The organism is Streptomyces sp. NPDC107546 (genome assembly GCF_055639175.1).
The window spans coordinates 1-56,963 of the sequence record NZ_JBVKBA010000038.1; the positions used below are offsets into that span (position 1 = coordinate 1).

A 56,963-nucleotide genomic window follows, 5' to 3' on the forward strand; every position below is an offset into this window, starting at 1 on the left:
GCACCCCCGCACCCGCACCCCCAGGTCCCACAAGCAGATCCGCCAGCGCTGCGCGGACGGCTCCAAGCTGACCTTCACCACCGGATCCACCGACTGCCTGGGCGCTGTGGCGGAATCAGTTTCCGGCATCCTTCGGTCCCTTCGCTGTCATCACGCTCGCGATCGCTGTACTTCACCGCCGATCGACTCGTTCAGATGACACCGATTCTGACGGCCATCCATAACTAGCCTCGATCTTGCATGAGGGTCCGTCAGCTCGCTGACGGGCCCTTTCTGCTCGTTGGGAGCGGAGATTTCTGCTGGTGGGCAGGTTGATGGCCCGGCTGTCGCGTCGGGTGGGCGCCGGGTTCCACGGCTCCGGTATGAGCACGAGTCGGCGAAGGCCCCGCCGGACTTGTAGAGGGTGGCGGTGTCCTTGTCGTTGTTCCACGCGTACCAGGAGCGGCCCCGTACAGGTTGCCGGCGCTCGTGGTGCACTTGCCGGTGTGGACCTTCACAGTCTTTGCCGCGCCTTTGTAGGCCGGGAAGGTGTACCAGTGGTTGGACGCGTCCTTGACCTTGCAGCCCCGCAGGTCGATCGCGGATCGGCCGGTGTTCTTCACCTCGACGTACTCGGCGTTGAGGCTTGTGTCGCTGCCGCGGTCGGTGCCCGGGCTGTCGCAGTAGATCTCAGTCAGAGCGTCACATCAGGTGACGCCAAACTGCGCTCTCTGCTTGGTTCCTACTTGACCCCAGCGTCGTGCGCTCGCGCCTCGCGGCTGGCGTCATGATTCCGCGAAGGGGCCGGTGGCGACAAAGCGGTGGAGGTGGCGGGCGAAGGCCGGGCATTGGCTCCCGCGTGAGCCTTGACCTGTCACATGACGTGGAGGTCATGGTGCGCTCCGGGGTCATGCAGGTCGCCATCCACCCCGAAGCTGTCCGGTGGTCCTCAACCGAGTGGTAAGCAAGCGGAAGTGACGTCGAACCTCCTGTTGGAGGTTCAGAGACGTGTGACCAGCCCCCATGTACCCAGCGCAACCAGTCCCGATAGTGCCAGGACTGCGATGTAGCAGCCACAGGAATTCAGTTTCTGATCAGTTGGGTCTTTTCCGCGTGCCAGGCTGTACTTCTTCCGCAACGGCGGAACGAGTTCGATGACCGCAAACGGCAATGCCGCGAGGGCCAATGGTGCAGCAATGACAAGGATCATCACATAGGGGACCGGGCTTCTCTCAACGTACATGTGTGCGAGCACGCCTGGAGACTACTGCGCCTCACCAGGCGGCATCTGCCCTTTGATGATGTGAAGCGCTGCCGCGTGGCCGCCGGGTGGTCCGGGTCGTCAAGCTGTGCGGGTGGCAGAGCGAGTACGCGTCCGCGAGATCGATGATGACGAGGGCAGGCGGCTGCTGCAGATCGTGCGCAGGGGCACCGGTTCGGTGGTGACCTGGCGACGGGCCCAGATGGTGCTGTTGTCCGCGCAGGGCATGCCCGTGGCGAAGATCGCCGAGGTGACGTTCACCAGCGCGGACCGGGTCCGGGATGTGATCCACAACTTCAACGCCGACGGCTTCGAGTCTCTCTGCCCGAAGTACCGGGGCGGCCGTCCAAGAACCTTCACCCTCCCCGAACGCCGGGAGATCAAGAAAATCGCCAAGTCGAAGCCGGCCGAGCACGGCCTGCCGTTCTCGACCTGGAGCCTGGCCAAGCTGGCCGACTTCCTGGTCGCCGAGGGGGTGGTCGACGACATCAGCCACGAGGGCCTTCGGGTCCTGCTCCGCGAGGAGGGCGTCTCATTTCGACGCATAAAGACTTGGAAGACCTCTCGAGATCCCAACTACGCGGCCAAGAAGGCACGCGTGGAGCATCTCTGCGCGATCGCCGACGGCGAGGTCATACCCGAGGACGGCGAACCCGAAGTCGTCTTATGTCTCGACGAGTTCGGCCCGCTCAACCTGCAGCCCCACTCCGGGCGGCAATGGACCGAGCGCGGCGGGAAGCACAAGGACCCCGACCGCGAACCCCGCCCCCGCAGGCGGGCGACCTACACCCGCCCGCACGGGGTCAGGCACCTGTTCGCCGCCTACGACCTGGCCAAGGGCAAGCTCTACGGCCACATCAAGCCGAAGAAGAACCGGACGAGGTTCCTGGAGTTCTGCCGCTACCTGCGCAGCCTCTACCCGCCGCAGATCCGGATCGCGATCGTGCTCGACAACTTCTCTCAGCACTTGAGCACGAAGAAGGACACCCGGGTCGGCGAGTGGGCCGAGGCCAACAACGTCGAATTCGCCTACACCCCGACCAACAGCTCCTGGCTCAACCGCATCGAGGCCCAGTTCACCGCCCTGCGCTACTTCGCACTGGACGGTACGGACCACGCCAGCCACAAGGAGCAGGGCAGCATGATCCGCCGCTACATCATCTAATGGCGGAACAAGCACGCCGCTGACGAACGCCTCCGCAAGGTCGTGAACAGGGCGAACGTTGCCTGATGCGGCACTAGAAGCCGTCGTCTCAGAGTACTCATCAAGTGGGCCGGCGAAGGCACGCGGGAGAGAGTTCTGGCACGCCGCCACGGCATTCCCAAGAGGGCCGCAGGCCGCGCAGCGAGCCGACCGACCACGCACCGGGACGCTCCTGCGGCGGGATGCGCAGCAAGATTCCCCTGTCCGTAGACGGCCACGCATGGCGCCTGTCGCTCACCGTCAGCGATCTTTTCAGTTGTTCCACCTCTGCGTATTGGGGCGCTCCGTCATCCTTCGGTAAAGGCAATTTCTGAAGTTGCATGCATAAGTGGCATCATGAATTAGCTTACCGCATGGAACGGTGCGGTGGCGATGAAGCATGGCGGCGCACAACCCGCCAAGTGATGGCGCAATGAGGTAGATCCAAAGACTTGACCATGTACCAGTGATCAACCCAGGACCGATGCTGCGGGCAGGGTTCAAGCTAGCGCCGGAAATAGGAACCATGAAAAAGGCCAAAAAGGCTCCCATGGCTCCCGCTGCAGCGGCCGTAAACGGCATCAGTCGAGGTCTTTCGATAAGAGTTAGTATTGTCGAGATCAGAAGGAAGGTCGCCACCGTTTCAGCGGCCAGTGCAGTCCCGGAGCCGACGTGACCTGGCACCGTGGCCCCTACGTGTACCGCCATCGCTGGTCGCCCCCAGGTGAGCATCACAACTGCCGCGCCTGAGATGGCCCCGGCACACTGTGCGAGTACGTAGGCCACGGCATCTCCGGGGGAAAGCTTGCCCAGTAGAAAAAATGCCAGAGTTACAGCCGGATTGATGTGCCCACCACTGGTACGCCCAAGCGGCGAGTAGATGATGAGTGTGCCCGCCACTGCAAAAAGAGAAACGGTTAGAAGTCGACGGAGGTCCTCGCTAGGAATCACGGAAGCCGTGGGCAGAACCGGGGAGAAGTTGAGGACAATGCCACTGATGCCAAAAACGAGCAGCAGCGCGGTGCCCGTGAATTCCGCACCCAATTCCTTCCAGCCGATCACGCTATTTCCCCTTCAATGCATATACGGGGCTCATCGGCGCTAGGTCCCTCTGGTGGAGCTGAACGGCCGGCCGGATGCGCAGGATGTCGCGGCAGTTGGCGCTGGAAGACACCACGGGGGTGGCCAACCCAGCCGAACGCACCGCCTCGACGTAACGAACGGAACGAGCGTAAGCCTCGACCCCCTCGGTGCGGATCTTGCGCAACAAGAGATCGTTTTTCCGGTTACCGAGTCCGTGAACCGCATCGGCCTCCGGCGGGTCGCCGTCCGAGCCTTCAGGCAACCCGATCCCACGCGAGGCCAAAAACCGTCTCACGCCATCGGCGCGCGGACGGCCGTCCACATATTCGTCATAGTCGCCCACCGCGCCAAGGCACGTCTACCGGCATCCCCACATTCACTGCTCTCAATGTGGCCACCACGCCACCCTTCCTGGGGTGCGCGCCCCCTGTGCCGCTGGGTCGGCCGGCGCGCTCCCTCAAACGCCGTACTCGTCGGGATCAGCCGGAGCGCGCGTGTCCGGCTCGGCTTCAGGGGAGGACGCGGCCGAGGAATCCGTGGATGTATCCGCTGATGGTGTCCAGGTGGGTTTCGAGGGCGAAGTGGCCGGCGGGCAGCAAATGGACCTCGGCCTCTGGCAGGTCACGGGAGAATGCCCGCGCGCCGTCAGGCCCGAAGATCTCGTCCCGCTCGCCCCAGACCGCCAGCAGGGGCACCTGGCTGGTGCGGAAGTACTCCTGCAGCCTCGGGTAGCCGTCGATGTTCGTGGGGTAGTCACGGAACAGTGCAAGCTGAATCTCGTCGTTGCCGGGCCGCTCCAGCAGGAGCTGGTCGAGGGTCCAGGTGTCCGGGCTGACCAAGTTGGCGTCGGACGCACCGTTTTCGTACTGCCAACGCGTTGTGGCTGGGCTGAACTTGGCCCGCGCGCCGGGCTCCGTGTCACGGCTGGGCTCGGTGGCGTACGCGAACAGATCGTCCCAGAAGGGTCTGGCGAAGCCCTCCATGTAGGCGTTCCCGCTCTGCGAGATGATCGCGCTGACCTCGAAGGAGGGGTCGAGTGCGAGGCGCCAGCCGATCGGCGCTCCGTAGTCGTGCACGTAGATGGCGAAGCGGTTGATGCCGAGATGGTTCAGAAGGCCGGCGGTGACACTTGCGAGGTTGTCGAAAGTGTAGTCGAAGGCGTCCACCTTGGGCATGGCCGAATGACCGTAACCGATATGGTCCGTAGCGATGACGTGATAGTCGTCAGCCAGCGACGGGACGAGATGGCGGAACATGTGGGAACTGCTCGGGAATCCGTGGAGCAGCACCACCGCCGGTGCCTCGCTGGGCCCGGCCTCGCGGTAAAAGACCTTCTGTCCGTTGATCGTCGCCGTGTTGTGTCGCGTGGGAAGCACGTCGACCTCCTGCACCCTCTAGTGCGAACGTTAAGTCCGCCCGCACGCAAGTAGGTTGATTAATTAGATGAGTGAGTGGGCGGTCACTGCATAGGCTCGAGAACGTTCCGCGTTGTCAAGGCTAGACCCGACCTTGGGAGACGACAATGCGGCGGCATCAACATCGAGCCCGATGTCCTAACGGGCCGGTCTGGATCGCGGGCGTGCCAATACTGTGTGGAATGAGGAAACGGCAGAGCGTCACGTCCATGTTCACTGCGGCACGGACTGCTCTTTGACTAATCAAAACCGTCGCAGAGAAGAGGCACCCAACAGGCGCAGGTTACCGAATGGGATCACCGGCTTGCCGTGCGGGCCGACGGCAAGAACCTGATCGGCCACGCGGGCGTGGTGCTGCTGCGGAAGGTCGCCGACCGCGTCGGTCTGGCCACCGCGCTGAGTGCGGCGTTACCGAAGGGCACCGGGCCGGGCTGGCGGGACCGGGGCATGGCGCTGGTCCAGCTGGCCTGTGCGATCGTGCTCGGCGCGACGAACATCCTGGAGGCCGAGCAAATCCAGTGCCACTGGCGGCCGGTGCTCCCGCGGCCGGTCTCGGACAGCACCCTGCGCCGCGCCCTGGCGGCGATCGACGGCCCGGTCGCGGCCCGGGTGGAAGCCACCTCCTACATGTGCTCCGCGAGTTCGAGACCTTCTACAACCGGCATCGGCCGCACCGAGCCCTGAACCAAGCCGCACCGCTCCGACCGCTACCCAAACCGATCAGCGTGCCAGCAAAGATCAGGTACCTGGAAGTCCGCCGACGAGACCGACTCAGCGGAACCCTTCATGAGTACCGACGTACCGCTTGACCAGGCCAGATGATTTATCGGCACCCACCGTGTCCGACTGTGGTCGCAAGCTCTACCTCTGAGCCTTCTTCAGCAGCCTGCTTCATAAGCCGCCTCGCCCGTGCACCCCTACCTGACACCGGCCCGATTACCCCATGAATCCCGCCATAGACGCGGCCAATGTGTGATCTTGGGCGTTACCACCGTTGCGGCAGGAGCAGCCAACGATGGATCGGCTGCTGCGCATGGTACTGGCTGGTGAAAGGATCGACGCATGGGCACCGAGACGGACTGGGTGTACCGGGTGTTCGAGCCGCACGGCTCCGAGGGGTGGCGCCCCTACGGCAGCCCCGAGCGATGGCACGGTGCGATCACCGCACCCGACTCGGCCGAGGGAGCCAAATTCGCCATCGGCCGGATCGTCGGCGAGCTGATGACCGAGTGGGAGAGCATCGGCCTCCACCACGCGATGCACGTGCGGGTCTTCCTCTGGCACGACGAGGAGGACAGCACCGAGGCGCCGAACTTCATCGTGGAGGTACGACCCCGGTCAGACTTCGACGTGGCATGATCTCCCGGCGCCGGAGGCTCCTCAAGGTGACAGGATCGGTCCCATGGGCACCGAGAGAACGTGGGCGTACCGGGTGGAGGAACCGCACGGCTCCGCTGGCTGGCTCCCCCTCGGCGGCTTCTCCCATCGCTGGCGGGGAAAAATCACCACCGGCACCCCCACGCAGGGCGCCCAGTACGTCGCTGCGCTCGTCGTCACCGACCTGGTGACCGAGTGGAAGGTGAACGGCGTCTGCGAGCAGCATGTGCGCGTGATCGTGTGGGCGGAGGAAGAAAGCACCGGCCCGGACGACGCCGTCTTCACGGTGGAGATCCAGCCCCACGTCGACACAGAGTGACCAATCTGGGCCGAATCTGCGTCAGATCCGGATACCAGCCCGGGGGCTCGAGATAGATGGATCAAGGAATGCGCAGGTAGGGCCCCTTGTGACGCGCAGTGTGCGCGCGGATTCTCGGGGTTGGGAGGGGAGCGGGAGAGATTTTCACGGAGGCCGACGCGCCGACTCTATCGATGGGACCCATGATCGCGTCCCCCTGTACGCCCCTCCGGCCCTCCCCGCACCCCCACGACGTCCAGCCGCGCCCCGCCGGTCCACCGTCCAGCCTAGGCCGCTGTGACCAGCCACAACGCCACATAGGCGCAGCTGAGCAGGCAGGCAGCAGCAGCGCGCAGCACGGCAGTACGCAGCGCGCATCAGGGCAGGTCAGAACGGGTGCCGTGATCAGGGCATCGGGTGATCAGGTGGGAGGGGGAAGCGACGTTGTGACGCGCGGGTGCCGAGCGGAGCGATCTTGTCCCTTGATCGCCGCGCTCTTGATCACCTTCAGGTGACGTCCGACCGCTAAGGCCCCCCGGCCCGGGAGGCCAGACACCGCGTCACGGGCGTCCAGACGCCAGCGTGGCCGGAAAATGGCGATACCCGATGGGTCTGACCACGCGACGGTCCGATGCGGCGGGGGCCGGACGGCGGGTGACGCAGGTGGTGGCGGCCGGACGGCTGACAGCGGGCGGCCGGGAGGAAGCGGCCAGGGGGCGGCGCCTGCACCTCGCCCTGCGTCACTGTCGGCCGCAGTCACGGCGACCGAGGCCAACCTGCGGGTCAGCGCGGACCCCGCTCCATCTCAGCGTGAAGCATGCGGTCGTCCCCTGCCCTCATCGGGTCTACGCGGGCACCTCTTGCAGCACCCACTCGTTTCCGTCCGGGTCGTTGAACGTGGCGTACGAGCGGTATCTGAGCCGCTGGGAATGGAGGCCGCTGCGTCGGGTTTCGTCAGTGCAACGGTGGAACATGTCGCAGGTGTCGTGGAAGACCTCACTCGTCTTGACCCCCCGCTCACGGAGGTGCAGGCACGCGCTTTCGATGTCGGTCAAGATGAGATGGAGCCCCCGGACCGTGCCAGGCACGGCCGTTGTCACCCCGGTCCCGAACAGAATTGAGCACGGAGATCCCGGAGGCGTCATGTGTACCACTCGATATGATTCGTCGCTGCTGTGGTCCTCGTCCAGACGGAACCCCACCGCCTGATAGAAGGCCTTGGCGCGGTCGACGTCGGAGACGGGGAGGACGACCAGCTCCAGCCTGAACTCCGAGAGGGGCTCGCTGCCTTCGGCGGCGACCGCGGCCGTTCCGGCGCGCGCCGGACTCTCCGCCTCCTCGATCTCCACCCGATAGACGTAGAGTTCCGGGCTGCGCCCGTGTGAGGTGACTGTCCATCCGCCCACCACACGCCACACTGTGTCACGTCCCCGCAGAGGCACCCCTCCCGGGGCGGAGGCCGAACGCAGCTCGGCCTCCAGTTCCTGGTGCCGCTCGTGCGGTACATGCAGTTCCAGGGCGAAGTGGCGCAGGGGACGACCACCGGCGACGGGGGTGAAGGACGGCAGCTCCACAGCCGGAACCTCGCGGAGCGCGCTGAGCAGAGTGACGTGCACTGTCGTCATGACCACATCTCTTCCTGACGTCTTTGCTCAGGATGACCGGATGAGACAAAGGTCTGTGACAGGCTGGACGTGGTCTGCTTGCCCCGTCGGGCAACGCGGCACCGGCCGGCACTGCGGGCAACAGTTCAGCATTCGCTGGATGCGGTCCGGACCGTCATGGCCCGCCTGCTCCGCCAGGGTCCAGCCGTTCTTCCGCTGCAGCGGAGCGATCAGCCCCGCATATAAACCAGTGGTGGCTGTCGGGACTCTCGTCGGTGGAGACGGCATCGCCACGGGTGGCCGCACGCGGGAGAGGTGGAAGGTACGGCACTCGGCGCCGTCGCCAATGTCGTCGGGCAGCCGGAGCGGGCCCTCGACCGCGTCGCGCAGCGCAGCGCGGCGTGACCGGCAAAGGCCGGTGCTGTGCCCGGTGCCCTGCATGGGGGCGTGCCCGGGAGTCTCTGCGCGGGGTCGGGGCGGCCTGTTATCCCTTGTCGGGTATTGATCCGCCCCGAGGGGTCCTCCCAGGCCCTCCGAAGGCACGGTTGGGCTTCGGGTAAGAGAATTCCGGGCAGTTCTTGCCATTCGCTCACCGGTCCGAGTCGGCTTGCCCACATGGACCGGTCAGCCGGCGCCCTGGTCGACGTCCCGGCGGTCCAAGACATAAAGGTTCCTGGCGTTCACCCGCGGTCATCCCGCCCCACACGCCGTACGGTTCTTTGTTGCATAGGGCCATGGCGGCGCACGCCTCGATGACCTCGCACCGATCGCAGATCCGGCGCGCCCGTTCCTCCCGCTGGCGGCGCCGGTGGCCTCTCTCCCCCTGAGGGGGGAAGAAGACGGCGCTGTTCATCCCGCGGCAGGCGGCTCGCTCCTGCCATTCCCAGTCGCTCAGCAGCGGCAGCAGGTTGGTTCGCATCCTTTTCCTCCTCCTTCCGCCCCCCCGCGCGTGACGTCGAACCCCCGCCCCGGCTGCGTTGACCACGGCCGGTCCGGGGGCGGGAAGCGTGGGCCCCCCAGCCCGTGGGGTGGACGTCTCAGTCGTCGACGGCGGACCAGGCGGTACCGCCGTCCGCCCCGCTTCCCCGCAGGTTCATCTCCCCGTCCCGTTCAAGGGTCGGGTAGGACGAGGAGAGCCCTGCTTGAGGCGCGGGGCACTGCACCCGGCGACGCGTACCACGTCCCTACCGAGCAGGGAGGCAGCTGCGATGTGGTCGGCGTGGGAGTGGGAGTGCACCAGGTGCGTGACCCTGGATGGCTTGCCGCTGGCACGGGTCACCCTTGAGGACGGCATCAGGCGATGCCCAGGGGCGGACTGGACGTCGACGAGCACGACGCCGTCCCGGATGGACGTGGGTCATGGTTCATTGCCGGCTAGAGGTGCGGACGGCGATCGCCGCTGTCAGGAGGGGTGAAGTTCCACAACGACGCGGTAGCTGGCGGGTTCCGAGGTGATGTGAAGGCCCGGGTCGTCGAACATGCGCTGTAGTGAGGCATGCCACTCGGGATTGCCGGTGGCCTTGTCGAGCGCGGTGCCTGAAGTCCACTCGGCGATGTGGACGAACTGCACCTCGGGGGGGTCGGCGAGCGGCCTGTGCAGGCGGGAGCGGAGGAAGCCGGGCTGGGTCGACATGATCCGGGCGTTCTCCTGGTACACCTCGACGAGATAGTCGGCTTCGCCCGCCGGCACGGTGTAGCGCTTGATGACAGTGACCGGCCCGTCGATGCCCGTTTTCGATTCCAGCGATTGGCTCATGCCTACAGTGACCGACGACGCCACTTGTTTGTGACCAACTGTCGGCAAGGCCACGCGCGCAGCTACCGGACGAGGCCGACCGACACTGGTTCGGCGCACGGGAACCGTGGCTTCGGTGCGCCGGCCCGCCCGATGTGGTCGAGGAGGACGCGGATCACGCAACGCGGGTGCGGGGCACTCACCGAAACGGCGGCGGCCGGCGGTCCGGTAGCGCAGGTTTCACGGAGAACGCCCGCTGCGCTGTCACAGATCCCGTTCGACCCTGGTCATACGGGTAGCACGCAGCGCTCCACTTCCACATCGCACAACGTGCGACACATCAAAAGGGTTGATCATGAAGGTGGTCGTCATCGGCGGGACCGGGCTCATCGGCAGCAAGGTGGTCGCCAAGTTGCAGGAGCACGGTCATGAGGCCGTGCCTGCCTCTCCCAACAGCGGTGTCAACACGCTCACCGGCGAAGGCCTGGACGAGGTGTTCCAGGGTGCCCAGGTCGTCGTCGACGTCTCGAACTCCCCGTCCTTCGCGGACGACGACGTCATGGAGTTCTTCCGTACCTCGACGTCCAACGTCCTCAAGGCGGAGAAGGCCGCAGGCGTGGGCCACCACGTCGCCCTGTCCGTGGTCGGTACGGACCGTCTGCAGGGCAGCGGCTATTTCCGCGCCAAGCAGGTACAGGAGGACCTGATCAAGGACGGAGGCATCCCCTACTCGATCGTCCACGCGACGCAGTTCTTCGAGTTCGCGAAGGGGCTCGCCGACCAGGCGACCGACGGTGACACGGTGACCCTCCTCCCCGTGAAGATCCAGCCGGTCTTCTCCGACGACGTCGCCACGGCCGTCAGCCGCACCGCCGTCGGTGAGCCCCTCAACACCATCACCGAGGTGGCCGGTCCCGACGTCTTCGAACTGCCCGAGCTGATCCGCATGGAGCTTGCCGCGAAGCAGGACACGCGTAAGGTCGTTGCGGACCCGGACGGCACCTACTGGGGCGCGAAGATCCAGGACGACACCCTGCTCCCGGGCCCGGACGCGCACATTGGCGAAGTCCACTTCGACCAGTGGCTCGCGCAGCAGAAGTGACCGGCGTAAACGGTCCTGGCGAGGAACGAGCGAGCCCGCGCCACGATCAGGCCGCGTACCCCGGCGCACCGACGGGGCGATCGTTCGTGTAGCGGCCCACTGATCGGTGGGCCCGGTGAAGCGGTGAGGCGCCTGGTCGTCCGGCTGGTGTCCCACTTCCCAGCAGCCGGCGTCAGGGCTTCCCCCGGTCCCACCTCGTGCCGTGCTCCCCCTTCTCGGGGAGCACGGCACATTCCCATCGGATCACTTCGCTCCCCACCGCCCCTGGACAGCCCGCACGGCGCAGACCGAGGCATCACGTCGTCGCTGAGGCTACAGCGGTCGTCGTCACACTGCCCTACGTACAGTGGGCGGGCGTGCAGGAGACCGCCGCGGTATCGACGGCCACTGGATCACGCATGGGCAGAACGGGCTGTTCGCGCTCCTCGCGTCCACCGCCCGACGATTGGGCTGCGCCTGGAACCAGCTGTCACCAGGCTCCGGGCTGTCAGGGGTGACCGCCTTGCGCCTCGCGGAGCCGCCGTGCGCGGTGGATGCTGTCGTCTCAGCCTGGACGAATGCCGTGAGTCGCTTTCACCGGCTGGCGGATCGGCGATCGACGGTCGCTGCGCCGGTGGTGGAGTACGTCACACCACTCCGGTCAGTTCCCGTCAGCGGACCTGGAAGCGGGACCGAGTTCGGCGAGAGCGGTCTTCAGCTCGGTACGCCGCTTGATACCGAGCTTCGCGAAAACCTTGCGCAGGTGGTACTCGACGGTGTGCGCGCTGATGAACAACCGGGCGCCGATGTCCCGGTTCGTCAGCCCCTCGCGCGCCAGGCGCGCCACGTTGAGCTCCTGATCGGTGAGCTGCGCCGACGACCCCCGCACGCGGACCCACAAGGTTTCTCCGCTCGCGCGCAGCTCGTCCGCGGCGCGCTGGGCAAAGCTGTTCAGGCCACAGTCGCTCAGCACCTGGTGTGCGGGGCGGAGCTGTTCGCGCGCGTCGGCGTACCGTCCCCGGCGGTTGAGTACCTCGCCGTACAACAAACGGCAACGCGCCACCCAGATCGGGATCCGCTCGTGCTCGAAGCCCTTGATCGCCTCGCGGTACAGCTTCTCGGCCTCGTCACCCGCACGCAACTGCGCCTCCGCCATCGCCAGCACAGCCAACGCGTACCTGGTTCCGACCGGCCGCGTGACGCGCGCCAATATCTCGAACGCCTGCTCGGCGAGCGCGCACTCACCCGTGTGCGCGGCCGCTTCCACCAGTTCGAGCAGCGTGCGCATCGCGAGGTTCAGTTCGTGGGTGTAGGGCAACTCGCGGCGACTGCAGGCCACGGCCTCGGCGAAGCGGCCCAACCCGTTGTAGAGGACCGCCTCGGAGAAATTGGCCGCGCTCAGCGCGTGCCCTTCCCCCCGCGCGTGCCCGTCCGCCCTGATCTGCTCCGCCCAGCGCTCCGCCTCGGCGGCCTGCCCCCGGTATGCCGCGAGGAAGAGCCGTCCGTACTGCGGGAGCGGATTCCCGGTGGCCTCCTTGATGGCGTCGATCTCATCACAGGAGGCCTCTGCCCCGTCCAGGTCGCCGTCGGTCATCTGCACCAGCATCAGCAGGCTCAGGGCGATCGGCAGTACGGTGACGACGCCTTCGGCGCGGGCGACCTCGACCTGCCGGTTGGCGAGCGCGCGAAGCCCGTCGGGGTCCCACAGGTCCTGGGCGGCACGGGAGGCGAACCACACCCAGTGCAACTCGAGGAAGTCGGGTGCCTGCTCGAGGACCGCACGCTGCGCCCGTCGCAGGGTGGCGAGCGCGGCCTCCTGGCCTTCGGTGGCGAGCAACGCCTGGCCACGCAGAATCAGGTCCCGTGCCCGGCCGGTCCCCTCGGCGGCGGGCGTTGCCCGAAGAATCGCGTGCGCGACGGCGGCCACCTGTTCGGCATCTCCGAGCCTGCCACCGTATGTTGCGGCTGCCAGCGCTTCGATGTAGGTGTCGCGGGCGAGCGCCGGGTCGAGCGCCTCAAGCCCCTGCGCCGCAGCGAGCAGTTGCTGTACCCCGCTGCGGTCGCGCCGCAGCGCGTATCCCGCCCGAGCGCGCAGCCGCGCGACGAGCGCCTCCTGCAACGCGGTGAGAGGAAGGGCGCGGGCGTAATCGAGCAGGTGCAGGGCCGCGGCAGGCGCGCCGGCGTCGTGTTTGGCCTCGGCGGCTGCGATCAACCGCTACCCGCGGGGGAACGGCGAAGGTGTGAGCTCCGCCGCCCGTTCCAGGAACGCACCCGCGGCAGCCGCACCGCCGCGCGTTCGTGCACGAACCGCGGACCGCTCCAGGTCCGCGGCGACCTCCTCGTCCGGGTACAGCGTCGCGCTGGCCCGATGCCAGGCCCGGCGGTCCGGATCGTGTTCGACGCTGGTGACGTCCGCCAGAGCGGCGTGGGCGCGACGCCCGTCCCCCGGTGACGCCGCCCGGTACACGGCCGACCGCACCAGCGGATGACGGAACGCGACGCGGGTGCCGACGACGAACGCCTCGGCGTCCTTGGCCGCTTCGAAGACCTCCGAGCCCAGTCCGAGTACGGCGCTCGCCCGCCACAGCAGTCCGGGATCACCGGTGGGCTCGGCGGCCGCCAGCAGCAGCAGGAGGCGCGCCGATGCGGGCAGCGGGGCGAGCTGCACGATCAGACTCTGCTCGATGCGGTTTTCCAGCGGCAGGGAACCGGTCAGGGTGAAGCCGCCGGCGACCCGGGCCGGGCCCACGGCCCGGGGCAGCTCCCGGAGCGCGAGCGGGTTGCCGCGAGCCTCCGCGATCAGTTGGTCGCGTATCCGCCGGTCGAGACCACCGGGCACCGCCATGCGTAGCAGCTCGCACGCATCCTCGTGGCCCAGCCCCTCGACGACCATATGCGCCAGGCCCGCGAACACATCGTCGGCCTGGCGCATGGCGAGCACCAGGGCGATACCCTCCGCGTCCAGGCGCCGGGCGGCGAATGCAAGGGCACGCGCGGACGCCTGGTCGAGCCACTGTGCGTCGTCGACAATGCACAGCAGTGCCCGGTCCTCCGCGGCCTCGGTGAGCAGTCCGAGCAGTGCCAGCCCCACGAGGAACGGGCTCGGCACGGCGGTGGCGCTGCGCAGCCCGAACGCCACCTCGATCGCCTCCTGCTGCGGGGCCGGCAACCGTGCGGCCGAACCCATCATGTGCCCGCAGAGCTGCTGGAGGCCGGCGTAGGCGAGTTCCATCTCGGACTGCGAGGCGACGATGCGCTCGGTGCGGACGTGCGCAGCGGCCCGCGCCGTGATGTGGTCCAGGAGCGCCGTCTTACCGACGCCGGCCTCACCGGAGACGATCAGCGCCCCGCTGTGGCCGACGCGGGCACGGCTCACCAGCGCTTCCAGTTCCGCCAACTCGCGGCGTCGCCCCCGCAACGGCGGGATACCAGGCACAGTGTCCGCATTCGCCGGAAAATCCGCCACCCTGTCATCTCTTCGCCCTGACATTCTATCGGAGCATCGCCCCGAACCGCCCCGAGTGCGAGCAGAGTCCGGTGCCTCTGTCACAGGCGGATCGCTGCCTGATTCATCCCGGCGGGGCGGGGTGGAAGATCTCCGTTCGCTGTCCGCAGGCCGGCAGGGCCGAGCATGCGAGGACGACGCCGTGGGTCGCGCGGCGGCCACGGTGAGGAGAGCTTGGTGCCGTTGCTGGTTCCGTCTCGCACACCGCTGAAGCCCGGGCAGGTGGAGCGGGGAGCGCGGTTCCGACCACTTCCTGGCGCCGCAGGGGGTTTCGCCGCAGCTGCCGCCGGGCGGGCGGAAGCGGACCCGGAGCCGGCGTTCGTCCTGCCGCGACCGGCCGAGGAAGCGTCCGGCCTCCTGTCACGGCCGTGGACGCGAAGCCGAGGGCTCGGGCGGCGGGAGATCGCGCAGGGACTGCCGACGGGCGCCTTGCTGGCTGCTTGTGCGAGTGGCCGGCCGCAGCGGTGCGGGAGGGGATCCGTCGGACCGGTCGGCGGTCGGCGTCGGTCGCCTGCCGCGTCGTGATCACTCCCTTCTGTACTCGCCCGGTTCCCCATGGAGCCTCCCATCGTTGGCGAGTTCGACGGCCGGGTTTGCCTCGTATGGCGCGGGATCGCGCGCGACCAGACGCCGCTGGAGCGCTCCCTTCCCTGGGGCGACGGGAACGGCGCTGCGCGCGGCGGGCCGCGGCCCGCCGTACCGGCGGTGAGCGAGTCGTCCCCCTCTTGGTGTGACGGTCCCACCGCATCCGGAGAAGCCAAAGCGGCGCACGGCACGTCGAGGAGGCTCCGGCTGACGGCGTGGTGCTCCTGACGGCCTGTGTCGTGGTTCCCGGTGTGTCAGCGCCGGTCGCGGCCGGCGATCCTTCGGTGGTGGACGGTCTTAGCCGAGCCGTCCCAGCCCTCCGTATGAGGGCTGGGACGGCTCGGCTACGGCTTGAGCAGAACGCCCGGGAGCCCTGGAGGGTCCGCTGCGCGCCGCGCCGGTCAACACGGCATGCACCCGGACCGTCGGCAGGGTGGGACCGTCCTCAGGAGTCGGAGTCGCTCGGCCCGGCCCCAGCGTCGGGGGCGGACGACTCAGGCGCGGTCTTCGGGTGCGACGTATTCGAAGGTGGGGGCGGCGGCCAGTCCGTCGTCGTCCCGCATGGCCATCAGGCTCTGTGCCTGTCCCTTGATCGCGTACATCGTGCCGACCGACATTCCCAGCATCGCCGGGTTGCCGTTGAAGGCCTGCTCGAGCTGCTGCAGCATCTTGCAGTACGTCTGGTTGAACGCTTCCTGCGCGGTGCGGATCGCGCTGCCCTCGGGGTGGTCCTCCAGCCGCGGGTTGGGGCGCAAGGGGAGGACGCCGGCGCGGTCCACGGTCACAACCTCCCCGGTGGGGCCGGACTTGGGCGTGTCACCGGGCTGGTAACGCCGTCCCAGCGCGAGTTCCTGGAAACGGTAGTAGTGGGAGACTGCGTTGGTCTTCGGGTGGAACAGGTCCATGTCGCCGTCCCAGACGTCGGCACGGGCCGCGCCCTCACCCTGCTCGACGATCTCCTCAAGCGCCGCGAGCGCCGAACCGAGGTCGGTGACAGGGTTGAGGTGCCCTGCCGTGTGGGCGAACGGGCCGCCGGAGACCTGACGGGCGGGGTCACCGGTGAAGACCTGGTCCTCACCCAGCTCGGCACACAGGCGCCGCAGCCCCTTCTCAACGGCGTCGTAGAACTGCCCGATCGTCTCGTAGTTGTCGCCCTCGGCCGGATCTCCCGGGTGCGCCGGCTGTTCGATGCGGAGGAACATCTCGAGAGCCTCCGGCCCGAACGGCAGAAGGGACAGTTCGATGGACGGGTCGGCGTGCGGCATGGGCCGCGGATGTGGGGGCAGCAGGTGCGGCGCATCCAGGCGGGGCTGTCCGCCGACCGCGTTGAGGAGGTTCGCAGCCAGGGCGAGGTGAATCATCTCCTCGACGAAGACGCCGCCGACGAGCTGTGCGGCCTCCGCGTTCCGTTCGGCGTCGAGGGAGTACAGGGCCGTGAGGTACGGCGGCAGCGTGGCATGTTCGAGTTCGATGGCCCACTGCAAGTGCCTGCGCAGGTCGTCCAGCGTCGCGATGCCTGTCGCCGAGGCGGTGTCGGACTCGTGGGACTGGGTGTGAGACATGGATGAGACGCTCATTCCGGTTGTCGTAGGCGCAAGGGGACGCACCTGCGGCAGCTGACGTCGAAACGCCGAAGTGGCTGCGTGGCTGGCGAGGCTGTTCGTTCGCCGCCGAAAGCGTAGGCGCATACCCTGGACTCACCTCACTGACAAGGAAGGCCACGTCTCTGTGACACGGTCATGCGCCATCACCTTCACAGGCTCTGGACGCGCCCGCATCCGTCGACGCACGGTGTGAGATAGTGTTTCGACCGCCGGGCCGGCGAGCGGCTGCCCTGACGCAGCGCCCGAGCTCCTGCCCTGGCAGGACACACGTCGGCTTCCCCGGCCCTGTTTTCCGTGTTCCCCGCTTCCCGGAGGCACAGTGCTCATCCGCGGCTCGCTCTCGGCAAGCACGACGCCCTGGGAATTACCCGTGAAAGGTGAACCCATGGCCGAGCTGTTCTACGACGCCGACGCCGACCTGTCCGTCATCCAGGGCCGCAAGGTCGCGGTCATCGGCTACGGCAGCCAGGGCCACGCCCACGCCCTGTCGCTGCGTGACTCCGGTGTGGACGTGCGTGTCGGTCTGCACGAGGGCTCCACGTCCAAGGCGAAGGCCGAGGAGGACGGCCTGCGCGTGGTGACCCCGGCCGAGGCCGCCGCCGAGGCCGACGTGATCATGATCCTCATTCCGGACCCGATCCAGGCCCAGGTCTACGAGGAGTCCATCGCGCCGAACCTGAAGGACGGCGACGCGCTGTTCTTCGCGCATGGCTTCAACATCCGCTTCGGCTTCATCAAGCCCCCGGCGGGTGTGGACGTCTGCATGGTCGCCCCGAAGGGCCCGGGCCACCTGGTGCGCCGTCAGTACGAGGAGGGCCGCGGCGTCCCCTGCCTCGTGGCCGTCGAGCAGGACGCGACCGGTAAGGCCTTCACGCTGGCCCTGTCGTACGCCAAGGGCATCGGCGGCACCCGCGCCGGCGTCATCGAGACCACCTTCACCGAGGAGACCGAGACCGACCTCTTCGGTGAGCAGGCCGTCCTCGCCGGCGGTGTCTCCGCATTGGTGAAGGCGGGCTTCGAGACGCTGACCGAGGCCGGTTACCAGCCGGAGATCGCCTACTTCGAGTGCCTGCACGAGCTGAAGCTGATCGTGGACCTCATGTACGAGGGCGGTCTGGAGAAGATGCGCTGGTCCATCTCGGAGACCGCCGAGTGGGGCGACTACGTCACCGGCCCGCGCATCATCACCGACGCCACCAAGGCCGAGATGAAGAAGGTCCTCGCCGAGATCCAGGACGGCTCCTTCGCCCGGAACTGGATGGACGAGTACCACGGTGGCCTGAAGAAGTACAACGAGTACAAGCAGCAGGACTCCCAGCACCTGCTGGAGACCACCGGCAAGCAGCTGCGCAAGCTGATGAGCTGGGTCAACGAAGAGGCGTAAGGGCATATGGAGCGGCACCCGGCCGGGTCGGCGATCGCAGCCGAACACCGCCGTTCCGGCGGGGGTGGCGTGGGACGCCGACGAACAGCTCTCGCCACAGAAGCCTGTTCGCGGCGTGGAACTCCGCTCAGGTCCGCAGGGACGGCAGGTGGGTGACATCGGACGCGGGGCTGGGCGCCGTCCGGCCGCGCGTGTCATCGCGGTCGAGAGAGGAAAGCGTGCGCCGCACCGACCGGCCCCCTCGTCGTCGAGCAAGGGGCGCGAGGCACGTCCTACGGCGCCGGGCTGGGCGACGAGATCTCCAGGCGCCTGTTCGACTGGCTCGACGCCCCCTTCCAGCGGGTCACCGGACGTGAGGCCTGGCCTCGCCGAGCATCAGCAACGTACTGGAACGGGCCGCCATCGCCCGGAGCGACGAAGTGGTGGCCGCGCTGGAGGCCCTCAAGGACGCCTGAGGGAGAGAGTGGCTGGTGCGGGAGGGCACGGAACTCACCGCCGGTAACCCCCCTTGCGGCCGTGGAGACCGACAAGGCCCCAGCTCGAGGTCGAGGCCGGGACGGAGGCCGTGCTCCTGCGCACGCTGGTACGGCCGGGGGCCCAGGTCGCCGTCGGAGCACCCATGGCCTTGCTCGGCACGCGCGCCGAACGGGGATCCGACCTCGATGCCGAGCCGATCCGGCTCGGTGTCACCGACCACGCGGCCCTCCCCCACCAGGCCGGCCACCCCGTCCCCTGAACCGAGACGTCGTGCGGCCGGCAACGGGAGGAGCCGACCCGCACGCCCCGTCGCCAGGGCACACGCCGGGCGTACGACCCGTCCCCTCGCGCAGGGCGCCGGGACGGTCGCCCCGCCGCAGCGTGTGCGCCCGCGCAGTCCTGTACTCGCAGGTACCGCGGATCCTCAGTCGGGTCCCGCGGTCGGGGAAGCAGCGGAGGGCGCAGCGACCGGCGGGTCGGGCAAGTCTTCCAGGAAGTCCGCGGTCGGCGTGAAGAACAGGGAGCCCGTGACCGGAGTGGAGAAGTGCAGGATGCGGTCGTAGGACGCTGACGCCGTGCCCAGGAACATGCGCTCCAGCATCGTCTCCGTGACTTCGGGAGTGCGCGCGTAGCCGATGAAATAGGTGCCGAACTCCCCACGGCCCACGGATCCGAAGGGCATGTTGTCACGGAGGATCTCGCGCTCGTTGCCGTCCGCGTCGGTGAGCGTTGTCAGAGCAACGTGTGAGTCCGCCGGTTTGGCGTCGTCCGTCAGTTCCACGTCGGACAGCTTCCGGCGGCCGATCACCTTCTCCTGCGCTTCGACTGGCAGGGCTTCCCACGCGTCGAGGTCGTGCAGGTACTTCTGCACGACGCCATAGCTGCCGCCTGTGAACCGGGGGTCTTCCTCGCCGACGAGCACGGCCGCGCGCGCCGCCGGGCCCGTCGGATTCTCCGTGCCGTCGACGAAGCCGAGCAGGTCACGTTCGTCGAAGTAGGTGAAACCATGCACCTCGTCTCGGACCGTGACCGCTCCGCGCAGTCGGTTCATGACTTCCGTGGCGAGCGCGAAGCACAGGTCCAGCCGCGAAGCGCGGATGTGGAACAGCAGGTCGCCGGGGGTGGCCACGGCCCGGTGCACCGGACCGTTGAGCTCGCGGAAAGGATGCAGCCTGGCCGGACGCGGTCCGGCGAACAGCCGGTCCCAGGCGTGCGAGCCGATACCGGTGACACAGCTCAGCCTGCCGTCGGGCTGGGCACGGAACCCCACGGCCCGCTCCAGTGAGCGGAGATCCGACAGCAGTTCCCGAACGGTGGTCTCGCCACCGGTGTCGATCGTGACGACCAGGAAGATCGCCGCACTGGTCAAGGGAGACAGAACCATCTGAGGCACCGGTTCTGTGACGTCTCCGGACATGCGTCATCCTCCTTCATCCACGTCGGTGGCAGCTGATCTCAGCGCCAGTAGTCCCTGAGACGATCGGTGCGGGACCACTGGCGCTTCTCGTGGCGTCGAAGTGCGTGGAGTCGACGGCTGTGATCAAGTGGGAGTTGCTGTCACTCACACGCCCTGGAAGGCCGCAGTCCAGCCTCTGAGACACGTCAGACGGCGTTGGTCCCATGCGATTCGAGTACTTCGTTCTCAGCAGCAGCCTTCGTCGGACGATCCGTGACGGGGCCTTTTGGCGCCGTCCGGGGACTCACCGCTTCCAGGCGTCTCGACGCTCTCCCGCCCGGGTCGACTGGCGCACCATTCGCGGTAGCTCGTCCGCGCGACGAAGGCGTCCGCACCTGGCAGAAGGTCCGTGGGCCGAAGACGCGCGCCGAAGAAGGGGCTGCGGACGTCCGTGAGGACATGGCGGTGCTCCGCATGCACGGTGGTCAGGGCGGCACGCACGAACGCGTCCAGCCTGAAATTCTCAGGGCCGGCGATCTCACGGACGCCGATCAGGGGTCGGGACACGGCGGTATGCGCAAGCAGGACGGCCACGTCGGTCGGGGACACCGGGCGCACTTCGACCGGTGGCACCCAGACGATCCAGTCCTCGGTGCCTGCGGTCGCTATGTCCTCGGCCGACTCGAATATCTGCGTGGAACGCACGATGGAATAGGAAATGCCGGACCGCTGAATCATGGTTTCGTGCGCCTGGAGGGCGCGGAAGGCACCCTCACTTCTTATACGGTCCACACCTACCACGGACAGGGAGACATGGTGTTCGACACCGGCGGCCGTCTCGGCCTGGAGGAGGGCGCTGGTGGAACGTCGCCATGACGCGACGAGGGCCTCCTCGTCCATGACTAGGCCGTGATCATCGGTGACGATCCCGGTGTTCAGGGACGGCTGACGAGAGAGGTCGATCACTACCGAACAATGGCGCAGGGACTCGGCGATCTCTTCTCGTGCGAGCGCGTCAAGACCGCCGGGTGCCGAGATCAGGTCGACCTCGTGTCCGTGATCCCTGACCCAGAGAGCGGTCTCGGCGCCTATGAGCCCGCCGTCGTCGAACACAACGACCTTCATCCGGGAACTCCCCCTATGAACGGGACCGCGTGGCGGTGCTCAACTGGACTCTTCCGGGGTGGACGCGTGGATCCCCACGAGCAGACCGGTGGACTGACCCACCTCGATGAGGTAGCCGTCGGGGTCACGGAAGTAGCAGCGCAGCTCGGATCCGCGGTCAATGGGCTCGGTGAGGAAGTCGGCACCGTTCGCGACGGCATGCGCGTGGAAGGCAGCGATGTCGGCCACTCGCACATTGAGGAAACTGGAAACACGCTCACCACTTCGTGGTGCCTCCAGTGTGACCCCTGGCTTGTCGGGGGTGGGACCGCCACCGGGGTTCATGATGATCCAGGTGTTGGCGACCTTGACGATCGCCGGATTCTCCTTCATCACGACCTCGCCGCCGAAGACATCGGCGTAGAAACGGCGGGAGACCGCGACATCGCGCACCGTCAGGAAGTGCGTGAGAAGGAGGCCCTGCTGCGGTGCGGGGAGATCCCCGTGAGGTGTCATCGTCCGTCATCCCTTTCATGGGTCCGGGTGGCTGAAGGTGTGACCGGACAGGCACCCGGTCTGTGACACCAGCGGGCGTCCGTGACGAAGGTCTGAGGAACAGAACGCCCCCGGTCCACGGAGGGGCGAGTCCGCGGCGCCGGCCTCCGCGGGCCGGCGCCGCGGCACCCCGGGGGCGACCAGGTCACCGCCCGGGTGTGTGGGAGCCTCAGTGGCGGACGATCTGGGGGGCGACGTCTTCGGTGAAAGGCTCACCGCCGGAGCGGGTGACCTTGCTGTTCTTGACGGGGTCCACGCCGCAGAACGCGGCCTCCAGGGTGCCGCCGAGGGTGGTGTTGACGGTGCCGTTGTTGGAGGTGTTCGCCATCGACGTCATGCTGCGCGTACCGTCGGCCGTCGTGAAGGCGTACGTGTAGTAGCCCTGAACGGTGCCGGTGTGACCGTAGACCGTCACCCCGCAGGAAAGCTTCCTGCCTCGCAGGCCGAGCCCGTAGGACTGGGTGCCGTCCGCGTTCACCGGGACCATGCTCATCATCTCCTGCAACTGCGGCTGGGGGACGAGCCTGCCGGTGACGACCGCGGTGAAGAACCGGTTCAGATCCGCCGAGTTCGAGATCACGGCTCCGGCGGACTGAGCCCAGGAGACGGTCTGCTCGGTCGAGTCCACCAACGGCAGCGTGGGGTCGTCGTCCCGGACGTAGCCCCGCGCGTAGGAGCCCGTGATGGTCGTCCGCGGATGCACGTAGGAGGTGTTCTTCAGGCCGAGCGGCTGGAAGATCCGCTGGTCGTACTGCGTGGCCATCGGCACACTGGTGACGTGCTCGATCATCTGGCCCAGCACCACGAAGTTGGTGTTGGAGTAACTGTAGGCGGCCCCCGGCTGGTTGGTGGGCTGGTGCGCAGTCGATAGGTCGATCAGTTCCTGGAACGTGAACACCTTGTTCCGGACAGCCTCGAAGCCCGGGACGGTGTGGTAGAACATGTCGTTCGTGTAGTCCCACAGGCCACTGCGGTGGCTCAGCAGATGCCGTACGGTGATGCGGTCGTCCGGCAGGGGCTTGGGGAGGTAGTCGTTCGCCGACGCGTCCAGGTCGATGCGGCCCTCGGCGACGAGTTGCATCAGTACCACGGTGGTGAAGCTCTTGCTGACGCTGCCGACGCGGAACCTGCGGTCGGCGTCCATCACGGTGCCGGCGGCGGTGTCCGCCTTCCCCACGGAGATCTGATAGCTGGAGGCACCGGAGTCGATGCGGGTGAGCGCGCCTGGCGCCCCGTAAGCCATCGCCTGCTTCTGCACGGCGAGCACACCCGTGACCGATGGGCTGGGAAGGCTGGTGGTGGCGGCACCGGCGGGTGTCACGGCCAAAGCGGCCAGTACGGCGGTACCTGCGAGCACGACGCTCGCGTTTTTGATGCGCATCCGATTCCTTTTGACGTGATCGGGTGAAAACGCTGAAAGCAACCTGCAGGCCGTAGGACGGTCCCTGACGACAGCCGTCGCTGATCCTCGCTCCGGAGGACAGTCATGGGCTGGACAGCGCTGGCCAAGACCATAACGCACACGGTGGGCACAGTGGCATGACGGTGACCCTGCCGGCCTCGGTGGTGGGTGGGGCTCTGGGGGGCGGTACCGGCCGGTGATCCGCACGCCGCCATCCCCAAGGGCACTCCCAGCACCAGAACAGCAGCATCTGGCCGTAGGTCCGGGCCAGCCCGGACAGGGCGGGGAACGGCGTCTACTTCGGCGAGTTGTTCCCCAGCCGGGTGCGCGGCACGGGCGTCGGAGTCGTCAACGACGTCTCCATGTTCGGAGCGCTCTCCTCGGTGTTCGGTCTGAAGGCGGCCATGGGCGTCGGAGCCCTCGGGTATGTCCTGGTGCTCGTCGCAGTACTGGGGCTCCCGGAGACCCGGGGGCGGCAGAGCGCCTGGTGCGCGGCCGTAGAGGGTACCGCCTCATCCTGGACCTTCCGCCGGGAACCTCACCCCGTATGGCACTACACTCACCGAGCCCCCGTCAGAACCCGCGACGCAAGAAGGCCGTGTTCATGATGCATGCAGCAGGGGCGATCGGCACGCCAGACGATGACCGGACGCACATCCGGGAGATTGCCCGGAACCCCGGGCCGATGGCGTCGGTGTTCGCCAACTTCCGCCAGTACCTCATGGGATGGGACGCAGACAGCCACCCAGGTTCCGATGTCGATCAGTTCCGCAGCGGGCTCGCCACCCCGCAGTTCAACGGCGTGGTGCGCGTGCGGTCCACGTCCGCGATCGGGTCGGCCGTGGCGGGCGTCCGCCGGGACCTGGCGGGTCTTCCCTGGTGGTGGTGGGTCGGGCCCGACAGCCCCGAGGACACCGCTGACGCCCTGCGGCGCCACGGCGGACAGGAGCTCGCGGTCCTGCCGGTGCTGGCGAGGCCGCTCGGCCACCCGGCCGAGACGCTCGATGAGACCGGTCAGGACGGTGCACGCGCCGGCCTGCGGGTGGAGACGGTGTGGGACGGCGAACGGCTGGCTGAGCTGGTCCGGACGTACCGGACGTCGATGGGTATCGCGCCCGGCCTGGAGCCGGAGATGGTACGCATCGAGTCGCAACGCGAGGACAACGCGGACATCGTCCGGCTGGCCGCGGTACTGGACGGCCGGGTGGTCGGGTCGACGGTGGTGATCAACGCCCACGGGGTGGCCGGGATCTTCCTCGTGCACGTGGCCGAAGCGCATCGCCGGCGGGGCATCGGTGCAGCGTTGACGGTCGCCGGGCTCCGGACGGGGCAGGAAAGAGGGATGCGCTCCGCCGCGCTCGTGGCGAGCCCAGCGGGAGAGCCGCTGTGCCGGCGCTTCGGCTTCACAACGCTTTCCGAGTACCGCGTGTTCGCCTTCCCGGCCTGAACCGCCGCCCGCAGTGGTGACGCCGGTGGTGCCGTACGACAACGGCGCCACCTGTCACGTCACGACGTTGCGGCAGCCGCACGGAGACTGGCAGGCACGGCTGGCCCCCCCGTTACCGTTTTCGTGGCTCCACAATGGGGCCTCCGGCCTTCGGGTCCGGCATGACTTCCCCCCCTTGTTGTTGATGATCCGGGGGGTGGTGTCACCGGGTCCGGAGGCATCGACGGACCGCTGATGCGGGGCTTGAGCACCGGCTTCACCCGAGCCGGAAGAGCTCTCCGTAACGTGGATGTGGCAGCTCGGTGCCGAGGCAGGCCGGACGAAGGCGTGATGGAGGGGCCTGCACGTGATGGACACCGGCGACATCGACGTCTTCCTCGGCCTGGACGTCGGCAAGGGCGAACACCACGCCACCGCCGTCACACCGGCCGGGAAGAAAGCCTTCGACAAGCGCCTGCCCAACACCGAACCCAAACTCCGCGAACTGTTCGCGAAACTCCAGGCCAAACACGGAACGGTGCTGGTCGTGGTCGACCAGCCGGCCTCGACCGGAGCCCTGCCGCTGGCCGTCGCCCGCGACATGGGCTGCCCGGTCGCCTACCTGCCCGGCCTGACGATGCGGCGGATCGCCGACCTCTACCCGGGCGAGGCCAAGACGGACGAGAAGGACGCGTTCATCATCGCCGACGCCGCCCGCGCGATGCCCCACACGCTGCGGGCGATCGACGGCGAGGACGAGACGATCGCCGAACTGGAGATGATCGTCGGGTTCGATGACGACCTTTCCGGCGAAGCGACCCGGGTCGCGAACCGGCTGCACGGTCTGCTGACTCAGATCCATCCCTCGCTGGAGCAGGTCCTGGGGCCGCGGTTGCAGCACCCGGCTGTCCTGGCCTTGCTGGAGCGGTTCGGGTCTCCGGCCCAGATCCGCAAGGCCGGGCGGCGCCAGCTGGTCACGCTGTTACGGCCGAAGGCCCCAAGGATGGCCGAGCGGCTGGTCGAGGACATTTTCACCGCTCTGGACGAACAGACCGTCACCGTCCCCGGCACCGAGGCGGCCGCGCTGATCGTCCCAAGCCTGGCCGCCGTTCTTGACCAGCGCAAGCTGCTCGCCGGGCGGATCGAGGAACTCCTGGAGGCTCACCCTCTTTCGAAGGTCCTGACGTCCATGCCGGGAGTCGGCGTCAGGACCGGAGCCCCCATCCTGATCGAGGTCGGAGACGGCCGCACCTTCCCGACCGCAGGCCACCTCGCCACTTACGCCGGCCTCGCCCCGGCAACCCGCAGTTCAGGGTCCTCGATCCGCGGCGAACAGCCGTCCCGGAGGGGGAACAAGCAGCTCAAGCGAGCTTTCTTCCTCTCCGCATTCGCTGCCTTGCGCGACCCGGCATCGCGGGCCTACTACGACAAGAAGATCAGACAGGGCAAGCACCACACGCAGGCCCTGCTCTGCCTCGCCCGGCGCCGGGCAGACGTCCTCTTCGCGATGCTCCGGGACGGCACCTTCGACGAACCGCAGCCTGTTCGGGCGGTCGCTCCGCAGACCTAGACCATGGTCAGAAGGTGATCCGTGGGGCTGTAGTCGACCTTCCAGTCGGCATAAACCCCCACGGCACCGTCTTTCTGGCACCGCAGCCCAACGGTCACCCAGCGGACCGACCCGTCGCCGGCGAGCGAGAACCCGACTGCCGTCTCGAACTCCTCGCTCCCGCACGGGCAGCCGGCCTCGCCAGGATCAGCGTCCTCCCAGAACTCCTCGCTATCCGCGATGAACGCGCGGCCGCCGCAACCAGTGCACACCCGCTCGGCTCCGCCCTCGACATCGTCAACGAGCACGGAGAACACGCGCCCGCCGCACCCGCCGCAGACCGAAGGAACGATCTTCACCGAACGGCCGTCGCAGGCGTTCCGGAGAAACACCGCGAGGTCCGCAGAGACACCCTCGCCAACCTGATCATCAGCATGCACAGACACATCGTTCCAGACGCCCGAACCAGCACCCATCCGCCTTGACCAAAGAGATAGGGGCACCCCCCCGCGGGCCCGTTTCAGGGGCCGGCGGACGATGTGCGTCATCGGCGCCGCAGCGCTACCGCACACTGGCGGAAGACGGGGCAGGCGCGTCCGTGTCACAGATTCACTCGATGCTTGGTCATGGTGAGAGAACCCTGTCAACACAATGTTGGCCGACGGTGTGAACCCGCCGAACCGTGTCGAGGACTCCAGTGAACGCCGTACGTCACTCCGCGCTGTTAGCCGCTCGCAGACGCCCCGAACGTATATCGGCCGCCACGTGGCTGGCCTGTGCCGCCCTGACCCTGGTCGCCCTCGGCATCTCACTCCCGCACGACGGCGCCGACACGGGTGACGACCGTGTCGGCGCCGGGCGCACCTGCCGTTCCGTCCTCCCCGCCGACCAGGAGCTGTCCTGCGGCACGTACGGCTTCGGTGACCTGCGTTACGTGTGCCCGGCGCCCGACGCGCCGCGGCGCTGTTCTAAGACCACACAGGTGTAGATACGCAACGCCGGGCCGTCCACCGTGTACGTCACCGTCATCCACGGGCCACGTCAGGGCGAGCGCCGGCAGGGCCCGGAACGTGAGATCGCCCCTGGTCACACGGCTGGCCTGCGCCCTGGGCAGGGAGATCTGCTGTTCGACCTCACCCTGCGTGGCGCCGGCCCCGTCAAGGCCCTGACGGTCGTCTCCGTGCGCTGACGCCCGTCCGCATCCCTCACTCCAGTGCCGGACGGATGCCCTGGGCGTCCGGCTCGGTGTGCTCCTTGCGGTGCCTCACAGGACCCCCTCCCGGACGCCGCGAACCGGTGCGCGGCCGAGCCTCGGCAGGGGGACGACTGGGTCACGTCCTGCGGCTCCACGCTTCGTGACCGCTTCCCGTAGTGCAGCCCGCTCCATGAGATCCCTTCATGTCCTTCGCACTCGACCGTCGCTGGCGCGAACGTCCAGTTAATGTAACGATCGGCACAACAACACTCTGCGGACTCTGTGCGTACCTACCGGTACAGTCAAAGTCATGCCTCGCCCAGTCAATGTCGAATAACGCGCCGAGTTGCTGCAGCAGGTGGTGGCGCAGCTTCAAGATCACGGACTCGCCCAGATGTCGCTGAGCCCGCTCGCCGAATCCATCGGCACCACCAAACGAATGCTTCTGTACTACTTCGGCAGTCGTGAAAACCTGCCACACAGGTACTGATCGCCAACCGGCCCGACGCCCATGCGATGTTCGACGACGTCCACGACACGGCCAGCCTGCGCCGGGCCGCCCGCGCGCTGTGGGAGGCGATGACCGTGGGGGAACAGGCCGGACCGGTCCGCATGCTGTTGCAGTTGCTGAGCCTGGCCGTTACCGACCCGCAGCAGTACGGCGCGTTGGCCTCCGACACCGTCGAGGTCATGATCGGCCCGATCACCGCCGCCTACGCCCGGCTGGGCCACCCGCCGGAGCAGGCACGGGCCGCGGCCACGCTACTCGTCTCCGGCCTGCGCGGATTGTGCCAGGACCGCCTGGTGACCCATGACGTCGCCCGTACCGACGCGGCAGCCGACCGCCTCATCGACGGAGCCACCGCGGCGTCCGGTTGACCCGGCGCGCCGACCGCCTCGCTGCTCCCCCGGGACCCGTCTCACCGGCGCTCAGCCGACGGCGCCACTACGGTCGAGCGCTCGCCGGGGACCGGTTCGGCGTCCCTCACCGTCGGGAGCGGGTGCGGGCAGACGCAGGGAACGCGATGCCGCCGCCGACCAGCACCGCGTACACCCCGGCCCGATACTCGTCGGATCAGGCCCGACGCGGCCGCCCCCGCTACGCATCGAGGTCCTCCTCCGGAAACAGGTTCGACTCTACGGCCGCCGTACGCCGCAGGCACCCTCACGCGGCTGACGGGTTCTGGCGGATCTCCCCGGCCCACGTGAGATCATGACGAGCCGTCGGGAGCGGGCCGGGGGCAGTGGAGTCAGATGAGTTCCAGCCCTCCGTCGACGGTGATCACCTGACCGGTCGCATGACGCCCGGCGGGGTCGGCCATACGAAGGATCCAGTGGGCCACCTCGTCAGCGCTCGCGATGTGGTGCGTGGGGATACGGTCACGCTCGTAGGCGTACATGTCGTTGGCGGCCTCCGGCGTGAGGCCGGCGTGCAGCATGACGTCGGTCCGGGTGGGGCCGGGAGCAACCGAGTTGACCCGAACACCTTCGCCGGCGAGCTCGAGGGCCCAGCTCCGCGTCATCTGCTCGACGGCCGCCTTGGTGGCCGAGTAGTGCGCGCCGCCTGCCATGGGGCGGTGACCGTAGGTACTGGAGAGATTGATGATCGTCCCGGAGGTCCTCCGCAGGTGGGGCAGGGCCTCGTGGGCCAGCAGGCTCGGAGCGACGACGTTGAGCGCGAGCAGATCGACGATCGTCTGCTTGTCGGTCTCCGCCAGTGGCATGACCGCCGTCGCGCCGGCGTTGTTGATGAGGTGGTCGAGGCGGCCCCAGCGTTCCACGGCGGCACTGACAACCTTGGCAGGTGCTCCGTCGCCGCATATGTCGATGGCCAGGACGTCGATGTTGTCGTGGGCCGCGGCCGTCTCTTTCAACGGTGCCTCACGCCGCCCCACACCGAGTACGTGGGCGCCGGCCTCAGCGAAGGCGATGGCCGTGCCCCGGCCGATGCCGGATCCGGCGCCGGTGACGATCGCGACATGGCCGGAGAAGGTCCGGTCGAGGGAGTCCGCAAGCATGAAGCCATCCTTGTTCGATGTTCGTTGTACATAGAACATTATGGAAAGGCTTCGGGTCCTCGTCAAACGGGGAAGTTGCAGAGTGACGACCACAGCCGTAGGGCACCGGGGCGGCCCGCGCAGGTCAGCAAGGGGCTTCGCCGGGCGACGAGCTCACGGCGTGTCACACTCCACAGGGACTGGAGCATGCCGGACGCCGAGAGGCGCGGTTGTTCGACACCATGGCACAAGGCGGCATGGGTACCACGGCACACCGCGAGCAGTGCGGCGCACGCCAAGTCCGGCGGCAGCGCGCGTCACAACCCCTACAGCGACGGGTCACCCGCCCGGGAACACACAGCTCGTTGAGTACGGGGCGCCGACAGTGACGTCGTTACGCCGGTTCGTCGCGCTCGGTGACATGGTCTCCGATGTTGTCGCTGACAGCGGCGGACAGCAGTGCCGGCAAGAGGCCGGGGAAACGGGCCTCGAGGGCGTCATGCCTCAGCTTCACATAGCAGCGCGTGCCCTCCTGACGGGTCTGCGTGACACCCGCCTCGCGCAGCATCTTGAGATGATGACTGAGAGTGGACTTGGCGACGGGGGCGCTGAATTGCCCCCATCCGCGCTCGGCGCCGTCGGACAGGATGCGGACGATCCCCAGCCGAGTCGGGTCGCTCAGCACTCCGAGCAGGCGCGGCAGGGCGATCTCGCTGTCGGCAGGAGACGAGTGGTCCGGCATGCCGACCATGCTACCGGGCGTTCGGCACGTGTCGAACATCGCTCGCGATCATGAACACACCGGTGAGAGCCCAGTGCTCCAGATCACGGCTCGGGCTGTCATGAGCGCCGCGCTTCCTCGGTTCTGTCCGTGTACCACCGGCTCGGCCGGGAGACTGTTCCGGCTCCTTCGCAGCCATCAGACCGCGGGTCCGGCCGACGGACCAGCCTCCTGGCGGGTGAGCGCTCCAGGGATGCGCGTGAGCCGGGGAACTTGCCGGGTGGCAGGCCGTGCCACGGTTTCGCGTGCTTTCCCCGTGCCGTCATCCGGCAGTCACGTTACTGCGCGCTGCGGGCGGGCACGGCAGCGACGTCGGCGCGCGACCGTGGCTTCGCATGGGTCGCGCCGTTCGTGCTCCCCATCAGTGGCGGGCCAGGTGCCGTCGCAGCCGCATGTCAAAGATCGAGGCCTGTCCGCCGTTCGTCCACCTCCTCCAGCGGCTGACGGCAGAAGGACACGGGGATACTCCCGTGCGTCCTGCCAGGTGAAGGACCTACCGATATCGTCGACCACCAGCGGAGCTGTCGAGACCCCCGCACGCTTACTGAGCCAACGCGCCATGTACGCCTCGTCTCCTCTCACGCAGCGTGGCGGGCGGTTGGTGACCCGGACGAGGGCGATCCAGGGGCCGGCGACAGCAGGCGGTGCACACGGCTGTCGGGGACGAGCAACCGGATGAGGTCTTCCAGGTCACCGGTGCTGGCCGCGGTCCGGAACGCGGACACGAGACGACGGTGCGACTCAGCGGGGACCGGCCGTTCGCGGCCGCACTCGAGCCGGGCCTGCGCTCGGTGGACCACCACTCGTGCGTTCTGGACACTGATCCGAAGCAGCCCCGCCAGATCGGCATAGGCGTAGTCGAAGCCCTTCCGCAGCACGTAGGCGGCCAGCCGGTCCGGGGTCAGCCTCGCCATGAGCAAGGCCAGGGCCGCCTCGACCGCCACGGTTCGCTCGGCACACAGCATGGGATCTTGGGCGGCCCGGTCGCCGAGGTCGGCCAACTGCGGCTCGGCCGGTGTCTCGTGACGGTGCCGCGCGGACTGGACGACGTTGATTGCCAGACGGGTCGTGGCCGTGGTCAGGAACGCGGCCGGATTGTTGATCTCCACGCGGTGGGTGAGCTGCCAGCGCAGCCACACCTCCTGCACCACGTCTTCGGCTGCCGAGACGTCACCGAGAATCTGGTAGGCGATGCGGAACAGTCGTGTCCGCTGGGCCAGGAAGGTGTCGAGGGCGATGTCCAGGTCGTCCTCGCCCGGCCGGGCGACCGGGGGTTCGGTCGGCGTCGTCGTCTCCGGGCTGGGCGCGGACATTCGGGGACCTCTCTTCGCGGGCGGACGCCCCTCGGGGGCGTTGTCTTCCACCCTCGGCCCGAGGCACCGCTCACCGCGCCCTTGGTACCCGTGGTCGAGTCCGTAGGGACCCCGTGGGGTCACCCGGGGGCCCGGCACCGGCCCTCAGCCGGACGGCACCTCGTTCCGGGTGTCCGCGGCCGGGGTACTCGCGAGGGCACCCGGCAGTTCGCGACGCGATTTGATACCGAGTTTCGTGTACACCTTCCGCAGGTGCCACTCGACGGTGTGCGGGCTGATGAACAGCTCCGCGCCGATCTTCGCGTTCGTCATGCCGTCGGCGGCGAGCGTCGCGACCTGCGACTCCTGGGGGGTGAGGGCACTCGTCGGTGTGCTCTCCCGCACTCTGACGTGCTCGCCGGTGGCGAGCAGCTCACGGCGGGCTCGCTCGGCGAACGCGTGGGCGGGCATCCCGTCGAACATCTCGTGAGCCGTGCGAAGGTGCTCCCGGGCCAGCGAACGGCGGTTGCCGCGGCGGAGCCACTCGCCGTACAGCAGGTGGGTGCGTGCCACCTCCACGGCCACACTGCCGCGACCGAACTCCTCGATCGCGGTCCGGTACAGGCGGTCGGCCTCGTCACCGTCGGTGAGGAGGGCCTGACTGCGGGCGCTGGCGCCGCGAGCCCATCCGGAGTCGGCGGCGCGGGTGAGTTCGACCAGCCGGGCCAGCGAGGCACGGGCCTGGTCGAGCTCACCGCACCGAGTGGCGGCCTCGACGTGTTCGACCAGCGACAGGCCGGTGAAGTTGAACCCGTCGTGGTCGATGCCTGTTCGGGCGGCCGCCAAGGCCTCCTCGTAGCGTGCCAGGCCGTTGAACAGCACGCCCTGGATGTAGCCCATGGCGCCCAGCAGTCCCACCTCGCCGCGTTGTTCGGCCCTCTGCCGGGCTTCTTCGATGATGCCGGCGGCGACGTCCGCCTCGCCTCTCCACGCGGCCAGGACGAGCGTCGCGTACTTGTGCGGGGCGTGGCCGGTCGCGGCGGCGAGCGCGTCGGCTTCGTCGATCATCCGGGCTGCCTCGGCGAAATCACCGTAGTGGATGTGCACGCCGCCGGCGTAGATGAGGGCCGGTGGCAGCGCGCCGAGCGCTCCGATGTCGCGGGCCAGGCGCACCGCGCGACTCGACAGCGTGTCCCACGCGTGCAGGTCCCAGGCGTAGTGAATGAAGGCCTCCAGCGCGACCGGGGCCAGCAGAAGCCAGCGCACGGTCGCCTCCCGGGTGCCGAGCTCCTCGTGTGCGAGCAGCTCCAGTGCGTCGTACAGTGCCGGGACACCGGTCTCACAACCGTCCGCGAGGAGCGTGGCCACACCGTCCAGGAGCAGGTCGGCGGCCTTGGAGCCCGAGGAGGGCGCGCCGGACCCGCGGGCCGCGATCGCGGCGGCGCGGGCACCTGTCGGACCGTGGACCCGGCCCGCGAAGATGGTTGCGCTGATCGCCTCCAGGTAGGTCTCCCGCGCCAGTGGCGACCCGACTGCGGTGAACTGCGCGGCGGCCTCCAGAAGCAGAGGTGCCGCCTCGTCGCTACGGCTGCAGGCGAACAGGATCCTGGCCCGCAGGCGCGCCAGGCGGGCGCGGTCCAGAGCGCTCAGGGGACACAGTTCGGCCACTGTCGCGAGCTCCGTCGCCCGATCGGGTGCGGCGGCGGAGAAGTGGGCCTCGGCGGCCGCGAGGGCTCGGCGCCCTCGCGGCCACGGGTCCGGCGTCACCTCGGCCGCGCGCTCCAGCAGTACCGCCTCGGCCGCGATCCCGCCGCGCTGCCGCGCGCGGTCGGCGGCCTGCTCCAGCCCCGCGGCGACCTCCTCGTCCGGCCCGTCGGCGGCCTGGGCGGCGTGCCAGGCGCGCCGGTCGGGGTCCAGGACCGAGTCCGTTGCCTCCGCCAACGCCCGGTGCACCGCTCGGCGTTCTTCGGGCTCGGCTCCGTGGTAGACCGCCGAACGGACCAGCGGGTGCCGGAACCGTACGGACTCACCGAACTCGATCAGGCCGGCCGCCTTGGCCGGTGCGGCATTGGGAGTGATCTTGAGAGTGGCGGCCGCGCGGACCAGCAGTCGCGCGTCACCGACCGGTTCCGCCGCGGCGATCAGCAGCAGCGTCCGGGTCGCCGGCGGCAGCGAACCGAGCCGGCTGGCGAAGTCCCGTTCGACACGGCTCGCGACCGGTCCCTGGACGCTTCGGAACGTCGACGAGTCCAGGCCGTACGCCAGCTCGGCGGCGCTGCGGCCACGGGAGAATTCGAGCAGCGCGAGCGGGTTGCCGCCCATCTCGGCCACGAACCGGTTGCGGACCCGCTTCTCCAGTCGCCCGCAGACAGCGGTTTCAAGGAGCTCTCCGGCCGCGACGGTGTCGAGACCGCCGATCCGCAGTGCCGGCAGACCGTGGAGTGCGTCCTGCCCCTCGGGGTCACGTACCGCGAACACCATCGCGACGGCCTCGGCGAGCAGTCGCCGGGCCACGAACTCCAGGGTCTGCAACGACACCTGGTCCAGCCATTGAGCGTCGTCGACCAGGACGAGCACCGGTCGGCTCTCCGAGGCCCGGGTGAGCAGTGTGAGCACGGCGAGGCCGACCAGGAAGCGGTCGGGCGGGTCCCCGGCCGCCATCCCGAACGCCACGCGGAGGGCGTCGCGCTGGGGTTCGGGCAGTTCGTCGAGCTCGTCCAGGAACGGCGTACACAGTTGGTGCAGGCTCGCGTAGGGCAGCTCCATGTCGGCCTCGATGCCGTGTGCCCAAGCCAGCTTCACCCGTGACGCCTGCGCGGCGACGTATTCCAGGAGCACCGACTTCCCGATGCCGGCCTCGCCACGGACCACCAGTACGCGGGACCCGCCTTCGCGCAGCCCAGCCAGCAGGTCGTCGAGGGCCGCGCACTCGCGATGCCGGCCGACCAGGTCGGGAAGCGGGCTGGCGATCATGCGACGCGGCTCCTTGGAGGAATCCGGGGTGTAGGGCTGCCACAACGGTTGTCGGAGCGATCCTCACAACGATACCCGGGACGGCCCCCACAACTTGTGTCGGATTGTTGTGACGGACTCCACTTCGAAAGATGCTCCGACGCTGTCACACACGAGGCCGCTGTCCGGTCGACCACTGCCTATGATCTCGCCCGTCCGCTGCCGCAGGAGGTCCCATGTCTTCGCTCGGACACCAGCTCGCCACGTCCGTTCTCGTGGTGGGAGCCGGTGGGTCAGGCCTCCGAGCGGCCATCGAAGTCGCCGAGGCCGGCATCGCGGTCATCGCGGTGGCCAAACACACGGCCGACGATGTGCATACTGTGACGACTTCCGGACGCCTGACCGAGGCAGCCCGCACCACCGGCTCCGAAGAAACGTGGGAACGGCACGCAGCTGACACATTGCGAGCGGGGCACTCGCTGGCCGACCCGCGCACCGCACAGGTCGTGGCCCGCCACGCCGCGCAGGGATTCCACGACGTGGGGCGCTACGGCATGCGCCTCGACCGGCAGGGTCGCGGCGCAGCCGCCCGGCACCGGTTCGGCGACCACCCGTACCGCCGTGCCGCGTTCGCCGACGAGCACACCGGCCTGGAGGTGCGGCGAACGCTCCGGGAACGCGCCGAGCAGCTCGCCGTTCCCGTCTTGTCGAACGTGTACGTCACCCGGTTGCTGGTCGACGACGGGACGGTCTTCGGTGCCTATGGGTTCGACCTCGTCGACGGCTCGCACTACCTTGTGCACGCCGACTCCGTGATCCTCGCTACCGGGGGGCACACGCGCATCTGGCGGCACACGTCGTCGCGTCGGGGCGAGAACACCGGCGACACCTTCCGCCTCGCCGTCGAGGCCGGCGCCCGGTTGCGCGATCCCGAGCTGGTGCAGTTCCACCCCTTCGGGCTGATGAGGCCGGATAACGCGGCCGGCACGCCCGTCAGCGAGGCGGCACGCGACGAGGGCGGGGTCCTCCTCAACAACCTCGGTGAGCGGTTCATGACGCGCTATGACGCCGAGCGGATGGAGCTCTGCAACCGGGACAGGATCACGCTGGCGTCCTACACGGAGATCAAGGAGGGCCGCGGCACCCGGGCCGGCGGCGTGTGGCTCGACCTGTCTCACCTGCCGCGTGAGACGGTACTGACGCGGCTGCCGCGGGTGCACCAGACGCTGTTGGACCTTCAGATGCTCGACATCACCCGTGACCCGATCGAGGTCGCGCCGACCGCCCAGTACTCCATGGGCGGTGTCTGGGTACGGCCCGACGACCACAGCACCGATGTCGACGGGCTCTTCGTGGTCGGGGAGGCGGCCAGTGGTCTGCACGGTGCGGACCGGCTGGAGGAGAACTCGCTGATCGAAGTACTCGTCTACGGCCGGATCGCCGGCCGGGCCGCGGCGGAGTACTCGGCCGGGCTCACCTCCCAGCAACGGTCGCCGGCGGCGGTTCGCGCCGCGGAGGCGGACGTGAGCCGGCTGGTGGCCGCCGACGGTGACCAGAACGTCCGCGCGCTGCAACGGTCGGTGCGGCACCTGATGACGGAGCGCGCCGGTGTCGTCCGGGACGAGGCCGGACTCGCCGCCGGGCTCGCCGAACTCGATGCGATCGAGGCCCGCATGGCGTACGTGGGCGTGCACATCGACATCGGCGGCTTCCAGGACCTCGCGTACGCCTTCGACCTCAGGTCCGCCGTTCTCGCCGCTCGCGCGACACTTCTTTGCGCGTTGGAGCGGCGGGAGACACGGGGTTGTCACAACCGGTCCGACCACCCCGATGTCGACCCCGACCTGCACGTCAATCTGGTGTGGTCCCCGGCGACCGGGGTGCGCCGCGAACCCGTCCCGCCCATCCCCACCCACATCGCCGAGTTGATGCACGGCGTCCCGGCCGACGCGCAGTTGCTCGAGTAGGAGTCCCGGGAGCCGGCGGGTGGGCGTCGCAGCCTTCTGCCGGCGCCCGCGACGCCGACCTGGCCGGCGACCTCGTGCTGGACGCGGGGCAGGACGGCACCCCGGCAGCGCCCGCCACGCTCCTCACGGTCTGCCCGGTACGTACGCTCCCCCGGCGTTCGGCAGGAGGGCCAGCAGGCGCAGGTTGGTGTGGCTCTCGGTGCCCGGTGTCGCGGTGTAGACCACGAGCCGCTGGGACTGGTCGGAGTCGACCAGCGTCTGGCAGTGCAGTTCCAACGTCCCGACCTGGGGGTGCAGGAAGCGTTTGGAGGCGCAGTAGGGTCCCAGTACGGGGCGCTCGCGCCAGATCCCGGCGAACTCGGGGCTTTCCCTGTTCAGCGCGTCCACGAGTTCGGCGGCACGCGAGTCGCCGCCGTCGCGGATGTAGACGCCGTGGAGGTCCGCCACCATCAGACGGCTCTGCTCGGCGTGGTCTTCCCCGGGGTGGACCAGGCGGGCGACCGGGTCGGTGAACCAGCGGTAGTGGGCACTGCGCGCCGGTCCGGTGTAGGCCGTCTCGTCACCCAGCAGCGCCACCGCCGGGCGCGTCTGTCTCAGCGTCTCGCCCAGGTGGTTCACCACCTGGGCGGGGGTGTCCTCCAGCCGGTCCAGGATGCGCATCATCCCCGGGTTGATGTGGTCGGCGCGCCGCACCCGGCGAGGCAGGGCGTGACCGGCGAGCTGGAAGAGGAGATCACGCTCCTCCAGTGACAGGTGCAGTCCGCGGGCCATCGCGGCGAGCATCTGTTCCGAGGGGTGGGGACCCCGTGGCTGTTCGAGCCGGCTGTAGTAGTCCACCGACATGTCGCACAGTGCCGCGACTTCCTCGCGGCGCAGCCCTCCGGTACGCCTGCGGCGCCCGCGGGGCAGTCCGACGTCCTCCGGCTGGAGGGCCTCGCGGCGCGCCCGCAGGAAGGCCGCCAGTGCTGCCCGATCTGCCATGGCTGTCCTTTCTCACGGGACGGTGCCGTCCCCGACGGGATTGCCGGTCCGTGGATGTCCTGACCGGGGCTTGCGGGAGGAAGCGCCGTCTCGACCGCGGCCTTGACGGAGTACTCCGGGCAGATGAGCAACGCGGCCAGGACCACTCATTCCCCGCCACAGTGTGCCGTCCCGCACCCCGCGAGCGCAGGGACGGCATCCCTGACGGCGTCGGCGGCCGTGCGAGGGGGAGTCCCTCCACGGCCGCGCCGCCCCGGGAGGAGCGTCGGCGTCCCGGCTCGCCTCCCGGGGTGATGGCGACGCGGTGTGTCAGCGGGTGATCGCCTTGGTCTCGAGGAACTCCTCGAGACCGACACGGCCCATCTCCCGGCCGTTGCCGGACTGCTTGTACCCGCCGAACGGTGCCTGGAAGTTGTACGCTCCACCGTTGACATCGACCTGGCCGACGCGCAAGCGCCGGGCGATCGCCATGGCGTGCTCCTCGTCACCGGTCACCGCACCGTTGAGGCCGTAGATCGTGCCGTTGGCGATCTCGACGGCGTGGTCGTCGTCGACGTAGGGGATGACGACGAGGACAGGGCCGAAGATCTCCTCCTGGGCGATGACGGACTCGGGGTCGACGTCGGAGAAGATCGTGGGCCTGACGTAGGCACCGGTCTCGAAGCCCTCCGGCCGGCCGGGGCCGCCGACCACGAGCGTGGCGCCGTCGGAGATGGCACGCCGGATGTAGTCGTCGACGCGCCGGCGCTGGGTCTCCGAGGCGAGCGGGCCGATCCGTGTGCCCTCGTCGGCGGGGTCACCGACGACGTACTCCTTGGCCGCGTCCCGCAGCTTCTCGACCACGGTCTCCTGAAGGCACTCGGGCACCAGCATGCGCGTGTAGGCGCCGCAGGCCTGACCGCCGTTGGCCCAGGCATAAGCCAGACCGCGATGGACCGCGAAGTCGAGGTCGGCCTCGGGAAGGACGATGTGGGCCGCCTTGCCGCCCAGTTCCAGCGCGACGCGTTTGACCGTGCCGGAGGCGGCGACGGAGACGTTTCTGCCGGCACGGGTGGACCCGGTGAAGGAGATCATGTCGATCTTCGGATGGCGGGAGAGTGCCTCGCCGACCACCGGGCCGGTGCCCTGCACCACGTTGAACACCCCGTCCGGCAGACCCGCCTCGGTGGCGATCTCAGCGAACATACGGGCGCTCAGTGGGCTGTTCTCCGAGGGCTTGAGGACGACAGTGTTGCCCGCCAGCATCGCGGGGACGACCTTGGTCACCAGTTGCTGAAGCGGGAAGTTCCACGGGGTGATGGCCCCCACCACGCCGATGGGTTCGCGGATGACGAGCGAGTTCTCGACCACCTCCGTCCACTCGAACCGCTCGGCCGTCGTGATCGCGGCCAAGGTCGACGCGACCGGGAACCCCACCTGCGCCTGCCGGGAGAACCCGATCGGGGCGCCCATCTCCAGGGTGATGGTGGCGGCCAGCTCCTCGGAATGCTGCTGAAGGCCCTCGGCCAGGCGCCGCATGAAGGCCGCCCGCTGCTGCGGGGACGTCGACGCCCATCCCGGGAAGGCGGCACGCGCGGCGTCCACCGCCCTGTCCACGTCCTCGGCCGTGCCTTCGGGCACCGCGGCGATCACCGACTCGTCGGCGGGATTCATCACGTCGGTCAACGGTCCGGAACCCCGGAGAGGGCGGCCGTCGATCCAGTGGGACGGCGTGGGGAAAGGAACCGCAGGGTTTTCGTTCATGCCGCCCAGAGAACATCGGCCATCACGAGGCATCCATGCCTTCCCGTGCCCATGATCCGCGTCACTTGCATGCCATGCCGCGCCCGTTCCAGCCGGGAAGGTTCCCTTTGCTGCATGCCGACCCGAAACGGCCTAGTATCGCGGAAGGTCGTGCGTATGGTGGGTGAGGATCGTATTGGGGCAGCTACGCGGGCGGCGCAGCGAGCGCGGGCACGTGGCGGCGTGGGCGCGGCAGCGGCCTTCCTCGCACGTGCCGCCGTTCTGACCCCGGAACCCGGACTCAGGGCGGCGCGCGCCGTTGACGCCGCGCAGGCGAAGCTGCGTGCCGGTGCGCCCGACGCCGTGCAGGAGCTCTTGCTGCTGGCCGAAGGGGGGACATCTGGACGCGCTCGATCGATCTCGCGTGGATCTGCTGCGGGCGCGGATCGCGTTCGCCTCGAACCGCGGCGGTGAGGTGTCCGCGCTTCTGCTGGCCGCCGCACGCCGGCTGGTGCCGCTCGACGCCGCCCTGGCCCGGGAGACGTTCCTGGACGCGTTTTCGGCCGCCATGTTCGCCGGGCGCCTCGCCACCGGCATCGACATACGGACGATGGCGGCCACCGCACGCCAGGCACTGCCGCAGGCGTTGCCCCCAGCGCGGCGGTCGGATGTGACTGGTTCGCTCCTGGACGCCTTGGCGGTCCGGTTCGCCCGGGGGTACGGCAGGGCCGTGAACCTCTCGCGGCAGGCCGTGCGGTGGCTCCTGCGGGAGACCGATGCCGGGGAGGTGCTGCGCTGGTCCTGGCTCGCCTTGGCCGTTGCCGCCGAGATGTGGGACGACCAGGGTTGGACGGAACTGGCGGCACGTCATGTGCGGACCGCCCAGACCGTCGGTGCGCTGAGCGAGCTGCCACTCGCGCTCAACTCACAGGTCGTCGTGCACTGTTTCGCCGGTGAACTGGACGCGGCGGCGCAGCTCGTCGCGGAGATTCCGCCGATACAGGAGTCGGTCGGCGACCTCGCGCCCTACGGCGCGCCGGCGCTGGCGGCCTGGCAGGGCGACGAATCCCGTGCGGAGGAACTGATCCGGGCCGGCACGGACGACGCCGCAGCCCGTGGTGAAGGGATCGGCGTGAGCATCGCACAATGGGCGAGAGCGGTGCTCTGCAACGGTTCGCGCGTGTACGGACCGGTACGCGCGGCGGCCGGCCTGGCCGCCGCGCACGCACAGGACCTGGCCGCCGCCGACTGGGGACTGTCCGAGCTGGTCGAGGCCGCCGTGCGCAGTGGCGAGCGAGGCACGGCCGCCCTCGCACTGGAGCGGCTGACCGAGACGACCGGTGCCGCCGGCACGGACTGGGCGCTGGGCATCGGGGCCCGCGCTCAGGCGCTCCTCGCCGAGAACGACGCGGCCGAGTCGTTCTACCGCGAGACGACCGAGCGACTCGGTCGTACCCGCATCCGCATGGAGCTGACCCGGGCACATCTGCTGTACGGGGGAATGGCTGCGCCGCGAGAACCGTCGCGACGACGCTCGCACCCAACTGCGGGAGGCCATGAGATGTTCACCCGGTTCGGCGCCGGTGCCTTCGCCCAGCGCACCGGTCGCGAGTTGCAGGCCATCGGTGAGACGGTAGCCAGGCGTGTCATCACCGCTTCCGCGGAGCTCACCGCTCAGGAAGCACAGATCGCGGGTCTGGCGCGGGACGGGCTCACCGATCCGGAGATCGGGTCCCAGCTGTTCATCAGCCCCCACACCGTCGAGTGGCACCTGCGCAAGGTCTTCGTCAAACTCGGCATCACCTCCCGCAGGCAGCTCCGCACCACCCTCACCGACCGTCCCACAGCCACGCCGGCCTAGGCGGGCGGGAGGTGCCGTCGGCCACCCACCTGGGGCTCTTCGCCGTCCTGCGACCACATCGACCACGAAGGCGCCGCCAGGTCACGGCAGCCGTCCAGGCTCATGCGCCCCAGGGTGTCCAGCAGAATCCTCCGCACCTCGATGTGCTCGACCTCCACCGGCATACCGCCTCGCGCGCACCTCTCCTGAGGGCTGTTGGCGCGCTCCATGGCGACGTGCACGGCGCCGGCGACGTCTAGAGCTTCGTCGACCACGTAGTACATCCGGATCACACGGGTCCCGTCGGGCCGGAACGGCACGCCGATCAGCCATTTCACAGGCTGCGTGGGCACAGAGCGTAGGAAGGTCCGAGGGCCGCGCGCCGTCTGGTCTGCCTCGCGGAGAGCGGAGCCGGTGGCCAGGGCGCCGTCCCCTGCGGTGAGCCCTGCACAGTCGGCCTCCGGAAGGCTGGGGTGGTCCCTCTCGAGCAGCATGTGACCTCCTCTCCGCGTTCGATGTCAGCCGGTTGATCCCCAGCCGGAACATCAGCGCGAATGCCAAAAAATGCAGCTTCTTACCCCTTTGACTGAATGGGGCCGGTCCGTGTGACAAGCCGACCCGGACAGCAGGCGGCGGCCGGTCATCATCGGAATGCGCTCGTCCGCTGAGCGTCCGAGCGTGATCCGTCACCGATCCACCACGGGTCCACCACGGACCACTACGAACCCGCCTACGGCCTCCGCGGGGTGCGATCGGTCACACCCGGGTGTGACCTTGGGGTCTGCCGCCCTTCGGGGCGCCATCCCGTCGAGCGAAGGAGCCGGTCGTGAAGCCGTATCCGACCAGAGCCAGGCCGGCCCGGGACATTCCGGGCATGATGGCCCGCCCGGCCGCCGACGAACTCGGTGAGGCCGTGTCCGTGTTCGTCCGGGCCCCGGCCCGGACTGCTCAGGATCGCCCACCGCATCACCGGCGACGCGGTCGAAGCCGAGGACGTCCTCCAGGAGACATGGGTGCGGTGGCAGGGAACTGACCGGACGGTCGTGCTCAACCCACCGGCGCTGCTCAGGACGACGACGATCCGGCTCGCCGTCAATGTCGTCCAGTCCGCCCGCAGACGCCAGGAAACCTGCGTCGGCACCTGGCTGCCGGATTCGACGGACCACCAGGCCGGTCCGGACACGGTGGCCGAGTTGCAGGACGCCGTCGAACGAGCCGTCCTCCTGCTGATGCAGACTCTGACCCCGAGCCAACGCGCGGTGTACGTCCTTCGGGAAGGATTCGGCTACCCCTACTCCCGCATCTCCCAGATCCTGCACGTCAGCGCCACCAATGCCAGACAGCAGGTCTTCCGTGCGCAAGAGCGTCTCGCCGGCAGCCGACGGCCCCGGCCGGTGGACCCGGACGCACACCGACGGCTCGTGAGGGCCTTCCGCACGGCGGCCCGGTCGGGCGACCTCGTGCCCTTGGAGAGAGTGCTCGCCGCCGACGGCGCCCCCGCTGCTGTGTGTGGCGAGCGAGTGGAGATACGCTCTTGAGAAGCGGGGAAGACGGCTCGCTCCTCCCCCCGCCACGGCCAGCTGAGCCGCTCGTGGCGTTGTTATGCTCCCCCGCGTGCAGGGTTCAGGATGAGTGAGGACGATCCGGCGCGGCTACGTGGCCGGCGCCGCGAGTGTGATGCGCTCGAAGCGCTGATCCCGGAGGTGGAGGCGGGACGCAGCGCCGTACTGGTCCTGCGCGGTGACGCCGGAATCGGGAAGTCCGCTCTGCTGGACCACCTGGCGGCACGCGTCGCCGGGTACCGCGTCGCCCGTGCGGCGGGCGCCGAGTCGGAGATGGAGCTCCCCTTCGCGGGACTGCACCAGTTGTGCGCCCCGTTCCTCGGCCGCGTCGACTCCCTTCCGCCCCCGCAGAAAGAAGCGCTGGCGACGGCGTTCGGGCTCAGCACAGGACCGCCTCCGGACCGGTTCCTGGTCGGTCTGGCCGTACTCGGACTGCTCACCGAAGTGGCCGCCGAGCAGCCGTTGTTCTGCCTCGTGGACGACGCCCAGTGGCTGGACCGGGTCTCCGCGCACACGCTGGCGTTCGTAGCGCGACGGATACTCGCCGAACCGCTGGCACTGGTCTTCGCCTCCCGTGAACAACGAGGACGCGACGAGTGGGCCGGCCTGCCCGAGCTGAGACTCGACGGCCTCGACGACGCCGACGCGCGCGCACTCCTGGACGCGGCGGCCGACGGCCCGATGGACGAGCGGATCCGTGACCGCGTCCTCGCCGAAGCACACGGCAACCCCCTCGCCCTGCTGGAACTCCCCCGCGGCCGCATCGGGACGGGGCCGGCCGACGGGCTGGACCTGCCCGATCCCGGACCGGTGACCGGCCGTATCGAGCGAAGCTACCTCACGCAGGTCCGCTCGCTGCCGGCCGCGACGCAACGCCTGCTGCTGCTCGCCGCCGCCGAGCCGGTTGGTGATGCGGCGCTGCTCAGGCGTGCCGCCGAGCAACTGGACATCGACTCCGCCGCGGCCGGCCCGGCGGTGACGGCGGGGTTGCTCGACATCGGGGCTCTGGTGCGTTTCAGGCATCCGCTCCTGCGCTCCGCGATCTACCGGTCGGCCGGGCTGGCGGAGCTGCGGGAGATCCACCGCGTCCTGGCGGAGGCGACCGACCCCGACCTCGACCCGAACCGCCGCGCGTGGCACCTGGCGCGGGCGATGGTGCGGCCGGACGAGGCGGTCGCCGCCGAGCTGGAGTCCTCGGCCGGGCGGGCGCTGGCCCGAGGCGACACCGCCGCCGCGGCGGCGTTCCTCGCACACGCGGCCGTACTGACGCCTCACCCGCGGCGCAAGGCGACGCGCGCCCTTGCCGCGGCTCAGGCGAAACTCCGCGCCGGTGAGCCCGCTGCGGCGCGCGATCTGCTGGCGCTGGCCGGGAGCGGCGTCCTGGACGCACTCGGTCGCGCCCGCGTGGACCTCCTCCAGGCCCGGATCGCCTTCGCCTCCAGCCGGGACGAAGAGGCGCTCCCCCTTCTGCTGGCCACCGCGCGGCGCCTGGTGCCACTCGATGCAGGCCTGGCTCGCGAAACCTTTCTGGACGCCCTGTCGGCCGCCATCTTCGCCGGACGCCTCGCCTCCGGCACGCACGTACGCGAGGTGGCGGCGACCGCGCGGACGACGTTGCCGCCTGTCACGAAACCGCCGCGCACTGCCGATCTGCTTCTGGACGCCTTGGCCATCCGCTTCACCGTCGGATACCGCGAGGCGGTTGCCGCCTCGCGCGAAGCGGTACGGGCGCTGCGCCGTGAGAACGACCCGGAGGAAATCCTGCGCTTGTCGTGGCCGGCTTCGGCGCTGGCTGCCGAGATGTGGGACGACGAGGGCTGGACGGAGCTGGTGACACGCCAGGTCCGGACCGCACGGGCCGTCGGCGCGCTGGCCGAGCTGCCCCTCGCACTCAACTCGCGGGTCGTCCTCCACACGTGCGCCGGTGAACTGGACGCGGCGGCACTGCTCATAGCGGAGATCGCCCGGGTGCAGGAGGCGGCCGGCACCAGCTTCGCGCCGTACGGCACGATGACGCTTGCCGCCTGGCAGGGTCGCGCACACGAGGCCGCTCCGCTGATCGAGGCCGGCACGGACGAGGCCGTGCACCGCGGTGAGGGCCTCGGCGTGGCCATCGGACTGCGGGCGGCAGCCGTGCTCAACAACGGCCTGGGCAGATACGAGGAGGCCTTCGATGCAGCCCGTCTGGCGACCGCGCACCAGCAGGACCTGATCGCGGCCAACTGGGGACTGGTCGAACTGGTGGAAGCCGCAGCGCGCAGCGGTCGCCACGACGCGGCCAAGGTCGCACTGGACCGGCTGACCCGGGTCACAGACGCCGCCGCCACGAACTGGGCGCTGGGTGTCCAGGCGCGCTCCCGGGCGCTGCTCGGCCGAGGCCACGCGGCCGAAGAGCTGTACCGCGAGGCGATCGAACGACTCGGACGTACCCGCACCGGAGTGGAGCTGGCCCGGGCCCACCTGCTCTACGGGGAGTGGCTGCGGCGGGAGAGCCGTCGCGTGGACGCCCGGGAACACCTGCGCGAGGCACACGCCCTCTTCAGCCGCTTCGGTGCGGGCGCGTTCGCCGAACGCGCCGTCCGCGAGTTGCGGGCCACAGGTGAGACGGTGACCCGGCGCGACGGTGTCGCCGCGCAGACACTGACCGCCCAGGAGACCCAGATCGCGCAGCTGGCCCGGGAGGGTCTGACCAACTCAGAGATCGGCGCGCAGCTGTTCCTCAGTCCGCACACCGTGGAATGGCACCTGCGGAAGGTGTACGCCAAGCTAGGCATCCCCTCCCGGCGGCACCTGCACACGGCGCTGTGACCCGACGTCTCGACGCTGGGAGCGCCGGCGTGGCGACCCCGCGGAACGAGCGGTCGGGGGCCTGCTCGCCGCCGACGGACGACGGCTCCTGCGCCCGCGCACGAGGGCGGCCCCTGAACCGTGGGAGCCACCCCCGTCGCCGGTCACCGACCGATTGTCATGGCCCGCCCCAGGAGGCGAGGTGTTCGTCGAACGTCCGGCGGCACTGGACGTACTCCCCACGCGGCAGCAGGCCGCCTCGCGACATGGCATTGCCCATCTTGCCGGGAAGTCTCACCGGCACGACGAGCCGCCGCCGGCCCCGCGAGCGCAGAATACGGCGCGTCATCTCCACCATGTCCAGCCGGTCGGGCCCCGCGATCTCCCGTGCCATGCCGGAAGGGCCCTGTACCGCGTGCTCGACGAGCTTCTCGGCGACGTCCTGGGCGGCGACGGGCTGGGTGAGCATCCTCGGCATCATGACCACCGGTGACCGGTTGTCCAACAGCGGCTCGGGGAACTCGAAGAACTGGGTGGCACGGAGCACCGTCCACGGCACGCCTCCGTCGCGGACCAGTGCTTCCTGAACGCGCTTGCCGAAGTAGTACCCGAAATCCACCTCGTCGCTGCCGACGATCGACAAAGTGACCAGATGCCCGATCCCGTTCGACCGGGCGGCAGCAAGCAGGTTGCCGGTGGCCCGGGAAAAGAAGTCGACCGCGGTCTTCCTCCTCGTCGTGACGATGTTCGTCACATCGATCACCGCATCACCGCCGGACAGCCCCTCTTCCAGGCCGACGCCGGTGGCCAGGTCCACGCCGTGCGAACGGGCGAGAATCACAGGTCGGTGTCCCGCGGCCCGCAGCTCCGCCACGACGAACTTCCCCACCATGCCGGTTCCTCCGGCCACGGCCACCTGCATGTGATTGCCTCCTCGTAACGACCACGGTTCCCGGCTGCGCCCTACAGACAAGGCAGGCGCTCCCGCTGTGACACGACGAGGTGGGGCTGGCCGCTCTCACGCCGTCGGGGTGGGCGGCCACTCGGTGAGCACGGTGCGCAGCTGCCGGCGGAGGGTGATGCCGAGCTTGGCGAACACCTTGCGCAGAGGCCACTCGACTGTGTGCGGGCTGAGGAACAACTGCGCGCCGATCTCCGGATTCGTCAGCCCGTCCCGGGCCAGACCCGCGATCTGCGCTTCCTGAAAGGTCAAGGCCGCCGGAGCCGCCGCACCGCGCCGGGCCACCGCTTCCCCCGTCGCCCGCAGCTCACGGGCGGCACGCCCGGCGAACGCACCCGCGCCGAACGATCCGGCTGCGGACGTTCGCGTCGAGTGTCCCGGGTATCACCGACCGCAGCAAGGCGAGAGCCTCGTCCTCCCCCAGCCCGTCAAGCATCAGTTCCGGTAGCCCGTCGAGCACCCGCTCGCTGTATGGCTCCCGCACCGCGAAGACCAAGCCGACCCACTCCGCCGTCAGGCGTCGCGCGACGAATCCGAGCACCTGCAAGGAGGCACGATCGAGCCACCGCGCATCGTCCACCAGGCAGATCAGTGGCCGCTTGCGGGCCACCTCCGCCAACTGGTTCAAGATGGCCAGCCCAAGCAAAAACAGGTTCGGCGGCGGGCCTTTGGCGAGGCCGAAGGCGGTGTCGAGCGCCTCACGTTGCGGAGCAAAGAGGTGGTCGATGTCGTCGAGCAGCGGGCCGCAGAGCTGGTGCAGTCCGGCGAACGGCAGCTCCATCTAGGCCTCGCTGCCCCCGGCACGGGCCGTCCGGCAGTCGGGCACGTTGGCCGCCAGATGGTCCAGGAGGGCGGTCTTGCCGATGCCGGCCTCCCCGCGCACCACGATGACGGCGCTCCGGCCGACTCGTACCTTCGCCGCCAACTCATCCATGATCTGACATTCACGGCTGCGTCCGAGCACCACGCACACTCCGCACTGTGCGAAACGGCAGTGACCGTTTCGGGAGTACTCCTGCTGATCTGGGCCGAGTCGCTGTCGACGACTGGGTACGGGTGCCGCTTCCACGGCCGCCCCCGGCCTCCGGGGCGGGCTCGGCAGCAGGCCGGGTCACACGCTGCCAGGGCCCGTCGTGCGGATCGGCCCGGCTGCGAAGTGCGGAACTTCCGGGCGGCGCCGGGATGGTCCGAAGGCCTGCCCTAACCGTTCGCCGGCCTGCCGAGCGGGGCGCTCATGGGTTCGCCGGCGTCGCTCAGGAGTACCTGCTCGAGACGGGCCAGGTCACCCACCTGTGCGGCCGCGAGCAACGCCTGCACCAGCCGGCGGTGGGCGACGACATCCACGGGCTGCCGTCGGCACGGTGCATCGAGACGCTGCCGTGCACGGGTGACCTCCTGCCTGGCGTTGGCGACGGAGAGGTGCAGGAGCCCGGCGATCCGGTCGTACGGGTATCCGAACCCCTGCCGGAGGACGAACACGGCGCGCTGCCGGGGTGTCAGCGTCTCCAGCAACAGGGCAACCGCTCGCTCCACGGCGTCCTGCCGCTCGGCCACCGCGTCCGGGGTGGCATCGGGGTCCGGCGGATCCGGAAGCCACGGGGTGGCGCAGCACTCCCGCCGTCTGCGAGCCGACTGGAGCACGTTGATCGCCACCCGGGCGGTGATCGTCCGCAGCAGCGCCGACGGGCTGTGCACGGCTGTGCGGTCGGTACGCTGCAACCGCACCCATACCTCCTGCATCACGTCTTCGGCCTCGCTCACGTTGCCGAGGATCCGATAGGCAATGTTGATCAACGAGGGCCGGGCCTGCAGGAACACGGACACCGCGCCCTCCAGATCGTCGATCGCCGAGGCCACCGCGCAACTGTCCTGCACCGGCGAGCGCCTGCGTTCCCTCAGGTACGTGTCCACGGTCGGCTCCTCCGCTGGAGTGGGTGAGCGACGTCGGAACGCCGCGCGATCAACCCTCGTGCGGCAGCGCGGCGACCGCGCCATTGAGAACCCGTGGGAGGCTGCGTGGTGGTGCCCTGGTGATGCCGTGGTGGGGCCGCGGCGCACCGCGGCAGGGGGCTCGGGGCAGCACTGCGCTGTCCCGCGCCGGCCTGTCACACACGCGTGCGCCGCTCGGTCTGTGCGTAAGAGGGATGAGCCACCCGGTCCCCGCACCTCGGTCGAGAGGAAGACCCATGACCACCCGCATCGTGTCCATTGCCGAAGGCAGACGGCTCACCCGCTCCATCGCGGTCGGCCCTCACACCCTGACGGCCGACGAACCCGAGCCCATCAGCACCGACACGGGTCCCACCCCGGGTGAGCTGCTCCTGGCAGCGCTGGGGTCCTGCACTTCCATGGCCGTGCAGGCGCTGGCCGACCGGCACGGCTGGGCACTCGACCGCATCGACGTGGCCGTACGGTTCGGTGATCAGGGGCGCATCGTCAAGAACGTCGGTTTGACCGGCGACCTGGAGCCGGCGCAGCGGGAGCAGTTGCTGGCTGCCGCCGGGCGCTGTCCCATTCACCGCCTGTTGACCAGGGAGGTCAAGATCGTCACCGTACCCACGTTGCTGGCGGAGCCGGACGTGTCCCCCGCCTAGCCGCGCCCCCGGCGACCGGGCCCGCCCGGAAACCGGGCGGGTCAGGACGTCGCCGGCATCCCTTCGAGGTGCACGGAGCCGATCTCCTTGCGGGAGGAGATCCCCAGCTTCGCGAAGATCTTCCGCAAATGCCATTCGACTGTGTGCGGGCTGAGAAACAGCCGTGCGCCGATCTCCGGGTTCGTGAAGCCGCGCTGGGCGAGTCGCGCGATCTCGACTTCTTTCGCTGTGAGGACCGCCGGCGTCGCCGAGGCGCGTTTGCGCACTTTCACGCCCACGGCCTGCAACTCGCGTCGAGCACGCTCCGCGAATGCCTCGGCCCCGGCGTCGCCGAGCAGCGTGTGCGCCTCGCTCAGCTGGGAACGGGCCTCGGCCTGTCGCTGTTCCAGGCGCAGCCACTCACCGTAGCGAAGCCGTGCCCGTGCGCCGTCCATCCGGGCCTGTGCCGTGTCGAGCCGCTCGATCGCTTCCCGGTGCAGGACGTCGGCGGCCTGCCCCTCGCTCACCAGGGCACGAGTGGCGGCCGAGATGCCGAGCGCCCAGTCGGTTCCGCTGACCCGGGCCATCTCCTCGATCGTCCGCACAGCCTCGGCCACCTGCGCGGTCCGCCCCAGTCGTACGGCCGCTTCGACGAGTTCGACCCGGGACTGGAGGGACAGTCCGAGTTCCTGCGGGTTCTCGCATCCACACTCGGCGGCGGCGAAGGCCTCCTCGTATCGGCCGAGGCCGTTGTAGAGGACCGCCGCCGCCCACTGGGTCGCCGTCGTCACCTTGCCCTCGTCCCGCAGGAGACGGTCGTGCGTGAGGGTTTCGATCGCCTGCCGGGTCGTGGACTCCCGTCCCTTGAAGGGCTCCACGACGAGTGCTCCGTAGTGCGCGAAGAAGCTGCTGCCCGTGGCTTCACCGATCGCGTTCGCTTCCACGGCCAGGGAATCAGCGCCGCGGAGGTCGCCGGCGAACACCCGGTTCGACAGGCGCAGGAGGAGGGCCGAGGGCAAGACGGCGAGCGCTCCGTTGCCGCGGGCGAGGTCGACCAGCCGTGCCGAGAGCTCGGACCAGGCGGCGAAGTCCCAGGTGCTGTGTGCCATGCGGCACACGAGCGGAAGCCATCCCAGACCTTCCTCCCGGGAGAGTCCTCCCGTGCGGAACGCGTCGACGGCCTCCCGGAGGATCGGCGCACCCGCGGAGTATCCCTCGGTGATCACCCGTGCGAGACCGGTCAGGAGAAGACCTTCACGGCTCTCGGTGTCGACGTGGCCCGGCGCACTCAGCACCGCCTCGGCGACGTCGCGGACCCCGCCCGTGGCCAGCCGGCCCGCGGTCAGGGCCGCGTAGATCGCGTCCCGGTACGTCTCACCGGCGAGTACGGCGTCGTACGGCTGGAGCCGCTTGGCCGCTTCGAGCAACAGCGGCAGGCCGGCGCTGGCGCTCTTGGCCGCGGACATGATCTGTCCCCGGAGCAAGGTCGCCCGTGCGGCTCCGACCTCGTCGAGATGGCTCAGTTCCGCGGCATCGACCAGTTCCCGTGCCACGTCGAAGGTGCCCGCCTGGTATTTGGCCCGCGCCGCGGCCAATGCCCTGGCTCCGCGGCGTACGGGATCCGGAGTCAGTTCGGTGGCCCGATGCAGGAAGGCTGCCGCCGCCGCGACCCCGCCGCGCGCGTGCGCCCGCCCGGCGGATCCCTCCAGTTCGGCGGCCACGGCCTCGTCCGGTCCCGTGGCCGCGCTCGCCAGGTGCCATACGCGGCGTTCGGGATAGACGCTCGCGTCGATCGAGTCGGCCAGAGCCGCGTGCACGCGCCGACGTTCCTCGAAGCCGACGGCGCGGTACGCCGCAGAGCGAACCAGCGGGTGGCGGAAGCGCACCCACGTGCCAAGCGTCATCAGTCCCGACGCCTCGGCGTGGGTCACGGCGGTGTCCACGGAGATTCCCAAGCGCTCGGCTGCGTCCCGCAGCAGGGCCACGTCACCGACCGGCTCGATGGCGGCGATGAGCAGCAGTTGTTGCGCCTCCGAGGGAAGCGACTGGATCCTTCGGAGGAAGCCCGCCTCGATCTGGCTGGACAGGGGCCGGGCACCGGGCCCTCCGAAACCTCCGGCCATCTCGACGGCGGTCAGGCCTCGCGGCAGCTCCAGGAGAGCCAGCGGATTGCCGCGCGTCTCGGCGATGATGCGGTCGCGCACACGCTGGTCGAGCGGCCCGGTGACGACGGAGTCGAGGAGTCTGCGGGAATCGCGCTCGTTCAATCCACGCACAGCAAGCTCCGGCAGGTCGGCGAGAATCTCGCGGGAGCCGGACTCGCGGACGGCCAGTACGAGCAGAACCGATTCGGCAAGCAGCCGACGAGCGACGAATCCCAGAATCTGGGCCGACACACGGTCCAGCCACTGCGCGTCGTCGACCAGGCAGAGCAACGGCTCATCGCCGGCGGCCCCGGCGAGCAGACTCAAGGTGGCCAGACCGACAAGGAACCGGTCGGGCGCATCACCGACCTGCATTCCGAACGCGGTGCGCAGTGCGTTGCGTTGCGGCTCGGGAAGATCATCGAGTTGGGACAGCAGCGGAGCGCAGAGCTGATGCAGCCCGGCGTAGGAAAGCTCCATCTCGGACTGCACTCCGGCCGCCCTGACGACGCGGCATCCGGTGGCACGGTCGCGCAGGTGGTTCAGCAGCTCGGTCTTCCCGATGCCCGCCTCACCGCGCAGCACCAGAACCCCGCTTCGCCCGGTCCTGGCCTGCGCGAGGAGGTCATCGAGAACCTTGCACTCGTCCCGCCGCCCGAAGAGTCCGGTCCCTGCTCCGTCCCTCGCCATGACAGCCTCCCCGCTGCCACGATACCTTGGCGTTCAAGGACGTCGAGCCTGTCCCGAACATGCCGCTCCCCGTTTGACGGCGCGGGGATCAGGCCACCGATCCCACGACGACGGCCGTGCACACGAACGTCAACACGGTGATCACCGCCATGGCGATCAGTGTTCCGCGCAGCCATCGCCCGAACCGGATGTTGTTCGCCGTCTCGGCCGCGCCGACACTGTCGGCGATGTACTTCGTCACCATGCGGGCGACGTACTTCTGCTCCTCGAGATACCACAGCTCGATATCCCTCTTCTGTTCGTGGGCCAGCCCGTCCATCCTCTCGGTGAAGGCCGTCACACGTTGGCGAGCAGCACTGAGATGAGCCTCCCGGTACAGATAGGCCTCTATGTCGACCAGTCCACGAGCTGCCTGTTTGTTCATGTTCATGATGCGTTCCCAGAGTCGGTGGCCCGGTGCTCGGCACCTGGACCGGGCTGCGGGGGCGCAACGGCCGTCGGCGCGTGCTCCCTCGACGCGCCTGCGGGCGGCCGACCGCTCACTCGATCGGCCTCCCGGTGGGATCCGGTGCGCTGGGAGCCAGCGGTTCAGCTGGTCGCCTGCGCCGCCTCGTTGATCAGGCGCGCGACGTCACCGGGACGCGAGACGCTGACCGCGTGGGAGGCGGTGACGCTCACCACGGTGGCCTTCGCGCGCTCGGCCATGAAGATCTGTGCCTGGGCCGGGATGTTCCGGTCCTCGGTGGCCACAAGAACCCACGACGGGACGTTCGTCCACGCCGGGGTGGAGGCACCCTCCGCCAGCGCGACGTCGGCCACGGGTCGCTGGGTCGCGGCCAAGACCGCCGTGGTCTCCTCCGGAACGTCGGCGGCGAACTGCTGGTGGAACTTGCTCTTCTCGATGTAGAGATCCGTGACCTGACTGCCGTCCGGCAGGGTAACCGGTACCGGATGGAGCGCCTCCCCCAGCGTACTGCCCGGGAACTTGCCGGAGAGGGTGACCGCGCTCTCGCCCTCGTCCGGCAGGAAGGCCGCGACGAAGACGAGTGCCATGACGTTGTCGAGGCTGCTGGCAGCGTTGCTGATCACCGAGCCACCGTAGGAGTGGCCGGCAAGGACCACAGGGCCGTCGATGGAGGCCACGAGTTGTCTGACGTACACGCTGTCTCCGGCCAGTCCGCGTAGCGGATTACTCGCGGCCACCACCGGATAGCCGTGCGAGTGGAGCTTTTCGACGACACCGTTCCAACTGGAAGAATCTGCGAATGCGCCATGGACGAGGACGATGGTCGGCTTCTGTGCACTCATGAGAGTGGCCTTTCGTTTTGCCAGTGAAGTACACCGGTGAAGCGCTAATGAAATACGCGCCCCATCTGGGCGTACGACCATGCTGTATCGCGGTACGCTGCGATGTCTGGAATTTATCCGCGAAATGCCGCGAGGGTGATCAGTCGGTGCCCAGGGCCTTGCGCAGGACGTGGACGGCCTGCTCGATCGCCGCGGTCGAGGCCTGCGTTCCGCGGACCGGGTTCAGCATCATGAAGTCGTGCAGGCTGGCGTTGTAGCGGATGCTGGTCGTCGGCACGCCTGCTTGGATCAGCTTGCGGGCGTACGCTTCGCCCTCGTCGCGCAGTACGTCGTTCTCGTCGACCACGACGAACGCCGGCGGCAGCCCCTGGAGGTCTTCCAGGGTCGCGCGCAGGGGCGAGGCCGTGATCTGATCGCGCTCGGCCGGGTCGGTGGTGTAGGCGTTCCAGAACCACTCCATGGCCTTCGCCGTGAGGTGCGGACCGTGGGCGAAGACCCGGTAGCTCTCGGTGTCCTGCCCGGCGTCGGTGACGGGGTAGTACAGCGACTGGTGCAGGAAGGTGACGTCGCCGCGCCGCTTGGCCAGGTGGGTCAGGGCGGCGCTCATGTTGCCGCCGACGGAGTCACCAGCGACGACCAGACGGGAGCCGTCCAGACCCTCTTCGACGCCCTTGGTGGTGACCCACTGGGCGGTGGCGTACGCCTGCTCGATGGCGACGGGGTACTTCGTCTCTGGCGAGCGGTCGTACTCGACGAAGACCAGGGCCGCCTCCGCGCCCACGGCCAGTTCGCGCACCAGGCGGTCGTGGGTGCCGGCGTTGCCGAGGATCCAGCCGCCGCCGTGCACGTAGAGGATCACGGGCAGGACACCGGTGCTGCCGACGGGCTTGATGATGCGCACCCTCACGTCACCGACCTCGGCGGGGACGGTGATCCACTTCTCGTCCACGTCGAGCTTGTCGATCGGGCCGGACTGGACATCGTCGAGCAGCTTGCGGGCGCCCTCGACACCGAGTTCGTAAAGCAGCGGCGGCTTGGCGGCCGCGTCGGCGAATTCCTGGGCGGCGGGCTCGAGAATGATGTCGCTCACGGCATACTCCTTGCGAGGTGGTGGGTTTCGGAAGACTTTCCACCTCATGAGACCGGGCCGGGAGTCGATGTGTGACGCGTCGGCGAAAACGGCGCGTAAATCGCTCACCGGCCACGGCCTTTCTCAAGGGATCATGTGCAGGCCCGAGCCGACTGGTCCGGCGTCGTCAGTCAGAGGCCGGCCGGGTGGGGTCGGTGGGCCTCGGCAGCAGGAAGCCGTCGACGTACAGATCGACGTGCTCGTTGTAGAACGCGGTCAGTCCGGCGATGCGGTTGGCGTGGATGGTCGGGAAGTCGTACATCCAGGCGATGTCCTCGTGGGAGGCGGTGTCGCTGTCGAACGACCAGTAGCTGCTCGTCGTCCCCTTGTAGGGGCATCGGCTCACCGTGTCGGAGCGCCGCAACTTGGTCCAGTCGATGGCCGCACGGTCGAGGTAGTAGCGGGTCGGCAGACCGGTCTCGAACAACTTGACGCAGTTGGGGGCCTCCGCCAGCACCACGCCGTCCACCTCGACTCTGACGCTGCTGCCGGAGCGCAGGGCGTCCACGCGGGAGTACGGGCTCCGGGGATGAACGAAGACCGGCTCGTCCTCCTCGAACCAGGAGTCCAGCGCCTCCCACTCGAAGCGCACGGTGTCGTGCAGGGGTCCCGGGGCGCCCTCTCCCCAGACCCACGCCGCCCCCGATCGGACCTCCGAGCCGACCCGCAGGGTGTGACGGTGCGCTGGGCCGGCACCGAGGTGCTCCATGTGCTTGTCGTCGTCGAGCACACCGTCCACCAGGTCCTCGAGCGGGATGCTGAACTGGGGATAGGCCTGCCACTCCCAGACGTACAGCGCGCGGCGGGTGTCGAAGACGACACGTCCGCCGATCATTCCCCGGATGCGGCGAGGTACGGGCTCGACGTGCCCGACCGGGACGATGAGGCTCGGGTGCAGGACACTCTCGGTTGCCATGGTGATCACCTTGGATTCGCTGAATGGTGCGCTCGCCGTGCCCGGTGTCTGCGGTCCCAGGATGACCGCCCTCGGGCCGACGGGCTTCACATGCTTGTGTCGTCACACGGTGCTGCGGATGGTGTTGTCACACCGATCCGGACCGCGTCCTGGTCCGACGGGAGTGACTCGATGACCGACGATGTCACAGATCGACGGGGCTCCCGGTCAGTGAGCTGTAACTGTTCCACACCTGAGGAGATCCGTCATGGACGCGCGTATCAACTACTTCGGCAACGCCCTGGCCGGCAAGGTCATGAAGCACCTCAATTCGGCCGGCGCGGCGGTGCACTCGGCTCTCCCGGTCGCCACTCAGGAGCTGGTGAAGATTCGTGCCAGCCAGATCAACGGCTGCGGCTTCTGCACCGACATGCACACCAAGGACGCCGCCGCCGCGGGTGAGGAGCAGCAGCGTCTGAACCTGGTGGCCGTGTGGCGCGAGGCCACCGTCTTCACGGAGGCCGAGCGCGCGGCGCTTGAGCTGGCCGAGCAGGGCACGCGCATCGCGGACGGCGCGGCCGGCGTGTCGGACGAGGCATGGGCGAACGCCACGAAGCACTACGACGAGGACCAGCTCGTCGCGCTGATCTCGCTGATCGCCGTCATCAACGCCTACAACCGCATCAACGTCATCAACCGGCAGCCCGCCGGCGACTACAAGCCCGGCATGTTCGGCTGAGTCAGCCGCCCCGGCTCGGCCGGCCGCAGGACCGTCCCTCGCCTGGTCGCCCCGACCTTCGACCAGGCGACGGACGCCGCCCTGTCCGGTCGAACGGTGTCCGCCCGGCTGCGCGGCGCCCGGAGCGACCGCCGCGGGCAACGGAATGCAGAGGGCTCCCGTGTCAGAACGCGACGCACTCGCCCCTCTGCGACGAGTCAGCACCGACGTGCTGGAAGTCGCCTACCACGAGACGGGTTCCGCCGGTGACGACACCGTGCTGCTCCTGCAGCGACATCCGCAGCTACGCGGACGTCGCCCCGCTGCTCGCCGAGAGCGGGTTCAGGGTCGTCGTCCCTTATCTGCGGGGCCACGGGCCCACCAGGTTCCTGTCCGAGTCGACTCAGCGCTCGGGTCAGCAGGCCGCTCTGGGAGCCGACGTCGTCGCCTTCCTGGACGCCCTGGGCGTGGAGCGGGCCTACCTCGCCGGATACGACTGGGGCGGGCGCGCCGCCAACGTCGCCGCGGCCCTGTGGCCCGAGCGCGTTCTGGGGCTGGTCTCGGTCAACAGCTACCTTATCCAGGACATCGGCGCGGCGATGGAACCCGTCGCACCCGAACGGGAAGCGGGCTTCTGGTACTTCTACTACTTCCTCACTGAGCGGGGCCGGGCCGGTCTGGCCGCCGACCCGCAGGGGGTCGCCCGGGTCATCTGGAAGCGGAACTCCCCCAAGTGGCCGTTCCGCGAGGAGCTGTGCGTGCCCGTCGCGCTGCGCCACGTCCCGGAGTCCGTGGGCATGCCCCGGGCGGCCGGGGACGTCACGGTCGGCACGGAGGGCCGGCGCGCACCGGTTTCGACGTCCCAGGCGCCGTCCTGGGCGCTCTGGCGCTCGCCCTGGTCACCTACGCGCTGACCGAGGCCCGGGACGGCGGACCGGCGGCCGTCGGCGCGGCCGTCGCCGGCGTCGTGGCGGGTGCCGTGCTCCTCCGCGTGGAGCGGCGCAGCAGCGATCCGATGATGCCGTTGTCGATCTTCTCGTCCCGGCAGTTCACCGCTGTCAACCTGATCACGCTGTACGTCTACGCGGGCACGGGCGGGTTCTTCTTCCTGACCGCTCTGCAACTGCAGATCGTCGTCGGGTACTCGGCGCTCGGCAGCCGGGGCGGCCATGCTGCCCAACACCGTGCTGATGCTGCTGTTCTCTTCCCACTCCGGGATGCTCGCCCGGCGGCTGGGGCCGCGGACACCGCTCACCGTCGGCCCGCTGGTGTGCGGAGCGGGCATGCTGATGATGCGGCGAGTGGGTCCGGGCGCGTCATACGTCCACCACGTCCTCCCCGCCCTGCTGGTGATGGGAGCCGGCATGGTCGTCATGGTCGCTCCGCTGACCGTGACCTTGCTGTCCTCGGTGGATGCCTCGAACGCCGGGCTGGCCAGCGGCATCAACAACGCCGCGGCCCATGCG

49 protein-coding genes and 5 pseudogenes (1 of these 54 running past the window's edge) are annotated in these 56,963 nt (G+C 69.0%); 19 read left to right on the forward strand and 35 right to left on the reverse strand.

Features of this window, described 5'->3' with window-relative positions; genetic code table 11:
• Positions 1–251: 251 nt before the first annotated feature.
• Complete coding sequence (locus ACZ7L1_RS33750; RefSeq protein ID WP_471442829.1) at positions 252–677, reverse strand: lamin tail domain-containing protein; 426 nt, start codon at positions 675–677, stop codon at positions 252–254.
• 302 nt (positions 678–979) lie between these two features.
• A complete protein-coding gene (locus ACZ7L1_RS33755; RefSeq protein ID WP_471442738.1) occupies positions 980–1,234 on the reverse strand; it encodes a hypothetical protein in 255 nt (84 codons plus the stop codon).
• A gap of 100 nt (positions 1,235–1,334) precedes the next feature.
• Between ACZ7L1_RS33755 and ACZ7L1_RS33760 the strand changes: the two are divergent.
• Positions 1,335–2,471 (forward strand): annotated as a pseudogene (locus tag ACZ7L1_RS33760) (IS630 family transposase).
• 225 nt (positions 2,472–2,696) lie between these two features.
• Here the strand turns inward: ACZ7L1_RS33760 and ACZ7L1_RS33765 are convergent.
• From ACZ7L1_RS33765 to ACZ7L1_RS33775, 3 genes and pseudogenes are all read right to left on the reverse strand, one after another.
• Positions 2,697–3,485, reverse strand: a complete 789-nt coding sequence (locus ACZ7L1_RS33765) for an MIP/aquaporin family protein (protein WP_471442741.1) — start codon at positions 3,483–3,485, stop codon at positions 2,697–2,699.
• 76 nt (positions 3,486–3,561) lie between these two features.
• Positions 3,562–3,849 (reverse strand): annotated as a pseudogene (locus ACZ7L1_RS33770) (HAD family hydrolase); the annotation flags it as partial.
• A gap of 166 nt (positions 3,850–4,015) precedes the next feature.
• Positions 4,016–4,897, reverse strand: coding sequence for an alpha/beta fold hydrolase (locus ACZ7L1_RS33775; RefSeq protein ID WP_471442743.1), 882 nt, complete (start codon positions 4,895–4,897; stop codon positions 4,016–4,018).
• 333 nt (positions 4,898–5,230) lie between these two features.
• On the opposite strand from ACZ7L1_RS33775, the gene ACZ7L1_RS33780 reads away from it, so the two are divergent.
• From ACZ7L1_RS33780 to ACZ7L1_RS33790, 3 genes are all read left to right on the forward strand, one after another.
• Complete coding sequence (locus ACZ7L1_RS33780) at positions 5,231–5,605, forward strand: hypothetical protein (protein ID WP_471442745.1); 375 nt, start codon at positions 5,231–5,233, stop codon at positions 5,603–5,605.
• 378 nt (positions 5,606–5,983) lie between these two features.
• The gene (locus ACZ7L1_RS33785) at positions 5,984–6,280 is read left to right on the forward strand and encodes a hypothetical protein (RefSeq protein WP_471442747.1); all 297 of its coding nucleotides are present in this window, start codon (positions 5,984–5,986) and stop codon (positions 6,278–6,280) included.
• Positions 6,281–6,323: 43 nt separating this feature from the next.
• Positions 6,324–6,617 carry a hypothetical protein gene (locus ACZ7L1_RS33790; protein WP_471442749.1) on the forward strand — a complete coding sequence of 98 codons (294 nt, stop codon included), beginning with the start codon at positions 6,324–6,326 and terminating at the stop codon, positions 6,615–6,617.
• 824 nt (positions 6,618–7,441) lie between these two features.
• Here the strand turns inward: ACZ7L1_RS33790 and ACZ7L1_RS33795 are convergent.
• The 5 genes and pseudogenes from ACZ7L1_RS33795 to ACZ7L1_RS33815 form a co-directional block, all read right to left on the reverse strand.
• A complete protein-coding gene (locus ACZ7L1_RS33795; RefSeq protein ID WP_471442831.1) occupies positions 7,442–7,858 on the reverse strand; it encodes a VOC family protein in 417 nt (138 codons plus the stop codon).
• A 486-nt stretch (positions 7,859–8,344) separates the two neighbouring features.
• Positions 8,345–8,484: pseudogene (locus ACZ7L1_RS33800) on the reverse strand (IS701 family transposase); the annotation flags it as partial.
• 305 nt (positions 8,485–8,789) lie between these two features.
• Entirely contained in the window at positions 8,790–9,119 is a 330-nt protein-coding gene (locus ACZ7L1_RS33805; protein ID WP_471442751.1) for a WhiB family transcriptional regulator, read from the reverse strand.
• Positions 9,120–9,293: 174 nt separating this feature from the next.
• Positions 9,294–9,533 carry a hypothetical protein gene (locus ACZ7L1_RS33810; RefSeq protein WP_471442753.1) on the reverse strand — a complete coding sequence of 80 codons (240 nt, stop codon included), beginning with the start codon at positions 9,531–9,533 and terminating at the stop codon, positions 9,294–9,296.
• A 69-nt stretch (positions 9,534–9,602) separates the two neighbouring features.
• The gene (locus tag ACZ7L1_RS33815; RefSeq protein ID WP_471442755.1) at positions 9,603–9,956 is read right to left on the reverse strand and encodes an antibiotic biosynthesis monooxygenase family protein; all 354 of its coding nucleotides are present in this window, start codon (positions 9,954–9,956) and stop codon (positions 9,603–9,605) included.
• A gap of 334 nt (positions 9,957–10,290) precedes the next feature.
• On the opposite strand from ACZ7L1_RS33815, the gene ACZ7L1_RS33820 reads away from it, so the two are divergent.
• Positions 10,291–11,037, forward strand: a complete 747-nt coding sequence (locus tag ACZ7L1_RS33820) for an SDR family oxidoreductase (RefSeq protein WP_471442757.1) — start codon at positions 10,291–10,293, stop codon at positions 11,035–11,037.
• Positions 11,038–11,677: 640 nt separating this feature from the next.
• Here the strand turns inward: ACZ7L1_RS33820 and ACZ7L1_RS33825 are convergent.
• The 3 genes from ACZ7L1_RS33825 to ACZ7L1_RS33835 all read right to left on the reverse strand — a co-directional run bounded on the left by ACZ7L1_RS33825 (position 11,678) and on the right by ACZ7L1_RS33835 (position 16,668).
• Positions 11,678–13,228 carry a helix-turn-helix transcriptional regulator gene (locus ACZ7L1_RS33825; RefSeq protein WP_471442759.1) on the reverse strand — a complete coding sequence of 517 codons (1,551 nt, stop codon included), beginning with the start codon at positions 13,226–13,228 and terminating at the stop codon, positions 11,678–11,680.
• A gap of 3 nt (positions 13,229–13,231) precedes the next feature.
• Positions 13,232–14,506, reverse strand: a complete 1,275-nt coding sequence (locus ACZ7L1_RS33830) for an ATP-binding protein (RefSeq protein WP_471442761.1) — start codon at positions 14,504–14,506, stop codon at positions 13,232–13,234.
• A 1,094-nt stretch (positions 14,507–15,600) separates the two neighbouring features.
• Complete coding sequence (locus tag ACZ7L1_RS33835) at positions 15,601–16,668, reverse strand: ferritin-like domain-containing protein (RefSeq protein ID WP_471442763.1); 1,068 nt, start codon at positions 16,666–16,668, stop codon at positions 15,601–15,603.
• 427 nt (positions 16,669–17,095) lie between these two features.
• Here ACZ7L1_RS33835 and ilvC point away from each other — a divergent pair, with 427 nt between their 5' ends.
• Both ilvC and ACZ7L1_RS33845 read left to right on the forward strand, forming a co-directional pair.
• A complete protein-coding gene (gene ilvC, locus ACZ7L1_RS33840; RefSeq protein WP_471442765.1) occupies positions 17,096–18,094 on the forward strand; it encodes a ketol-acid reductoisomerase in 999 nt (332 codons plus the stop codon).
• A 565-nt stretch (positions 18,095–18,659) separates the two neighbouring features.
• Complete coding sequence (locus ACZ7L1_RS33845) at positions 18,660–18,830, forward strand: hypothetical protein (protein ID WP_471442767.1); 171 nt, start codon at positions 18,660–18,662, stop codon at positions 18,828–18,830.
• A gap of 165 nt (positions 18,831–18,995) precedes the next feature.
• On the opposite strand, the gene ACZ7L1_RS33850 is transcribed toward ACZ7L1_RS33845, so the two are convergent.
• The 4 genes from ACZ7L1_RS33850 to ACZ7L1_RS33865 all read right to left on the reverse strand — a co-directional run bounded on the left by ACZ7L1_RS33850 (position 18,996) and on the right by ACZ7L1_RS33865 (position 23,007).
• Positions 18,996–19,988: a Dyp-type peroxidase gene (locus tag ACZ7L1_RS33850; RefSeq protein WP_471442769.1), complete on the reverse strand. Its 993-nt coding sequence runs from the start codon at positions 19,986–19,988 to the stop codon at positions 18,996–18,998.
• A gap of 225 nt (positions 19,989–20,213) precedes the next feature.
• A complete protein-coding gene (locus ACZ7L1_RS33855; RefSeq protein WP_471442771.1) occupies positions 20,214–21,080 on the reverse strand; it encodes an SDR family oxidoreductase in 867 nt (288 codons plus the stop codon).
• A gap of 51 nt (positions 21,081–21,131) precedes the next feature.
• Positions 21,132–21,587 carry a VOC family protein gene (locus ACZ7L1_RS33860; protein ID WP_471442773.1) on the reverse strand — a complete coding sequence of 152 codons (456 nt, stop codon included), beginning with the start codon at positions 21,585–21,587 and terminating at the stop codon, positions 21,132–21,134.
• A gap of 208 nt (positions 21,588–21,795) precedes the next feature.
• Entirely contained in the window at positions 21,796–23,007 is a 1,212-nt protein-coding gene (locus ACZ7L1_RS33865; protein WP_471442775.1) for a serine hydrolase domain-containing protein, read from the reverse strand.
• A 625-nt stretch (positions 23,008–23,632) separates the two neighbouring features.
• Between ACZ7L1_RS33865 and ACZ7L1_RS33870 the strand changes: the two genes are divergently transcribed.
• Positions 23,633–24,475 carry a GNAT family N-acetyltransferase gene (locus ACZ7L1_RS33870; protein ID WP_471442777.1) on the forward strand — a complete coding sequence of 281 codons (843 nt, stop codon included), beginning with the start codon at positions 23,633–23,635 and terminating at the stop codon, positions 24,473–24,475.
• Between the two features lie 349 nt (positions 24,476–24,824).
• Positions 24,825–26,024 carry an IS110 family RNA-guided transposase gene (locus ACZ7L1_RS33875; protein WP_471442833.1) on the forward strand — a complete coding sequence of 400 codons (1,200 nt, stop codon included), beginning with the start codon at positions 24,825–24,827 and terminating at the stop codon, positions 26,022–26,024.
• On the opposite strand, the gene ACZ7L1_RS33880 is transcribed toward ACZ7L1_RS33875, so the two are convergent.
• The gene (locus tag ACZ7L1_RS33880; protein WP_471442779.1) at positions 26,021–26,443 is read right to left on the reverse strand and encodes a hypothetical protein; all 423 of its coding nucleotides are present in this window, start codon (positions 26,441–26,443) and stop codon (positions 26,021–26,023) included. The two genes, ACZ7L1_RS33875 and ACZ7L1_RS33880, sit on opposite strands and share 4 nt — an antisense overlap.
• Before the next feature lie 1,101 nt (positions 26,444–27,544).
• Here ACZ7L1_RS33880 and ACZ7L1_RS33885 point away from each other — a divergent pair.
• Together ACZ7L1_RS33885 and ACZ7L1_RS33890 are read left to right on the forward strand one after the other, a co-directional pair.
• On the forward strand, positions 27,545–27,688 hold the full coding sequence (locus tag ACZ7L1_RS33885; protein ID WP_471442781.1) for a TetR family transcriptional regulator: 144 nt from the start codon (positions 27,545–27,547) through the stop codon (positions 27,686–27,688).
• Positions 27,689–27,714: 26 nt separating this feature from the next.
• The gene (locus tag ACZ7L1_RS33890) at positions 27,715–28,077 is read left to right on the forward strand and encodes a hypothetical protein (RefSeq protein WP_471442783.1); all 363 of its coding nucleotides are present in this window, start codon (positions 27,715–27,717) and stop codon (positions 28,075–28,077) included.
• 371 nt (positions 28,078–28,448) lie between these two features.
• On the opposite strand, the gene ACZ7L1_RS33895 is transcribed toward ACZ7L1_RS33890, so the two are convergent.
• The 4 genes from ACZ7L1_RS33895 to ACZ7L1_RS33910 form a co-directional block, all read right to left on the reverse strand.
• Entirely contained in the window at positions 28,449–29,216 is a 768-nt protein-coding gene (locus ACZ7L1_RS33895; protein WP_471442785.1) for an SDR family NAD(P)-dependent oxidoreductase, read from the reverse strand.
• Between the two features lie 373 nt (positions 29,217–29,589).
• Complete coding sequence (locus tag ACZ7L1_RS33900; RefSeq protein ID WP_471442787.1) at positions 29,590–29,937, reverse strand: ArsR/SmtB family transcription factor; 348 nt, start codon at positions 29,935–29,937, stop codon at positions 29,590–29,592.
• A 617-nt stretch (positions 29,938–30,554) separates the two neighbouring features.
• Positions 30,555–31,289: a sigma factor gene (locus tag ACZ7L1_RS33905; protein ID WP_471442789.1), complete on the reverse strand. Its 735-nt coding sequence runs from the start codon at positions 31,287–31,289 to the stop codon at positions 30,555–30,557.
• A 144-nt stretch (positions 31,290–31,433) separates the two neighbouring features.
• A complete protein-coding gene (locus tag ACZ7L1_RS33910) occupies positions 31,434–34,241 on the reverse strand; it encodes a helix-turn-helix transcriptional regulator (RefSeq protein ID WP_471442791.1) in 2,808 nt (935 codons plus the stop codon).
• A gap of 215 nt (positions 34,242–34,456) precedes the next feature.
• On the opposite strand from ACZ7L1_RS33910, the gene ACZ7L1_RS33915 reads away from it, so the two are divergent.
• Positions 34,457–36,187 carry an FAD-binding protein gene (locus tag ACZ7L1_RS33915; RefSeq protein ID WP_471442793.1) on the forward strand — a complete coding sequence of 577 codons (1,731 nt, stop codon included), beginning with the start codon at positions 34,457–34,459 and terminating at the stop codon, positions 36,185–36,187.
• A 123-nt stretch (positions 36,188–36,310) separates the two neighbouring features.
• Here ACZ7L1_RS33915 and ACZ7L1_RS33920 read toward each other — a convergent pair whose 3' ends face one another.
• A complete protein-coding gene (locus ACZ7L1_RS33920; RefSeq protein WP_471442795.1) occupies positions 36,311–37,168 on the reverse strand; it encodes a helix-turn-helix transcriptional regulator in 858 nt (285 codons plus the stop codon).
• 309 nt (positions 37,169–37,477) lie between these two features.
• The gene (locus tag ACZ7L1_RS33925; RefSeq protein WP_471442797.1) at positions 37,478–38,944 is read right to left on the reverse strand and encodes an aldehyde dehydrogenase family protein; all 1,467 of its coding nucleotides are present in this window, start codon (positions 38,942–38,944) and stop codon (positions 37,478–37,480) included.
• A gap of 370 nt (positions 38,945–39,314) precedes the next feature.
• Here ACZ7L1_RS33925 and ACZ7L1_RS33930 point away from each other — a divergent pair, with 370 nt between their 5' ends.
• Entirely contained in the window at positions 39,315–40,751 is a 1,437-nt protein-coding gene (locus ACZ7L1_RS33930) for a helix-turn-helix transcriptional regulator (RefSeq protein WP_471442799.1), read from the forward strand.
• Here the strand turns inward: ACZ7L1_RS33930 and ACZ7L1_RS33935 are convergent.
• Positions 40,748–41,224 (reverse strand): hypothetical protein, encoded by a 477-nt coding sequence (locus ACZ7L1_RS33935; protein ID WP_471442801.1) that lies wholly within the window; start codon positions 41,222–41,224, stop codon positions 40,748–40,750. The genes ACZ7L1_RS33930 and ACZ7L1_RS33935 overlap by 4 nt on opposite strands.
• Before the next feature lie 411 nt (positions 41,225–41,635).
• Between ACZ7L1_RS33935 and ACZ7L1_RS33940 the strand changes: the two genes are divergently transcribed.
• Positions 41,636–42,268 (forward strand): sigma-70 family RNA polymerase sigma factor, encoded by a 633-nt coding sequence (locus ACZ7L1_RS33940; protein WP_471442803.1) that lies wholly within the window; start codon positions 41,636–41,638, stop codon positions 42,266–42,268.
• A 90-nt stretch (positions 42,269–42,358) separates the two neighbouring features.
• Positions 42,359–45,100 carry a helix-turn-helix transcriptional regulator gene (locus ACZ7L1_RS33945; RefSeq protein WP_471442805.1) on the forward strand — a complete coding sequence of 914 codons (2,742 nt, stop codon included), beginning with the start codon at positions 42,359–42,361 and terminating at the stop codon, positions 45,098–45,100.
• Positions 45,101–45,257: 157 nt separating this feature from the next.
• Here the strand turns inward: ACZ7L1_RS33945 and ACZ7L1_RS33950 are convergent, their stop codons facing one another.
• From ACZ7L1_RS33950 to ACZ7L1_RS33970, 5 genes are all read right to left on the reverse strand, one after another.
• Positions 45,258–46,001: an SDR family oxidoreductase gene (locus tag ACZ7L1_RS33950; RefSeq protein WP_471442807.1), complete on the reverse strand. Its 744-nt coding sequence runs from the start codon at positions 45,999–46,001 to the stop codon at positions 45,258–45,260.
• A 96-nt stretch (positions 46,002–46,097) separates the two neighbouring features.
• Positions 46,098–46,292, reverse strand: coding sequence for a helix-turn-helix domain-containing protein (locus ACZ7L1_RS33955; RefSeq protein ID WP_471442809.1), 195 nt, complete (start codon positions 46,290–46,292; stop codon positions 46,098–46,100).
• A gap of 55 nt (positions 46,293–46,347) precedes the next feature.
• Complete coding sequence (locus ACZ7L1_RS33960; protein ID WP_471442811.1) at positions 46,348–46,821, reverse strand: hypothetical protein; 474 nt, start codon at positions 46,819–46,821, stop codon at positions 46,348–46,350.
• Positions 46,822–46,974, reverse strand: coding sequence for a hypothetical protein (locus ACZ7L1_RS33965; RefSeq protein WP_471442813.1), 153 nt, complete (start codon positions 46,972–46,974; stop codon positions 46,822–46,824).
• Positions 46,975–47,240: 266 nt separating this feature from the next.
• Positions 47,241–47,951 carry a sigma-70 family RNA polymerase sigma factor gene (locus ACZ7L1_RS33970; protein ID WP_471442815.1) on the reverse strand — a complete coding sequence of 237 codons (711 nt, stop codon included), beginning with the start codon at positions 47,949–47,951 and terminating at the stop codon, positions 47,241–47,243.
• Between the two features lie 275 nt (positions 47,952–48,226).
• On the opposite strand from ACZ7L1_RS33970, the gene ACZ7L1_RS33975 reads away from it, so the two are divergent.
• Positions 48,227–48,634 carry an OsmC family protein gene (locus ACZ7L1_RS33975; RefSeq protein ID WP_471442817.1) on the forward strand — a complete coding sequence of 136 codons (408 nt, stop codon included), beginning with the start codon at positions 48,227–48,229 and terminating at the stop codon, positions 48,632–48,634.
• Between the two features lie 41 nt (positions 48,635–48,675).
• Here ACZ7L1_RS33975 and ACZ7L1_RS33980 read toward each other — a convergent pair whose 3' ends face one another.
• The 5 genes from ACZ7L1_RS33980 to ACZ7L1_RS34000 form a co-directional block, all read right to left on the reverse strand.
• The gene (locus tag ACZ7L1_RS33980) at positions 48,676–51,447 is read right to left on the reverse strand and encodes an ATP-binding protein (RefSeq protein WP_471442819.1); all 2,772 of its coding nucleotides are present in this window, start codon (positions 51,445–51,447) and stop codon (positions 48,676–48,678) included.
• 88 nt (positions 51,448–51,535) lie between these two features.
• Entirely contained in the window at positions 51,536–51,877 is a 342-nt protein-coding gene (locus tag ACZ7L1_RS33985; protein WP_471442821.1) for a hypothetical protein, read from the reverse strand.
• Between the two features lie 158 nt (positions 51,878–52,035).
• On the reverse strand, positions 52,036–52,755 hold the full coding sequence (locus ACZ7L1_RS33990; RefSeq protein WP_471442823.1) for an alpha/beta fold hydrolase: 720 nt from the start codon (positions 52,753–52,755) through the stop codon (positions 52,036–52,038).
• 139 nt (positions 52,756–52,894) lie between these two features.
• Positions 52,895–53,845, reverse strand: a complete 951-nt coding sequence (locus ACZ7L1_RS33995) for an alpha/beta hydrolase (RefSeq protein WP_470863936.1) — start codon at positions 53,843–53,845, stop codon at positions 52,895–52,897.
• A 166-nt stretch (positions 53,846–54,011) separates the two neighbouring features.
• Positions 54,012–54,800: a DUF427 domain-containing protein gene (locus ACZ7L1_RS34000; RefSeq protein WP_471442825.1), complete on the reverse strand. Its 789-nt coding sequence runs from the start codon at positions 54,798–54,800 to the stop codon at positions 54,012–54,014.
• Between the two features lie 247 nt (positions 54,801–55,047).
• Here ACZ7L1_RS34000 and ACZ7L1_RS34005 point away from each other — a divergent pair, with 247 nt between their 5' ends.
• The 3 genes and pseudogenes from ACZ7L1_RS34005 to ACZ7L1_RS34015 all read left to right on the forward strand — a co-directional run.
• Positions 55,048–55,518, forward strand: a complete 471-nt coding sequence (locus tag ACZ7L1_RS34005) for a carboxymuconolactone decarboxylase family protein (protein ID WP_470863940.1) — start codon at positions 55,048–55,050, stop codon at positions 55,516–55,518.
• 245 nt (positions 55,519–55,763) lie between these two features.
• A pseudogene (locus ACZ7L1_RS34010) lies at positions 55,764–56,105 on the forward strand (alpha/beta fold hydrolase); the annotation flags it as partial.
• 144 nt (positions 56,106–56,249) lie between these two features.
• Positions 56,250–56,963, forward strand: a pseudogene (locus ACZ7L1_RS34015) (MFS transporter); its annotated part runs 261 nt beyond the window's last position; the annotation flags it as partial.

Excerpts from the sequence above, each read along its gene's own strand:
- ACZ7L1_RS33785 (WP_471442747.1), top strand. The coding sequence starts at position 5,984 with ATGGGCACCGAGACGGACTGGGTGTACCGGGTGTTCGAGCCGCACGGC.
- ACZ7L1_RS33790 (WP_471442749.1), top strand. The coding sequence starts at position 6,324 with ATGGGCACCGAGAGAACGTGGGCGTACCGGGTGGAGGAACCGCACGGC.
- ACZ7L1_RS33805 (WP_471442751.1), bottom strand. The coding sequence starts at position 9,119 with ATGCGAACCAACCTGCTGCCGCTGCTGAGCGACTGGGAATGGCAGGAG.
- ACZ7L1_RS33815 (WP_471442755.1), bottom strand. The coding sequence starts at position 9,956 with ATGAGCCAATCGCTGGAATCGAAAACGGGCATCGACGGGCCGGTCACT.
- ACZ7L1_RS33820 (WP_471442757.1), top strand. The coding sequence starts at position 10,291 with ATGAAGGTGGTCGTCATCGGCGGGACCGGGCTCATCGGCAGCAAGGTG.
- ACZ7L1_RS33830 (WP_471442761.1), bottom strand. The coding sequence starts at position 14,506 with ATGTCAGGGCGAAGAGATGACAGGGTGGCGGATTTTCCGGCGAATGCG.
- ACZ7L1_RS33835 (WP_471442763.1), bottom strand. The coding sequence starts at position 16,668 with ATGTCTCACACCCAGTCCCACGAGTCCGACACCGCCTCGGCGACAGGC.
- ilvC (WP_471442765.1), top strand. The coding sequence starts at position 17,096 with ATGGCCGAGCTGTTCTACGACGCCGACGCCGACCTGTCCGTCATCCAG.
- ACZ7L1_RS33850 (WP_471442769.1), bottom strand. The coding sequence starts at position 19,988 with ATGTCCGGAGACGTCACAGAACCGGTGCCTCAGATGGTTCTGTCTCCC.
- ACZ7L1_RS33860 (WP_471442773.1), bottom strand. The coding sequence starts at position 21,587 with ATGACACCTCACGGGGATCTCCCCGCACCGCAGCAGGGCCTCCTTCTC.
- ACZ7L1_RS33865 (WP_471442775.1), bottom strand. The coding sequence starts at position 23,007 with ATGCGCATCAAAAACGCGAGCGTCGTGCTCGCAGGTACCGCCGTACTG.
- ACZ7L1_RS33870 (WP_471442777.1), top strand. The coding sequence starts at position 23,633 with ATGATGCATGCAGCAGGGGCGATCGGCACGCCAGACGATGACCGGACG.
- ACZ7L1_RS33875 (WP_471442833.1), top strand. The coding sequence starts at position 24,825 with ATGGACACCGGCGACATCGACGTCTTCCTCGGCCTGGACGTCGGCAAG.
- ACZ7L1_RS33890 (WP_471442783.1), top strand. The coding sequence starts at position 27,715 with ATGTTCGACGACGTCCACGACACGGCCAGCCTGCGCCGGGCCGCCCGC.
- ACZ7L1_RS33895 (WP_471442785.1), bottom strand. The coding sequence starts at position 29,216 with ATGCTTGCGGACTCCCTCGACCGGACCTTCTCCGGCCATGTCGCGATC.
- ACZ7L1_RS33900 (WP_471442787.1), bottom strand. The coding sequence starts at position 29,937 with ATGCCGGACCACTCGTCTCCTGCCGACAGCGAGATCGCCCTGCCGCGC.
- ACZ7L1_RS33905 (WP_471442789.1), bottom strand. The coding sequence starts at position 31,289 with ATGTCCGCGCCCAGCCCGGAGACGACGACGCCGACCGAACCCCCGGTC.
- ACZ7L1_RS33910 (WP_471442791.1), bottom strand. The coding sequence starts at position 34,241 with ATGATCGCCAGCCCGCTTCCCGACCTGGTCGGCCGGCATCGCGAGTGC.
- ACZ7L1_RS33915 (WP_471442793.1), top strand. The coding sequence starts at position 34,457 with ATGTCTTCGCTCGGACACCAGCTCGCCACGTCCGTTCTCGTGGTGGGA.
- ACZ7L1_RS33920 (WP_471442795.1), bottom strand. The coding sequence starts at position 37,168 with ATGGCAGATCGGGCAGCACTGGCGGCCTTCCTGCGGGCGCGCCGCGAG.
- ACZ7L1_RS33925 (WP_471442797.1), bottom strand. The coding sequence starts at position 38,944 with ATGCCTCGTGATGGCCGATGTTCTCTGGGCGGCATGAACGAAAACCCT.
- ACZ7L1_RS33935 (WP_471442801.1), bottom strand. The coding sequence starts at position 41,224 with ATGCTGCTCGAGAGGGACCACCCCAGCCTTCCGGAGGCCGACTGTGCA.
- ACZ7L1_RS33945 (WP_471442805.1), top strand. The coding sequence starts at position 42,359 with ATGAGTGAGGACGATCCGGCGCGGCTACGTGGCCGGCGCCGCGAGTGT.
- ACZ7L1_RS33950 (WP_471442807.1), bottom strand. The coding sequence starts at position 46,001 with ATGCAGGTGGCCGTGGCCGGAGGAACCGGCATGGTGGGGAAGTTCGTC.
- ACZ7L1_RS33960 (WP_471442811.1), bottom strand. The coding sequence starts at position 46,821 with ATGGAGCTGCCGTTCGCCGGACTGCACCAGCTCTGCGGCCCGCTGCTC.
- ACZ7L1_RS33965 (WP_471442813.1), bottom strand. The coding sequence starts at position 46,974 with ATGGATGAGTTGGCGGCGAAGGTACGAGTCGGCCGGAGCGCCGTCATC.
- ACZ7L1_RS33975 (WP_471442817.1), top strand. The coding sequence starts at position 48,227 with ATGACCACCCGCATCGTGTCCATTGCCGAAGGCAGACGGCTCACCCGC.
- ACZ7L1_RS33980 (WP_471442819.1), bottom strand. The coding sequence starts at position 51,447 with ATGGCGAGGGACGGAGCAGGGACCGGACTCTTCGGGCGGCGGGACGAG.
- ACZ7L1_RS33985 (WP_471442821.1), bottom strand. The coding sequence starts at position 51,877 with ATGAACATGAACAAACAGGCAGCTCGTGGACTGGTCGACATAGAGGCC.
- ACZ7L1_RS33990 (WP_471442823.1), bottom strand. The coding sequence starts at position 52,755 with ATGAGTGCACAGAAGCCGACCATCGTCCTCGTCCATGGCGCATTCGCA.
- ACZ7L1_RS34000 (WP_471442825.1), bottom strand. The coding sequence starts at position 54,800 with ATGGCAACCGAGAGTGTCCTGCACCCGAGCCTCATCGTCCCGGTCGGG.
- ACZ7L1_RS34005 (WP_470863940.1), top strand. The coding sequence starts at position 55,048 with ATGGACGCGCGTATCAACTACTTCGGCAACGCCCTGGCCGGCAAGGTC.